This is a genomic window from Kitasatospora sp. NPDC002040 (genome assembly GCF_040296785.1).
GTDB lineage: Bacteria > Actinomycetota > Actinomycetes > Streptomycetales > Streptomycetaceae > Kitasatospora.
This window is the reverse complement of sequence record NZ_JBEOXV010000003.1, coordinates 512,457-570,127: the sequence shown is the minus strand read 5'-3', so window position 1 is coordinate 570,127 and position 57,671 is coordinate 512,457. Positions and strand designations below refer to the sequence as shown.

Genomic DNA, 57,671 nt, shown 5'->3' with positions numbered 1-57,671 from the left:
AACACTCAGGAACGCCAATGTTTCCACTGTCTGATTCCGCATCGCCTACCGTCCGAAATCGGTCCGTTACCCGACCGTAGGTCTTGCCGCCGGTGCAAGGATGCACAAAGGTCGGTGGTGCGGTGGGGAGTGCGATCCGGGTGGCGCCTCTCCGACCGCCCCACGTCCGGATCCCTCCTCGCCGACGATCTCTCATCTCTCCTTTGCTCCATTCGGTCTCCGTGCCGTCCGTCAGGCGTGTCCTGACCCGGTCCCCGGTCGTTTTCGGTTGGGTTGGGTCGCTACGGGAGCGCGCCCGGGTGGTCGCGCGCCGGGACGCACGCGAGCAGGACACCGGACGCCGGTCGTTCCTCACCCATGCAGTCCCCCGGCACTCCCCCGACCCGGCACCGGTCGGCGGGAGCCGCCGCCGATCTCGGGCAGGAGTCAGGCATGCACGGCGACACGCGGGACCAACCGACCACGGCCACCGTCGGACTTGAGTCATCGTCAGAACCGGAGGCACCGCTGCCGGCTCCCCGGGCGGCCCGGAAGACGGCTGCCCCCCGGAAGGCCGCCGCCCCGCCGCGGAAGACGGCCGCCGCCCGCAAGACCCCCGCGAAGACCGCCGCCCGCAAGACGACAGAGAGCGACACCGTGATCGGCCGCATCCCCGTCCTGGACGTCTCCCCCCTGATCGACGCCGGCCGCCGCCCGGCCAAGGCCGCGGTCGGGGAGCGCTTCCGGGTGACCGCCACCGTCTTCCGCGAGGGCCACGAGGCGGTCAGCGCCAACCTGGTGCTCCGCGACCCGCGCGGCCGCAGCGGCCCGTGGACCCCGATGCGCGAGCTGGAGCCGGGCACCGACCGCTGGGGCGCGTACGTCACCCCGACCGCGCCGGGCCGCTGGTCCTACCTGGTGGAGGCCTGGGGCGACCCGGTGGCCGGCTGGCGCCGGACCGCCGCGATCAAGCTGCCGGCCGGGATCGACACCGCGCTGGTGCTGGAGGAGGGCGCGGCCCTGCTGGAGCGGGCCGCCGCCGGGGTGCCGAAGAAGGAGGGCCGGGCGCACGTGCTGGCCGCCGTGGACTCCCTGCGCGACCCGGGGCTGCCCCCGCTCAGCCGGCTCGCCGCCGCACTGGCGCCCGAGGTGAGCGACCTGCTGGCCCGCTACCCGCTGCGCGAGCTGGTCAGCTCCTCCCGCCCGCTGCCGCTCCAGGTGGACCGGCAGCGCGCGCTGTTCGGGTCCTGGTACGAGTTCTTCCCCCGCTCCGAGGGCGCCGTGATCGACCCGGACGGCAACCAGCCGCCGGTCTCCGGCACCTTCCGCACCGCCGCCGAGCGCCTGCCGGCGGTGGCCGCGATGGGCTTCGACGTGCTCTACCTCCCGCCGATCCACCCGATCGGCCGCGCCTACCGCAAGGGCCCCGACAACACCCTGACGGCGGGTCAGCACGACGTCGGCTCGCCCTGGGCGATCGGCTCGCCCGAGGGCGGCCACGACGCGGTCCACCCGGACCTGGGCACCATCGAGGACTTCGACCACTTCGTCGCCGAGGCCACCGCGCTGGGCATCGAGGTCGCGCTCGACTTCGCGCTCCAGTGCTCCCCCGACCACCCGTGGGTCAACAAGCACCCCGAGTGGTTCAGCCACCGCCCCGACGGCACCATCGCCTACGCCGAGAACCCGCCGAAGAAGTACCAGGACATCTACCCGATCAACTTCGACCAGGACTTCGACGGCCTGGTGAAGGAGACCCTGCGGGTGCTGCGGCACTGGATGGCCCACGGGGTGCGGATCTTCCGGGTCGACAACCCCCACACCAAGCCGGTGCTGTTCTGGGAGAAGGTGCTGGGCGACATCGCCCGCACCGACCCCGACGTGGTCTTCCTGGCCGAGGCCTTCACCCGCCCGGCGATGATGCACACCCTCGGCAAGGTCGGCTTCCACCAGTCCTACACCTACTTCACCTGGCGCGAGACCAAGGCCGAGCTGACCGAGTACCTGACCGAGCTGAGCGGTGACGCCGCCGCCTACATGCGCCCCAACTTCTTCGCCAACACCCCGGACATCCTCCCCGAGCACCTCCAGACCGGCGGCCCGGGCGCCTTCGCCGTCCGCGCCGTGCTGGCCGCCACGCTCTCCCCGAGCTGGGGCGTCTACGCGGGCTTCGAGCAGTACGAGAACGAGCCCGCCGCCCCCGGCTCGGAGGAGTACGCGCACTCCGAGAAGTACGAGCTCCGCCCCCGGGACTGGAACGCCCCCGGCTCGCTGGCCCCGCTGATCACGGTGCTCAACCGGCTGAGGCGCCGTCACCCCGCGCTCCAGCAGCTGCGCGACCTCACCTTCCACCCCACCGACAACGACCACATCCTGGCCTACTCCAAGACCGCCACCACCGAGGACGGTCTCACCGACCACGTCATCACCGTGGTCAACCTCGACCCCCGGAACCCGCAGGAGACCACCGTCACCCTGCCCTGGGACGGTCCGCTCCAGGTCCACGACGAGCTCACCGGAGCCTCCTGGACCTGGCACCGCCACAACTACGTCCGGCTCGATCCCACCACCGGGCCGGCCCACCTCCTCACGGTTCGGAGGAACCCTCAGTGACAGTCAACGAGCCCGTACCCGACACCTTCGCCGAGACCTCGCCGGGAAAGCTCGACCCGGAGTGGTTCAAGCGCGCGGTGTTCTACGAGGTACTGGTGCGATCGTTCCAGGACAGCAACGGGGACGGGGTGGGGGACCTCAAGGGCCTCACCTCGAAGCTGGACTACCTCCAGTGGCTCGGGGTGGACTGCCTCTGGCTGCCGCCCTTCTTCGCCTCGCCGTTGCGGGACGGCGGGTACGACGTGGCGGACTACAAGTCGGTGCTGCCGGAGTTCGGCGACCTGGCCGACTTCGTGGAGTTCACCGACGCGGCGCACAAGCGCGGCATGCGGGTGGTGATCGACTTCGTGATGAACCACACCAGCGACCAGCACCCGTGGTTCCAGGAGTCCCGCCGCGACCCGGACGGCCCGTACGGCGACTTCTACATGTGGGCCGACGACGACAAGCAGTACCCGGACGCCCGGATCATCTTCGTCGACACCGAGACCAGCAACTGGACCTACGACCCGGTCCGCAAGCAGTACTTCTGGCACCGGTTCTTCTCCCACCAGCCCGACCTGAACTACGACAACCCCCGGGTCCAGGAGGAGATGATCGCGGGGCTGCGGTTCTGGCTGGACCTCGGCATCGACGGCTTCCGGCTGGACGCGGTGCCGTACCTGTTCGCCCGCGAGGGGACCAACTGCGAGAACCTGCCGGAGACCCACGAGTTCCTCCGCCGGGTCCGCAAGGAGATCGACGCGGACTACCCGGACACGGTGCTGCTGGCCGAGGCCAACCAGTGGCCGGAGGACGTGGTCGACTACTTCGGCGACTTCGCCTCCGGCGGCGACGAATGCCACATGGCATTCCACTTCCCGGTGATGCCGCGGATCTTCATGGCGGTCCGGCGGGAATCCCGCTACCCGGTTTCGGAGATCCTGGCCAAGACGCCGACCATCCCGGGCAATTGCCAGTGGGGTATTTTCCTGCGGAACCACGACGAGCTGACGCTCGAAATGGTGACCGACGAGGAACGCGACTACATGTACGCGGAGTACGCCAAGGACCCGCGGATGCGGGCCAATGTCGGCATCCGCCGCCGGCTCGCCCCGCTGCTGGAGAACGACCGGAACCAGATCGAGCTGTTCACCGCGCTGCTGCTGTCCCTGCCCGGCTCGCCGGTGCTCTACTACGGGGACGAGATCGGCATGGGCGACAACATCTGGCTCGGCGACCGGGACGGCGTCCGCACCCCGATGCAGTGGACACCGGACCGTAACGCGGGTTTTTCCTCGGCGGACCCGGGCAGGCTCAGTCTGCCGCCCATCATGGACCCGGTGTACGGCTATCAGGTGACCAACGTCGAAGCGCAGCAGAGCAGTTCGAGCTCACTGCTGCACTGGACGCGTCGCATGATCGAGATTCGCAAGCTCAATCCCGCGTTCGGGCTCGGCAGCTACACCGAGCTTCCCTCCAGCAACCCCGCGGTGCTGGCCTTCGTGCGCGAGCACGAGGGCGACCTGGTCATGTGCGTCAACAATTTCTCGCGCTTCGCACAGCCGACCGAGTTGGATCTGCGGCGGTACGGGGGACGCTATCCGGTGGAGCTGATCGGCGGCGTGCGCTTCCCGTCGATCGGCGAATGGCCGTACCTGCTCACCCTGGCCGGACACGGCTTCTACTGGTTCCAGCTGCGCAACCCTCGCAAGCAGTGAAGTAACGATCAGTCAGTTCACTTCCCTCGGGGGCGCGACGAGAATTCCCGCGCCCCCGAGCGATCTCTGCACCACCGCGTACGGAGAACAGCCCAACGGCCACCCACACTAAGGCGTGACACCCGAGCCCGGCTCGCGTGCCGTCGCCGTCGCGCCGCCGAAATCCGGAAGACTGACGGGCCCGGCCAGACCCGTCGGGCAGTCGGCCCGCTTCCGGGGAAAGGGAGTCATGTCCGAAACCTCCCGTTCTCAAGCCCATCTGCGCCAGGATGCCCCGAGACCACTCGGGGCACGTGACGCGGGGGCTCGGAGGACCACCGTCGGGGTCAGCGAACTGGTCCAGGCCGCGCTGCCGCTGATCGCCGGCTGGCTGCCGACCCAGCGCTGGTACGCAGGCAAGGGGCGCGCGATCACCGGTCTCACCCCGGTCGTCGGCACCCCGCTCCAGGTCGGTGACCCCGCCCTGCTGCACCTGCTGCTGCGGGTCGAGTACGCGGGCGACCGCGGCTCGTCGCAGAGCGACATCTACCAGCTGCTGCTCGGCATCCGCTCCCAGGAACCGACCGGGATCGGCCCGGGCGCGCTGCTCGGACGGCTCGCCGGCGGCCCGTACGACGGCGCGGCGCTCTACGACGCCGTGCACGACCCGGAGCTGACCGGCCGGCTGCTGGAGCACCTGGCCACCGGCGACCGGTTCGGCGCGCTGTCGTTCCGCCGCACCCCGGGCCCCGGGCTGCCGGGCAACCTGCCGGGGCGGGCCTCCACCGCCGAGCAGTCCAACAGCTCGGTGATCTACGGGACCTCCTTCATCCTCAAGCTGTTCCGGCGGATCAGCCCCGGCACCAACCCCGACCTGGAGCTCTCGCTGGCGCTCTCCCGGGCCGGTTCGACCCGGATCCCCCGGGTGGCCGCCTGGTTCGAGAGCCGGATGGAGGGCGCCGAGCCGGCCACCCTCGGGCTGCTCCAGCGCTACCTGCCGGACGCGGAGGACGGCTGGGAGCTGGCACTCGACCAGGTCGGACGGCTCAAGGGCGACCCGTCCCCGGGCAACTTCGCGATCGAGGCGCACCGGCTCGGCCGGGCCACCGCCGAGGTGCACCGGGTGCTCGCCCGCACCATGCCGGTGGCCCGGCTGGACCGGACCGAGACCCACCGGCTGGCCCTCGCGATGACCGAACGGCTGGACCGCGCGGTGGAGGCCGTCCCCGGGCTGGCCAGGTACCGGCCCGCACTGCAGGCCGCCTTCCGGGCCCTGACGGCCGATCACCTGGACGGCCTGCCGGTCCAGCGGATCCACGGCGACCTGCACCTGGGCCAGGCGATGCGCACCCCGCACGGCTGGGTGCTGCTGGACTTCGAGGGGGAGCCGGCCAAGCCGCTGGCCGAGCGCCGGCTCCCGCAGCCCGCGCTGCGGGACGTGGCGGCGATGCTCCGCTCCTTCGACTACGCCGCCGCCCACCTGCTGGCCGGCACGCCCCCGGATCCGGAGCTGGCCCATCTGGCGGCGTCCTGGGCCGGGCGCAACCGGACCGCGTACTGCGCGGGCTACACCGCGGGCGGCGGGATGGACCCGTCCTCGGCGCCCGAGCTGATGCGGGCGCTGGAGATCGACAAGGCGGTCTACGAGGTGGTCTACGAAGCCCGGCACCGGCCGGGCTGGCTCCCCATCCCGCTGGCCGCGATCAACCGTTTGGCCCTGACCGTCTGACCCGCCCACTCCGCAGGAGGATTCCGCCGTGACCCCGCTCGGCCCGAAGCCCGACCGCAGCACGCCCGTGCCCGCCACCTTCCTGCCCGAGCGGTCGGGCCGGCCCGTACGGCGCCGGGCCGGGCGGGCGCCGGCCGGGGCGCTGCCGCTCCCGGTGCCGGCGCCCGCCGCGCTCCGGCTGCCGGAGGCGACGCTGCCGCCCGGGGAGATCGACCGGCTGCTGTCCGGTGAGCACCACGACCCGCACGGCCTGCTCGGCGCGCACCTGACCTCCGAGGGGGTCTCGATCCGGGTGCTGCGTCCGTTCGCCGAGCGGGTGGTGGTGCTCACCGGAGCCGGCCCGGTGGAGCTGACCCACCTTCAGTCCGGCCTGTTCACCGGCCTGCTGGCGGGTGCCGGGGCGATCCCGTCCTACCGGCTCCAGGTGACCTACGACGGTGTCGACCACGTGCAGGAGGACGGCTACCGGCTGCCGCCGACCCTCGGCGAGCTGGATCTGCACCTGATCGCCGAGGGCCGGCACGAGCAGCTCTGGCAGGCGCTCGGCGCGCACCTGCGCACCGTCGAGGGCATCCCCGGCACCGCCTTCGCGGTCTGGGCGCCGAACGCCGCCGGGGTCCGGCTGATCGGCGACTTCAACCACTGGGACGGCGCCGGACACCCGATGCGCTCGCTCGGCTCCTCCGGCGTCTGGGAGCTCTTCGTGCCCGGGCTCGGCGCCGGCGCCCAGTACAAGTACGAGATCCACAGCCGGCAGGGCTGGGTGCTGGAGAAGGCCGACCCGCTGGCCCGGGCCACCCAGTGCCCGCCGGAGACCGCCTCGGTGGTCACCGAGTCGGCGTACGAGTGGGGCGACGCCGACTGGCTGGCCCGGCGGGCCCGCGCGGTGCACCACCGGGCCCCGATGTCGGTGTACGAGCTGCACCTGGCCTCCTGGCGCCCCGACCTCACCTCGTACCGCGCCATCGCCGCCGAACTCCCGGCCTACCTCCAGGAGTTGAACTTCACCCACGTGGAGTTCATGCCGGTGATGGAGCACCCCTTCGGCGGCTCCTGGGGCTACCAGGTGTCCGGCTTCTACGCCCCGACCTCCCGGCTCGGGACCCCGGACGACTTCCGCTTCCTGGTCGACACCCTGCACCGGCACGGCATCGGCGTGATCATGGACTGGGTGCCCGCGCACTTCCCCAAGGACGACTTCGCACTGGCCCGCTTCGACGGCGAGCCGCTGTACGAGCCGGCCGACCCGCTCCGGGCCGAGCACCCGGACTGGGGGACGCTGGAGTTCGACTACGGGCGCACCGAGGTCCGCAACTTCCTGGTCGCCAACGCGGTCTACTGGTGCGAGGAGTTCCACATCGACGGCCTGCGGGTCGACGCGGTCGCCTCCATGCTCTACCTCGACTACTCCCGCGAGGGCGGCGCCTGGACCCCGAACCAGTACGGCGGCCGGGAGAACCTCGACGCCGCCTCGTTCCTGCAGGAGATGAACGCCACCGTCTACCGGCGCTGCCCCGGGGTGGTCACCATCGCCGAGGAGTCCACCGCCTGGGCGGGCGTCACCCGCCCCACCGACACCGGCGGCCTGGGCTTCGGCCTGAAGTGGAACATGGGCTGGATGCACGACTCGCTGGTCTACATGTCCAAGGAGCCGGTGCACCGCAAGCACCACCACAACGAGATCACCTTCTCGATGGTCTACGCGTACTCCGAGAACTACGTCCTGCCGATCTCGCACGACGAGGTGGTGCACGGCAAGCAGTCGCTGGTCTCCAAGATGCCCGGCGACTGGTGGCAGCAGCGGGCCGGCCACCGCGCCTACCTCGGCTTCATGTGGGCCCACCCCGGCAAGCAACTGCTGTTCATGGGACAGGAGTTCGCCCAGGGTGCGGAGTGGGACCACGAGCAGGGCCCGCAGTGGTGGGTGCTGGCCGACGACTGGCCCGCCGCGGCCGACCACCGGGGCGTGCAGCGCCTGGTCGCCGACCTGAACGGCACCTACCTGGCCACCCCGGCGCTCTGGGAGCAGGACACCGTCCCGGCCGGCTTCCGCTGGCTGGACGGCGGCGCGGCCGAGGACAACGTGCTCTCCTTCGTCCGGTACGCCGCCGACGGCACCCCGCTGGTGGCGGTCTGCAACTTCTCCCCCGTGGTCCGGCACTGCTACCGGGTCGGCCTGCCCGCCCTGGACGCCCCGGACCAGCTCTGGGAGGAGGCGCTCAACACCGACGCCCCCGGGTACGGCGGCAGCGGCACCGGCAACTCCCACCCGGTCAAGGCCGAGGCCACCCCCTGGAACGACCAGCCCCGCAGCGCCCAGCTGGTCCTGCCGCCGCTCGCCACCCTCTGGCTCCGCCCGGCGAACTGACCGCCCGTCCGTCCCCGGCGGCCGGCCGGAAGGCCCGGCCGCCGGGGACGTTCGTCCCTTGCCCCCTTCGGTCGAGCGCGCATGCGGACGGCCGCCACCGGTGCGAATGTATGGTCAATATGACCGTTGACTGAGGACGACCGGAACGGAGCTCCCACCGTGGCGCGCAGCGTGTACGTGACCGGGATCGACCGAGGGGACGGCCGCCAGGCCGTCGAGCTCGGGGTCATGGAACTGCTCACCCGTCAGGTGGACCGGGTCGGCGTCTTCCGCCCCCTCGTCCACGCGCACGCCCCCGGCGAGCCGGGCTCGGACCACGTGGTGGAGCTGCTGCGCAGCCGCTACCGGCTCGACCTGCCGACCACCGAGCTGTACGGCCTCACCTACGAGGAGGCGGCCGCGCTCCAGGCCGCCCAGGGCCAGGACGAGCTGGTCGGCTCGCTGGTCGACCGGTTCCGCGCGCTGGAGCGCAGGTGCCAGGCGGTGCTGGTGCTGGGCACCGACTTCGCCGACACCAACATCCCGGACGAACTGGCCTTCAACGCCCGGCTGGCGAACGAGTTCGGGGCCTGGGTGCTGCCGGTGGTCGGCGGCCACGACGAGGACCCGCTGGCGGTGATCGCCGAGGTCCGCAACGCCCACCGGGCGTACCGGGACCTGGGCTGCTCGATGCTGGCGATGATCGCCAACCGGGTCGCCCCGGCCGCCAAGCAGCAGATCCAGCGCACCCTGTCCGAGAAGCTCGCCGTCCCCGCGTACGTCCTGCCGGAGGAGCCCGCGCTGGCCGCCCCGACCGTGGGCCAGCTGGTCGAGGCGACCGGTGCCGAGGTGCTGCTCGGCGACGCGGCCGGCCTGGCCCGGGACGTCCGGGGCTTCGTCTTCGGCGGGGCGATGCTGCCGACCTTCCTGACCGCGCTGACCGAGGGCGCCCTGGTGGTCACCCCCGGGGACCGGGCCGACCTGGTGATCGGCTCGCTGGCCGCGCACGCGGCCGGCGCCCCGCCGATCGCGGGCGTCCTGCTGACGCTGGGTCAGCACCCCGGCCCGAACGTGATGGCGCTGGCCGCCCGGCTCGCCCCCGGCACCCCGGTCGCGGTGGTACCGGAGGGCAGCTGGCTGACCGCCGCCGCGCTCACCCATCTGGAGGGCAGGCTGAGCCAGGCCAGCCCCCGGAAGGCCGAGATCGCCCTCGGCCTGTTCGAACTGCACGTCGACACTGCCGAGTTGACCAGCCGGATCGAGCTGAGCCGGTCCGAGCGGGTCACCCCGATGATGTTCGAGCACGCGCTGCTGGAGCGGGCCAGGTCCGCCCGCCGGCACGTGGTGCTGCCCGAGGGCACCGAGGAGCGGGTGCTGCGCGCGGCCGAGGTGCTGCTGCGCCGCAACATCTGCGACCTCACCCTGCTGGGCGATCCGGACGCGATCCGCCGCAAGGCCGCCGCCCTCGGCATCACCCTCCCGCTCGACGGCGGCGACCACGGCGACCGGGCCCACGCCCGGCTGGTCGACCCGGCCACCAGCCCGCTGCGCCAGCAGTTCGCCGAGCTGTACGCCGGGCTGCGCGCGCACAAGGGCATGACGGTCGAGCTGGCGCTGGACGTGGTCACCGACGTCTCCTACTTCGGCACCCTGATGGTCCAGGAGGGCATCGCCGACGGCATGGTCTCCGGCGCGGTGCACTCCACCGCCGCGACCATCCGCCCCGCCTTCGAGGTGATCAAGACCGCGCCCGGCGCGGCCATCGTCTCCTCGGTCTTCTTCATGTGCCTGGCCGACAAGGTGCTGGTCTACGGCGACTGCGCGGTCAACCCCGACCCGGACGCCCAGCAGCTGGCCGACATCGCCATCCAATCGGCCGAGACCGCCGCCCAGTTCGGCGTCGAGCCGCGGGTCGCGATGCTCTCCTACTCCACCGGCACCTCCGGCTCCGGCGCCGACGTGGACAAGGTCCGCAAGGCCACCGAGCTGGTCCGCGAGCTCCGCCCCGACCTGCTGGTGGAGGGGCCGATCCAGTACGACGCGGCGGTCGACGCGCACGTCGCGGCCACCAAGCTGCCCGGCTCCGAGGTGGCGGGCCGGGCCACCGTGCTGATCTTCCCGGACCTCAACACCGGCAACAACACCTACAAGGCGGTGCAGCGCTCGGCCGGTGCGGTGGCGGTCGGCCCGGTGCTCCAGGGGCTGCGCAAGCCGGTCAACGACCTGTCCAGGGGAGCACTGGTCCAGGACATCGTGAACACCGTGGCGATCACCGCCATCCAGTCGCAGAGCGAAGGAACCACCTCGTGACCGAAGGCACCCGGGTCCTCGTCCTCAACGCCGGCTCCTCGTCGGTCAAGTACCAGCTGATCGACATGCTCGACGGCACCCGCCTGGCCTCCGGCCTGGTCGAGCGGATCGGCGAGCCCAACGGCCGGCTGGTCCACACCGGCCCCGGCGGGGCGAAGCGCGAGACGCTCCAGGTCTTCCCGGACCACGGCGCGGCTCTCAAGGCGGTGGCCGAGGAGCTCGGCGCCGACGGCCTCGGCCTGGACTCCCCCGAGCTGGCCGCGATCGGCCACCGGGTGGTGCACGGCGGCCGACGGTTCACCGCACCGACCCTGGTCACCGACGAGGTACTGGCCGAGATCCGCCGGCTGATCCCGGTCGCCCCGCTGCACAACCCGGCCAACATCACCGGCATCGAGGTGGCCCGGGCGCTGCGCCCCGACCTCCCCCAGGTGGCGGTCTTCGACACCGCCTTCCACGCCACCATGCCGGAGTACGCGGCCAGGTACGCGATCGACAAGGCGGTGGCGGACGAGCACCGGGTCCGGCGCTACGGCTTCCACGGCACCTCGCACCAGTACGTCTCCCGGGCCACCGCCCGGCTGCTCGGCAAGGACCCGGCCGAGGTCAACGTGATCGTGCTGCACCTGGGCAACGGCGGGTCCGCGTCGGCGGTGGCCGGCGGGGTCTGCCAGGACACCTCGATGGGCCTCACCCCCCTGGAGGGCCTGGTGATGGGCACTCGTTCGGGTGACGTCGACCCGGGCGTGGTCTTCCACCTGCACCGGGTGGGCGGCCTGAGCATCGACGAGATCGACGCGCTGCTGAACCGCCGCAGCGGCCTGCTCGGCCTGTGCGGCGACAACGACATGCGCGAGATCATGCGCCGTGCGGACGAGGGCGACGCGGACGCGAAGCTGGCCTTCGACACGTACGTCCACCGGCTGCGCAAGTACCTCGGCGGCTACTACGCGGTGCTCGGCCGGGTGGACGCGATCGCGTTCACCGCGGGCGTCGGCGAGAACGCGGCTCCGGTACGGGCCGCCGCCTGCGCCGGGCTGGAGGAGCTGGGCATCGCGGTGGACCCGGAGCTGAACTCCGTCCGCTCCGGCGAGCCCCGGGTGATCTCGCCCGCGTACGCGCGGGTGACCGTCGCGGTGGTACCCACGGACGAGGAGCTGGAGATCGCCCAGCAGTCCTTTGCCCTGGTGCACTCGGCCTGACTGGTCGTCAGCATCCCACGCCTCGGGATGGTTCGTCGGCGATCCCTCACCATTCGAGCGGAATGCACCCATAACACGAACGGATAGACTGACCGATATGCGCCGAGCGAAAATTGTCTGCACCCTGGGTCCTGCCACGGACTCCTACGAACAGCTGAAGGCCATCGTCGAAGCGGGCATGAACGTCGCCCGACTGAACATGAGCCACGGCTCCCACGCGGAGCACGAGGAGCGGTACCGCAAGGTCCGCCAGGTGTCCCAGGACACCGGCCGCACCATCGGCATCCTGGCCGACCTCCAGGGTCCGAAGATCCGTCTGGCGACCTTCGCCAACGGTCCGGTGACGGTCGACAACGGTGACGAGTTCACCATCACCACCGAGGATGTGCCCGGGGACCAGCACATCTGCGGCACCACCTACAAGGGCCTGCCGGGCGACGTGAAGCCCGGCGACCCGGTTCTGATCAACGATGGCGTCATCGCCCTGGAGGTCGTCAGCGTCGACGGCCCGCGGGTGAAGACCGTGGTGATCGAGGGCGGCGTGCTCTCGAACAACAAGGGCATCAACCTGCCCGGCGCGGCCGTGAACGTGCCCGCGCTGTCCGAGAAGGACAAGGACGACCTGCGGTTCGCGCTGGAGCTGGGCGTCGACATGGTCGCGCTCTCCTTCGTCCGCAACGCGGGCGACATCCACGACGTGCACAAGGTGATGGACGAGGTCGGCATCCGCGTCCCGGTCATCGCCAAGATCGAGAAGCCGCAGGCCGTCGAGGCGATGGAGGAGATCGTCCTCGCCTTCGACGCGATCATGGTGGCCCGTGGCGACCTCGCGGTGGAGTACCCGCTGGAGAAGGTGCCGCTGGTCCAGAAGCAGCTGATCACGCTGGCCCGCCGGAACGCCAAGCCGGTCATCGTCGCCACCCAGATGATGGAGTCGATGATCCACGCCTCGCGCCCGACCCGCGCCGAGGTCTCGGACGTCGCCAACGCGATCCTGGACGGGGCGGACGCGATCATGCTCTCCGCCGAGTCCAGCGTCGGCAAGTACCCGGTCGAGACGGTCAAGACCATGAGCCGGATCGCCGAGACGGCCGAGGAGGAGCTGCTCTCGCAGGGCCTCCAGCCGCTCAACCCGGGCCGCAAGCCGCGCACCCAGAGCGGCTCGATCGCCCGCGCCGCCTGCGAGCTGGGCGACTTCCTCAACGCCGAGGCGCTGGTCGCGTTCACCAAGTCCGGTGACACCGCGCGCCGCCTGTCGCGCTACCGCTCGCCGATCCCGGTGATCGCCTTCACCCCGGACGCCTCCACCCGCGCCCAGCTCTCGCTGAGCTGGGGCGTCGAGGCGTACGTCACCGAGCAGGTGGAGACCACCGACGCGATGGTGGCGCAGGTCGACCAGGAGCTGCTGGCGCTGCGCCGGCTGAACGAGGGCGACACCGTCATCGTCACCGCCGGCTCCCCGCCCGGCATCCCCGGCAACACCAACATGGTCCAGGTCCACCACCTGGGCACCCGCGCCGCCCTCTGAGCCGTACGCCGACGGGGCGTCACCTCCACTGCGGAGGTGACGCCCCGTCGGCGTACCCGGACCACGGCGCGCGGCGCGCGCCCGGTCTTCGGGCTGTGGCTAGTACGGCGTGGTGTCGTTGAACAGCCGCATGCCGGGGATGGTCAGGTTGCCGCCGAACTGGCCGGCCTGGACCGCCTTGGCCTGGGTCAGCGTCAGGTCGAGCGGGATCGGGACGGTGCTGAGCAGGTCCCAGAGCCACCGGGGCAGCGTGTCCGGGGTGAGCGTGATCTCGCCCAGGTCGATCGGGATCGGCAGGCCGATCACCTCGGCCAGGTGGCCGGACAGGCTCTCCACGTACATGGTGACCGGCCCCTGACGCATGGTCGAGGTGGAACCGGGCCGGCTCTTCACGTGGAAGGTCAGGCCGGGGATCTGGATCGTCGACATGTCGAGGTTCTCGATGTCGACGCTCGCGGTGGTGAACTTCAGCACCCGCTTGGTCCCGCTCGGGGTCCGCACGTCGTACACGCCGTTGAAGACCGAGCCGTGCAGAGCCAGCCGGGTCGAGCGCAGGGTCCAGTTCTGCTCCGGCACCACGTGCCCGGGAGCGGCCTTGGCGGCCTTCAGCGAACGGGTGTCCACCGCGCAGTTCGGGTCCGCCGACGGCGAGGCCGTGGTCGAGGCACCCGCCTTGGGCTTCTTGCCCGGGGCCGCGCTGCCGGACGTCCGGGCGCTCGGGGTCGGCTGCGGAGTGGCGGACGGGGCGGCGGCGGGCACCGGGTTCTGCGGCACCGCGGGGACGGTCGGGGCGGTGCTCCTGCCCGCTCCGGCCGGGGTCGAACTCTGGCTCGGCGAAGGCGACTTGACCGGCTTCGACGGAACCAGGATGTCCACGATGTCGTCGATGATGCCGTTCGGGCGGACGGTGCCGCGGGAGGCCCGCTCGGTGGCGGTCGCGGCCGGGCTCGGCGTGCCCACCGGAGCCGTGGCGGTCGCGGAGCCGCTGGGCGCGGGGGCCGGCGGTGCGGTCGGCAGCCCGGGGGTGCCCGGGAGCGGCGTGATCTCGCTCTTCGGGACCGGGGTCTCCTCCAGGATCGCGTCCGGGGCGCTGGCGCAGTTCTTCGGGGTGTCCGCGGACGCCAGGGTCGGGATCGCCCCCATCAGCAGCGCGGTCGGGACGGCCGCCAGCGCGAACGCGCGGCCGCGCAGTCGCGAGGTCCGCCGTGCCGCGGCGTGCCGCGGGCCGGGCAGCCGGGCTCCGGGCTGCTCGTCTCGGTCGGTCACCGCTGCTCCCCCTGCTCCGCCACCGGCATCTGACCGGTCATCGGCAGGTGCTCCACCGGCGGCTCCGCCGACTCGGCGGCGGCCAGGGCCGGTTCGGCCTTGAGCGGCGCCCAGGAGACCAGCAGTCCGCCCGCCACCAGGCCGAGCACCGCGCCCATCACGAACCCGCCGAGGTTGGCGACCGGGATCGAGATCAGGGCCAGGATGGTGGTCGCCACTCCGGCGAAGATCCGGATCACCGGCTGGAACCAGGCGGTCAGACCGAGCGCGATCATCAGCAGCCCGATCACCAGCGAACCGGCTCCGGCCGTGGTGGACATCGCGAAGCTCAGACCGTTCAGGTTCAGCTTGGCGTAGGGGAAGTACAGGATCGGCACACCGCTGACCATGGCCAGCAGCCCGCCCCAGAACGGTCGGGTGCGCCGCCAGGTGCGGAACATCACCCGCGCCCGGGCCACCAGGCCCGGCTGGCCGGGGAGTACGGGAACAGTTGCGCTGGACACGAGGCAGCTCCTCGGGTGGTACGTGCGAGCGAAAAAACGGGGGTACGGCCGGGACGGGACTGCGCCCCGTCCCGGCCGTGGTGGTCCGTCACCGCGATGCGTCCGCAGGACGCACCGTCAGCTCGGGATCAGTAGCACTCCTGGGCGCCCTTGACGATGTTGAGTCGCAGGTCGTTCAGGGTGAAGGTGCCCGCCGAGGTGGCCCACGCGGTCTGCTTGACCTTGGTCAGGTGCGCGTTCTTGGCGGCCTGGGCGAAGCCCCGGTCACCGGTGGGCAGCTTGCCCTGCTTGCGGACCAGGTCGGCCGCCGGGCCGGGCAGGGTGGAGGCGTCCTGGCCGATGTTGATGTCGGTGAACACCGCGTCGGCCTCGAGCTGGTTGAGGTCGATGATCAGGTTGGTGGCCTCGACCTTGCGGCCCTTGTCACCGGCCTTGAGCACCAGGGTCCAGTCGCCCAGGACACCGAGGTTGGTCTTGACCGACTGGCACATGCCCTCGATCTTCGCGGTGTCGAAGGTCGAGATGGCGACCGGGTGGTTCTTGGTCGGGTCCTTGTCGTACCCGGGCTCACCGTCGACGCCGCCGAACTGGGCGAAGTTGTCGCCGTTCAGGTCGTCCGCGGTGACCTTGAAGTACTGGCCGGAGACGGCGAACGAGGCGGCCAGCGCGCTGTTCGCGATGCTCACGCCGATGGCCGCGGTGGCGGCGATGCTGGGGACCATCACGAGCGCGAAGCGCTTCCAGCGGGTCTTGCCGAAAGTCTGGGACATGCGAGTCCTCCTTCTGGGACGTACATCTCCGGCCGTTCCCGGCGCGTCCCGCGCCGGCCCCGGCTGGGATGGGAGAGAGCCACGTCCTCGGTAGCGGCGACAACCAACGACCGTGCAGGGATGCGCGGTCGAGAAAGGACAGGAACCGCTTTCTCGGGATCTGCGGATACCCCCCTGCCCTCAGCCGCCGACCTGGGCCGGCGGCCGCCCGGTGGGGACCTCTGGGGAGAGGACCGGGCGTCGCCGATCGTGCTTGAATCCCAGGCGAAGTACAAGAGGTTCGTTACTGACGGGTAATCCAACATCAGTAACCGACGATCATGGAATCCGGTGGTTTTTCACGGAGAGTGACGATCTGGCGGGCCGTCAGCTCGGAAACTCCTTGGAAACACCAGCGAAACACCCCCTCCTCGTCACCGCTGGTGATGAGAAGGGGGTGTGGTCAAGATTTGATAAAGGTGCGCGGATTCCTGCGCAATGTCGCTAAATCACCCACGGCACCGCAGGTCACCGGCCGTGCCAGCACTGGGCGTTCAGAACAGCACCCGGGCCAGCGCGGCCCGGGCGGCACCGACCCTGGGGTCCTCCGCGCCGATCACCTCGAACAGCTCCAGCAGCCGCAGCCTGGCGGTGTCCCGGTCCTCGCCGAAGGTCCGGCCGACGGTGTCCACCAGCCGCCCGAACGCGTCCTCGACGTGGCCGCCGACCAGGTCCAGATCGGCCGCGTCCAGCTGGGCCGGGACGTCCTTCGGACCCTCCGCCGCCGCCGTCCGGACCGCCTGCGGGTCGAGCTGCTCGACCCGGTGCAGCAGTTGGGCCTGGGCCAGGCCCAACTTGGCCTCGGCGTTGCCGGGCTGATCGGTCAGCACGTTCCGGTACGCCTGGATCGCACCGCCCAGGTCGCCCCGGTCCAGCGCGTCGTGCGCGGCCGCCAGCGCCGGGTCCTCCGGCGGGAGCGCGGCGGCGGGCGCCTCGCCCTCCGGCGCACCGGCGCCGCCGACGATGCCGAAGCGCTGCTCGGCCACCGCGATCAACTGGTCAATGATCTTGCGGACGTTGGCCTCGTTCTCGGCGCCCTGGAAGAGCGGGACGAGCTGGCCGGCCACCACGGCCATCACGGCCGGGATGCCCTGGATACCGAACTGCTGGGCGATCAGCTGGTTGGCGTCGACGTCGATCTTGGCGAGCACGATCCGGCCCGCGTACTCCTCGGCCAGCCGCTCCAGGATCGGGCTGAGCTGCTTGCACGGCCCGCACCACTCGGCCCAGAAGTCGACCACGACCGGGACCTCGGCCGAGCGCTGCACGACCTCGGCCTCGAAGGTGTCCTCGCTGACGTCGATCACCAGCGGGTACGAGGCGGCGGGCGGGGCGATGCCATCCGCCTCGGCGGAGGCGGCCTGCCTGGCCCGCTCGGCCCTGGCCTGCTCGGCCTTCTGCGCGGCCTCACCGGCCGCCTTCACTGCTGCGAGATCGACCGCACCGCGCAGAGCGGAGCTGTTGAGACGCGAATTCCGTGGCTGCATGGCACTATCCTCCCCCGTCCGCGCCAGTGACGTGTGCCAACCGCCGGGAAAGGCCCGTAGGCCCTTCCGGCCCGGCGTCGGCGGGAGTCGCCTCCCAGGTAGTGAAGGAGTCCCGGCGCGGATCCCCATCCGCGCCCCGCGCCCACCCGATCCCTGGGGCCGGCGCGTGGTTGTCGCTCTATTCGCTACGAGTCGTAGCGTATCTGCTCCCGGGGCCGGTGCCGCAAGCCCTTCCGGGCAACCGGCGACGTGAGCTGCCCCACTTTCGACCGCCCCCCGGCTCCCGTTGCGGCCGGTATGTCGCTACCGTGTGCAGCTCAAGTTACTCGCAGGTAAACCGCAAGGAGGCTCGGTGGCCCCCACCACCCGGCAGCCCGCCGCCGCCCCGGACCCGACCGCGCCCCCACGCGGCAAGGGACGGCCCCGCAGCGCCGCCGCCGACCTCGCGATCCTGGACGCGACCCGGGCCGCGCTGGCCGAACTCGGCTGGGGCGGGGTCACCATGGGCCACGTCGCGACCCGGGCCGGCGTCGCCAAGACCACCCTCTACCGCCGCTGGCCGTCCAAGAACGAGCTCGTGGTCGACGCCGTCGCCAGCCTCTTCGACGACCTGGAGGTGGCCGACCTGGGCAGCCTGCGGGCCGACATCGAGGCCGTGGTCGCCCGCTTCGCCGAGCTGCTCTCCCGCCCCGAGACCCAGGCCGCCCTGCTCGCCCTGTTCGCCGAGGGCACCCGCGACCCGCTGCTCCGGCGGCGGATCAGGGAGCGGATCGTCGACCCGCAGAAGCACCTGGTCCAGCAGGGCCGGGCCAACGCCCAGGCCCGGGGCGAACTCGGCCCGGACCGCGACGAGCTGACGGCCGGTGAGGAGATCTCCATCATCTTCGACACCATCGCCGGCACCGTCGAGCACCGGATGCTGGTCAGCGGCGAACCCGTCACACCGGACTGGATCCACCGCTTCACCACCCTCCTGCTCAGCCCCCTCCCCGGCCTCTCGGCCGCCCTCGCGCTCCCTGAGCTGCCGGCCGAAAGCGCCTGAGGCCGACCGGAATTCAGGCGACATCGCAGGCCGACTGCGGCATGCTGCGGCGATGGATTTCACACTGGAGGGACCGGTCCTGGAGGGCGCCCGGGTACGCCTGGAGCCGCTGCGGGCACATCACGCGGCGGACCTGGCCGTGGCGGTCGAGGAGGACCGCGGTTCGTACGCGTTCACCTGGGTCCCGTCGGCGGCCGAGATCCCGGCGTACATCGAGGCCCAACTGGCCCGGGCTGCCGAGGGGAAGCTGGCCCCGTACGCACTGCTGGACCGGGCCTCGGGGCGGGCCGTCGGGGTGACCGCCTTCTGCGACCCGCGCCTGTGGCCGGCCGGGGACGCCCTGTTCGCGATCGAGGTCGGCTTCACCTGGCTCGCGGCGTCGGCCCAGGGCACCGGGCTGAACACCGAGGCCAAGTACCTGCTGTTCCGGCACGCGTTCGAGACCTGGGGCGTGGCCCGGCTCGACCTGAAGACCGATGCGCGCAACGGCCGTTCGCGGGCCGCGATCGAGCGCGTGGGCGCCCGGTTCGAGGGCGTGCTGCGGAACTGGTCCCGCTCCTCGGCCCCCGGCGAGGACGACCTGCTCCGCGACTCGGCGATCTTCTCGATCACCGCGGCGGAGTGGCCGCAGTGCCGGGCCGGGCTCGAACAGCGCCTCGGCCCGGCCCACTAACCGGACCGGCGGCTAGAACATCGCCGTCTCCTGGTAGGTGCCCCACTCGTCGCGGAGCGCGTTGCAGATCTCGCCGAGCGTCGCCTCCGCGCGGACGGCGGTGAGCATCGGCGGGATCATGTTCGCCCCCGAGCGCGCGGCGGCCAGCAGCTCGGCCAGCGCCGCCTGCACGGCCGCCCCGTCCCGCCCGGCCTTCCGCGCCGCGAGCACCCGCACCTGCTCCCGCTCCACCTCGTGGCTGACCCGGAGGATCTCCAGCTCCGGGGTGACGCTGCGCGGATGGCAGTTGACGCCGACCACCCGCTTCTCGCCCTTCTCCACACCCTGCTGGTAGGCGAAGGCCGCCTCCGCGATCTCCCCGGTGAAGAAGCCCTCCTCGATCCCGCGCAGGATGCCGGCGGTGATCGGCCCGATCGGGTGGTCCGCCGTGCCCTTGTCCAGGATCCGCTGGAAGATCTCCTCCGCCTGCTGCTCGATCCGGTCGGTCAGCGCCTCGACGTACCAGGAACCGCCCAGCGGGTCGGCCACGTTGGCGACGCCGGTCTCCTCCATCAGCACCTGTTGGGTCCGCAGCGCGATCTCCGCCGCCTGCTCGGACGGCAGCGCGAGCGTCTCGTCCAGCGCGTTGGTGTGCAGCGACTGCGTCCCGCCGAGCACCGCCGACAGCGCCTCGACCGCCGTCCGCACCACGTTGTTGTACGGCTGCTGGGCCGTCAGCGAGACGCCGGCGGTCTGGGTGTGGAACCGCAGCCACTGCGCCTTGTCGGTCTTCGCGCCGTACCGCTCCTTCATCCAGCGGGCCCAGATCCGGCGGGCCGCACGGAACTTGGCGATCTCCTCGAAGAAGTCCAGGTGCGCGTCGAAGAAGAACGACAGCCCGGGGGCGAAGACGTCCACGTCCAGTCCGCGGGAGAGGCCGAGCTCCACGTACCCGAAGCCGTCCGCCAGCGTGTAGGCGAGCTCCTGCGCGGCCGTCGCCCCGGCCTCGCGGATGTGGTAGCCGGAGACCGAGAGCGGCTTGTAGTCGGGGATGCCCGTGGCGCAGTACTCCATCAGGTCGCCGATCAGGCGCAGGTGCGGCTCGGGGGCGAAGAGCCACTCCTTCTGCGCGATGTACTCCTTGAAGATGTCGGTCTGCAGCGTGCCGTTGAGCACCGCCGGGTCGACGCCCTGGCGCTCAGCGGCCACCAGGTACATGCAGAAGACCGGCACCGCCGGGCCGCTGATCGTCATCGAGGTGGTGACGCCGCCGAGCGGGATGTCGTGGAACAGCACCTCCATGTCGGCGGCGGAGTCGATCGCCACCCCGCAGTGGCCGACCTCACCGAGCGACTTGGCGTCGTCGGAGTCGTAGCCCATCAGGGTCGGCATGTCGAAGGCGACCGAGAGGCCGCCGCCGCCGGAGTCCAGGATCATCCGGTAGCGCTCGTTGGTCTGCTCGGCGTTGCCGAAGCCGGCGAACTGGCGGATGGTCCACGTCCGCCCCCGGTAGCCGGTGGCGTGCAGGCCGCGGGTGTACGGGTACTCGCCCGGCCAGCCGATCCGCTCGAAGCCCTCGTACGCCTGGCCCGGCGGCGGGCCGTAGACCGGCTCCACCTGCTCGCCGCTCAGCGTGGTGAAGTCGGCGTCGCGCTTGCGGGCCTTGTCGTACCGCTGCTGCCAGCGGACTCGGCCGGCCTCGATCTCCTCGGCGTCCATCAGACTCCGACTCCACTCCGTGCGGCCGCTGCCTTGTGGGTGCGGGACCAGTTGCTTGGATGTCCTACTAATTTACTCGGACGTCCTAGTATCTGTCGATGGGCGTCCCCGAACGGCGAAGCGCCCCTCCCGTTTCCGGAAGGGGCGCTTCGGTGCCGCGGTGGCGGGCGGTCAGGCCCGGACGGGCTCGGTGCTGACGATCAGCGGGGCGATCTCGCGGGACACCCGGCGCTCGACGAAGAACGCGGCGGTCGGGACCGTCCCCGACAGCAGCACCCAGGCCAGCTTGCCCATCGGCCACTTGGCCTTGCTGCCGAGGTCGAAGGCGAAGACCAGGTAGACCACGTAGAGCCAGCCGTGCGCGATGCTGACCACCCGGGTGAAGTCGGCCGCACCCGACAGGTCCAGCACGTACTTGGCGATCACGCCCAGGGTCAACAGGACCAGCAGGACACCCGTCACATACGCCAGGACCCGGTAGCGGGTCAGCACACTCTGCTTCATGGCATCGAGGGTAACCGCCCTTACCGGGCGCCCCGCGCCAGGGTCACGGTCGGAAGTCGCCCGCCGCCACCCGGAGCGGCCGCAGCACCTCGAAGATCTGCCGGCACTGCTCCTGGTCGTAGCCCTCCAGGCCGAAGTCCATCGCCATCAGGTCCCGGGTGGCCTGCTCGACCGCCTCGCGGCCCCGGTCGGTGATGGCGGCCAGCACGCCGCGGCCGTCCAGCGGGTTGGGGCGCCGGGCCACCAGGCCGGAGCGCTCCAGCCGGTCGACGGTGTTGGTGACGCTGGTCGGGTGCACCATCAGGCGCTCGCCGATCTTGGAGAGCGAGAGCTCGCCGGTGCGGCTGAAGGTGAGCAGCACCAGGGCCTCGTACCGGGCGAAGGTCAGCCCGTACGGCTTGACCACGGCGTCCACCCGGCCGAGCAGGATCTGGTGGGCGCGCATCACCGAGGTGATCGCCGACATCGAGGGGACACCGCCCCAGCGGCTGGTCCAGAGTTCATCGGCGCGGGCGATCGGATCGAAGTCGAGAGCGAGGGGCTTGGCCACCCCCTTACCGTACCGGCGGGTCACCCTGCGGGTAGCAGGTGTCCACGATGGTGGACAAGACGGCCCTGCTGGCGGGCTTCCGCCACCGCCTCCCCCGGCCGGCCGGACCCGCCGGCACTCCAGCAACATCCTTGCCACAGTGGGCAGTTGGAGATCATCGAGCATCGGCGCAGCTGACCGCCCCCGAACCATGTTCGGTATGGCCGGACTTGACCGGAATGCCGGTCGTGCCCGGCCGCTCGGCCCGCTGGCGGGTGCTGGCCAACTCTCGGCGGATACCTGTCATTTCACGAACTGCATTGTCATGCTTCTGGCCAGCCCCGTCGCGACACCGGCCGCCCCACCCACTCCGGCCGATGCCGTCCGCCGCACGGAGCAGCACGTCAGCACCCGCTCCGCCCCGCCGGCCCCAACCCGGGTGCCCCGGAGTGAGGTGCGACCGCGCACACGCGGTTGATCCCGGAAGGAACCCGCACGTGAAGCGAAAGCTGACTGTCGGAGCCGCTCTCTCCGCCACGGTGATCCTCGCCAGCGCCATCCAGATCAGCGCCGGGACGGCCCAGGCCGCACCGGCCCCGGCGAACCAGGGCTCCGCCTTCCAGCGCGCCGAGCTGAAGGGGCTGGCCCAGGCCCACACCCCCGCCGTGGCCAAGGCCCTCGGCCTCGGTTCGGCCGAGGCCCTGGTGGCCAAGGACGCGGTGCTGGACACCTCCGGCGCCATGCACCTGCGCTTCGAGCGCACCTACTCCGGCCTCCCCGTCATCGGTGGCGACCTGGTCGCGCACCTCGGGGCGAACGGCAGGGTCACCTCGATCGACCGCGCCTCCGAGGCCACCCTGGCGCTGCCGGGCCTGACCCCGGCCGTGCCGGCCGAGAAGGCCGCCAAGCAGGCCACCGGCGCCGTCCAGGCCACCGTCGGCCAGACCATCGACAAGGACGACTCGCCGATCCGGGCCGTCACCGGCACCCAGAGCCCCGACCTGGTGGTCTGGGCCCAGTCCGGTACGCCGCGGCTGGCCTACCGGACCGTGGTCGAGGGCGTCCGGGAGGACGGCTCGCCCAGCGCCCAGCAGCTGGTCACCGACGCCGCCACCGGCGAGGTGCTCGCCACCCACGAGCAGTACCTGGCAAGTGTCGCCACCGGCAGCGGCAAGGGCGTCCACGTCGGCTCGGTCACCCTGACCACCAACTACACCGGCTCCCTCTACGAGTTGAGGGACACCACCCGGGGCAACACCCGGACCGTCGGCCTGGCCGGCGGCACCTCGGGCAACGGCACCCTGTTCACCGACGCGGACAACGTCTGGGGCAACGGGCTGGCCACCAACACCCAGTCCGCCGCGGTGGACGCCCAGTACGGCGCCGTGGCGACCTGGGACTACTACAAGAACAGCTTCAACCGCCTGGGCATCCGCAACGACGGTGTCGGCGCGGTCAGCCGGGTGCACTACGGCAGCAACTACGTCAACGCGTTCTGGAGCGACTCCTGCTTCTGCATGACGTACGGCGACGGCTCCGGCAACACCCACCCGCTGACCGCCATCGACGTCTCCGGCCACGAGATGACGCACGGCGTCACCGCCAACACCGCGGGCCTGGTCTACTCCGGCGAGTCCGGCGGTCTGAACGAGGCCACCTCGGACATCTTCGGCACCATGGTCGAGTGGTCCGCCAACCTGGCCGCCGACCCGGGTGACTACCTGATCGGCGAGAAGATCAACATCAACGGGAACGGCACGCCGCTCCGCTACATGGACAAGCCCTCCAAGGACGGCGCGTCCAAGGACTCCTGGTACTCCGGCGTCGGCAACGTCGACGTGCACTACTCCTCGGGCGTGGCGAACCACTTCTTCTACCTGCTCTCCGAGGGCAGCGGCGCCAAGGTCATCAACGGCGTCAGCTACAACAGCCCGACCTCCAACGGCTCGACCGTGGTGGGCATCGGCCGCACCAAGGCCGCCGCGATCTGGTACCGCGCGCTGACCGTGTACTTCACCTCCACCACCAACTACAAGGCCGCGCGCACCGCCACCCTGAAGGCGGCGAGCGACCTGTACGGCGCCACCAGCACCGAGTACAAGGCGGTCGCGGCCGCCTGGTCCGCGGTCAACGTCTGACCCCCGCGCACCGACGCACACCGGCCGGGCCCCTCGCAGGAGGGGCCCGGCCCTCGCGTTTCCGGGCCCAGGCCGTTTCCGGGCACGGCTAGCAGCCGCCGGGGAGGGCGATCAAGGGGACGCTCTGGCGAGGTCCCGCCAACGTCGCTTCTGGTACATACCAGGACAGCAATCGACGGCAACGCGGCCGCAACATTCGCATTGGTCTGGACAGTTGCCGAATTTCGACGGGTGTTCAGCTTCCGTTCGCGTCAAAACTCCGCTCCTGCGCCGGAATTACTCTGATTTGTCGGGTATGCCATGGCGTCGATCAGGCCACCACAGAGCGTGCCCGGCTGGCGGGAGCTGGCCAACTCTCAGCGGATACCTGTCATTTCACGAACTGCATTGTCATGCTTCTGGCCAGCCCCGTTACGGCGCCGGCCGCCCCACCACACCGGCCGACGCCGCTTGACCGCACGGAGCAGCACGTCAGCACCCGCTCCGCCCCTCAGGCACTAACCCCGGTGCCCCGGAGCGAGGTGCGACCGCGCACACGCGGTTGATCTTCGGAAGGAACCCGTACGTGAAGCGAAAGCTGACTGTCGGAGCCGCACTTTCGGCCACGGTGATCCTCGCCAGCGCCATCCAGGTCGGCGTGGGGACGGCGCAGGCCGCTCCCGTCGGCTCGCACGGCAAGGGATCGGCGCTGCAGCGCGCCGAGCTCAAGGACATCGCCCAGGCCTACGCCCCCGCCGTGGCCAAGGCGCTCGGCCTGGGCTCCGCGGAGGCGCTGGTCGCCAAGGACGCCGTGGTGGACGCCACCGGCGCCAAGCACCTGCGGTTCGAGCGCACCTTCGGCGGCCTCGCCGTCATCGGCGGCGACCTGGTCGCCCACCTGGCCCCGAACGGCAAGGTCACCTCGGTGGACCGGGCGACCGAGGCCACCCTCGCCCTGCCCAGCCTGACCCCCGCCGTGCCGGCCGAGAAGGCCGCCGAGAAGGCGAAGGGCGCCGTGCAGGCGACCGTCGGTGTGACCATCGACGAGGACCAGTCCCCGATCAAGGAGGTCACCGGTGCCTCCGCCGCGAAGCTGGTCGTCTGGGCCACCTCCGGCACCCCGCGGCTGGCCTACGAGACCGTGGTCGAGGGCGTCCGGGACAACGGCATACCCAGCGCGCAGAAGCTGGTCACCGACGCCGCCACCGGTGAGGTGCTCTCCACCCACGAGCAGTACCTGGCCGCCGCGGCGACCGGCAGCGGCAAGGGCGTGTTCGTCGGCTCGGTCACCCTGACCACCAACTCCAGTGGCAGCACGTACCAGTTGAAGGACCCCAGCCGGGGCAACATGTACACCACCACGCTCGCCAACAAGACCTCGGGCAACGGCACCCTGCTGACCGACACCGACAACGTCTGGGGCACCGGCCAGGTCTCCAGCGCCCAGTCGGCCGCGGTGGACGCCCAGTTCGGCGGCGCGGCGACCTGGGACTACTACAAGAACTCGTTCGGCCGCCTCGGCATCCGCAACGACGGTGTCGGCGCCTACAGCCGGGTGCACTACGGCCGCAACTACGTCAACGCGTTCTGGAGCGACACCTGCTTCTGCATGACGTACGGCGACGGCGCGAGCAACACCCACCCGCTGACCGAGCTGGACGTGGCGGGCCACGAGATGACGCACGGCGTCACCGCCAACACGGCCGGCCTGAACTACTCCGGCGAGTCCGGCGGCCTGAACGAGGCCACCTCGGACATCTTCGGCACCATGGTCGAGTTCAGCGCGAACCTCGCGGCCGACAAGGGCGACTACCTGATCGGCGAGCTGATCAACATCAACGGGGACGGCACGCCGCTCCGTTACATGGACAAGCCCTCGAAGGACGGCGGCTCGAAGGACGCCTGGTCCTCCACCCTCGGCTCGCTGGACGTGCACTACTCCTCGGGCCCGGCGAACCACTTCTTCTACCTGCTCTCCGAGGGCAGTGGCGCCAAGACCGTCAACGGCGTCAGCTACAACAGCCCGACCTCCAACGGCTCGACCCTGACCGGCATCGGCCGGGACAAGGCCGCGGCGATCTGGTACCGCGCGCTGACCGTGTACTGGACCTCCACCACCAACTACGCGGGCGCCCGCACCGGCACCCTCAAGGCGGCCTCCGATCTGTACGGCGCCACCAGCGCCGAGTACAAGGCGGTCGCGGCCGCCTGGTCCGGGGTCAACGTCAACTGACGTCCCGCCACCTGACACGCGAAAGCCCGGGCGCCTCGGAGGGGAGGCCCGGGCTTTCGCGCGTACGGCTGCGGTCAGGCGGCGGCGGGCTGCCCGGCGGCCGGGTACTCGCCGCGCTCCTCCTTGGCCAGCATCCGCTCGGCCACGAAGCCGCCGAACGGCAGCACCGAGAGCACGAACAGGATCGCGCCGCGCTTGGCGTCCCAGCGCTGCTTCTGCCAGGCCAGCGCGAGGAAGACCACGTACAGCACGAACAGGGCGCCGTGCACCGCGCCCATCACCGGCACGGCGTTGAAGTCGGTGGTGCGCTTCAGCACCGAGCAGACCAGCAGCAGGATGAACGACAGGCCCTCGGGGGCGGACACCAGGCGCAGACGGTGGACGGCACTGCTCTTCACGGCGGGGACCTCACTACGGGGGATCGGCGGGCTTGTGCTGCGTGGCTTGTGAACGGGCGCACAAACCGGCCACCCATTATGACTCGCCCTTTACCTTCCACCGGAGGCCGGGGCCGTGTACCGGATCTGTACCAGTGGCTCCCACCCCCTCCCCCGCGCCCGCCGGCGGCCGCTATGGTCACCGCGTGGCACAGTTTCGACTCCAGGGATCAAAGGTGCTCGCCGTCGACATGACGGGCGACGCGGTCAAGGCCCGTAACGGGTGCATGGTCGCCTACACCGGTCAGATGAACTTCAAGAAGCTCAGCGGCGGGGGGAACGGCCTCCGCGGCATGGTCACCCGTCGGCTGACGGGTGAGCAGATGGAGGTCATGGAGGTCCAGGGGCAGGGCACCTGCTTCTTCGCCGACCGGGCCACCGAGGTCAACCTCGTGCGGCTGAACGGCGAGACGCTGTACGTCGAGGCGGACAACCTGCTCTGCACCGAGGGCAGCCTGCACACCGGCACCAGCTTCACCGGCCTGAACGGGATGGCCTCCGGCACCGGCCTGTTCACCACCAAGGTGGACGGGCACGGCTGGGCCGCACTCACCTCCAAGGGTCCGGCGATCATCCTGCGGGTCTCCGGGGGGCAGCCGCTGCGGGTCGACCCGGGCGCGTACGTCGCGCACACCGGCAACCTCAACCGCGCGCTGAAGTCCGGCGGCGGCTGGACCACGCTGATCGGCGAGGGCGGTGGCGAGGCGATGCAGGTGGAGTTCACCGGCGAGGGCCTGGTCTACGTCCAGCCGTCCGAGCGGCTCACCTTCGGGGGCGACGTCTGATGCCGTTCACCAAGATCAACAGCAAGCTGATCGAGGCCAAGGTCTTCCCCGGGCAGCGGATCTTCAGCCAGCGCGGCTCGATGATCGCCTACACCGGCGAGGTCGGCTTCACCCCGAACCTGACCGGTGGTCAGGGCGGCGTGATGGGCATGATCGGCCGCCGGGTGGCCAACGAGGACGTCCCGCTGATGACCGTCGAGGGCCAGGGCACCGTGCTCTTCGGCCACGGCGGCCACCACATCCAGGTGATCGAGCTCAACGGCGACACCCTCAACGTCGAGGCCGACCGGCTGCTCGCCTTCGACGGCACGCTCCGGCAGACCACCGTCTTCCTCGGCTCGCAGGGCGGCGTGATGGGCATGGTGCGCGGCCAGGTCAGCGGACAGGGCCTGTTCACCACCCAGCTCAGCGGCCAGGGTTCGGTCGCGGTGATGGCGCACGGCGGCTTCGTCGAACTGCCGATCACCCCGAACCAGCCGGTGCACGTCGACCCGCAGGCCTACGTGGCCCACCGCGGCCAGATCCAGAACAAGCTGTCCACCTCGGTGGGTTGGCGCGACATGGTCGGCCGGGGCTCCGGCGAGGCGTTCCAGCTGGAGCTGTCCGGCAACGGTGTGGTGTACGTCCAGGCGAGCGAGGAGAAGCTCTGATGTCCTACCCGCCCCAGTACCCGCCGCAGCAGCCCGGCTACCCCCAGCAGCAGGGCTACCCGCAGCAGCAGCCGGGCTACCCGCCCCAGCAGCCCGGCTACGGCGCGCCCCAGCAGCAGCCGTACCCGGCCCAGCCCGGCGCCGGCCCCGAGGTGCACGACGCGCACAGCCTGCCGGTCAACGACAACGTCAACCCGTACGCCTTCTCGGTGGACCTGAACGGCCCGTACTACCTGCAGAAGGGGAAGATGATCGCCTACTACGGCGACGTCCGCTTCTCCGGGATCGGCCACGGCTCGATCGACCGCGCACTCGGCCGCAACTTCAACTCCCCGCTGCACGCCAGCGACTGGGTGGTGGCCGAGGGCCGGGGCAAGCTGCTGCTGGCCGACCGTGCCTTCGACCTCAACTCGTACGACCTGGAGAACGGCAACCTGACGGTCCGTTCGGGGAACCTGCTGGCCTTCGAGCCGACTCTGGCGCTGAAGCAGTCCATCATCCCGGGCTTCCTCACCCTGATCGGGACGGGCAAGTTCGTCGCCGCCTCGAACGGCCCGGTGCACTTCATCGAGCCGCCGGTCCGGGTGGACCCGCAGGCCCTGGTCGGCTGGGCCGACTGCCCCGCGCCCTGCCACCACTACGACCACGGCTACATGCACGGCGTGCTGGGCGGCCTGCGCCAGCTGACCGGCCTGGGCGGTGCCTCCGGCGAGGAGCACCAGTTCGAGTTCATCGGGGCCGGCACGGTGCTGATCCAGTCCAGCGAGACCCTGATGGCCGAGCGCTCGGTCGGCGTGGTGCACGCGGAGGCGGGCGTCCCCGGCGGCGGGTACGGCGTGCCGCAGCAGCAGGGCCACGGCCAGAGCCAGCTGCCGAACGTCAACGTCCCCGGGCTGGGGAATCTGGGCGACCTCGGGCGGCGCTTCGGTCTGTAGCGCCGGTAGGTTCTGCAGTCCGTCTAATTGTATAACTTTTAACAACCTCGGCTATAGTGGTTGCCATGGACACCCCCGCCGACACCCCCGCAGCGGTCTCCTCCTCGTCCTCGGCGGAGGAGGAGACCCCCTGGCTCTCCGCCAAGGAGCAGCAGTTCTGGCGCGCCCACCTGGAGGTCAGCCACCTGCTGGACTACCAGCTCGGCCGCGAGCTGCAACCCCACGGCCTGGCGAACAACGACTACGAGATCCTGGTGGTGCTCTCCGAGTCCCCCGACCGGCGGATGCGGATGACCGACCTCGCCACCGCCACCCTCCAGTCCAAGAGCCGGCTCTCGCACCAGATCACCCGGATGGAGAACGCCGGTCTGGTGCTCCGTCAGGAGTGTCCGGGCGACCGCCGGGGCCTGTTCGCCCACCTCACCGAGCACGGCTGGGACATCCTGCAGAAGGTCGCGCCCGACCACGTCCGCTCGGTCCGGCACCACTTCATCGACCGCTTCACCCCGGAGCAGATCGACGCCCTCCACGCCGCCCTCGCCCCGGTCGCGGAACACCTCCGCAGCCTGCGGGGACGGAGCTAGGGCGCGCTGGGCCCGGTCTGACTCCGGGTCAGGCTCGCGACCAGCGAGTCGGCCGCACCGTACGGGTCGAGCGTGCCGTCGGCGACGCGCTCGGCCAGCGCCGACAGGTGGCGGTCCCCGTGCAGGTCCCCGATCCGGGCCCGGAGCGCGGCGAGCGCGATCGCCTCCACTTCGTCCGCCGCGCGCCGCCGCCGGCGCACCGCCAGCTCCCCGGTCTCGGCCAGCCAGGCCCGGTGCTTCTCCAGTGCCTCGACCACCTCGTCGATGCCCTCGCCCCGGGCGGCCACGGTCTTGACGATCGGCGGCCGCCAGGCGCCGGCGCCCCGCGCCTCCCCGAGCCCGAGCATGTGGTTCAGCTCCCGGGCCGTCGCGTCGGCCCCGTCCCGGTCGGCCTTGTTGACCACGAAGACGTCGCCGATCTCCAGGATCCCGGCCTTCGCCGCCTGGATGCCGTCCCCCATGCCGGGGGCGAGCAGCACCACCGTGGTGTCGGCCTGGGCCGCCACCTCGACCTCGGACTGCCCGACGCCGACGGTCTCCACCAGGATCACGTCGCAGCCGGCCCCGTCCAGCACCCGCAGGGCCTGCGGGGCGGACCAGGACAGCCCGCCGAGGTGCCCCCGGGTGGCCATCGAGCGGATGAAGACGTCCGGGTCGGTGGCGTGGTCCTGCATCCGGACCCGGTCGCCCAGCAGCGCCCCGCCGGAGAACGGCGAGGAGGGGTCGACCGCCAGCACGCCGACCCGCTTGCCGAGCCGCCGGTACGCGGAGACCAGCGCGGAGGTCGAGGTGGACTTGCCCACCCCGGGCGATCCGGTCAGTCCGACGGTGTAGGCCCGGCCGGTGTACGGCGCCAGTGCCGCCATCGCCTCCCGCAGCTGCGGGGCGGCGTTCTCCACCAGCGAGATCAGCCGTGCCACGGCGCGCGGGCGGCCCTCCCGGGCCTGCTCGACCAGCGTGGGGACGTCGATCATCAGCATGCTCCTAGATCGGAACGGGGCCGCCGGAGCAGAAACCTCCGGCGGCCCCGACGTTACGTCAGGCCGGATCAGGCCTTGGGCACCCGGACGATGAGCGCGTCACCCTGACCGCCGCCGCCGCAGAGCGCGGCCGCGCCGACCCCGCCGCCGCGGCGCTGGAGCTCCAGCGCCAGGTGCAGCACCACGCGGGCGCCGGACATCCCGATCGGGTGGCCGAGCGCGATCGCGCCGCCGTTCACGTTGACCTTGTCCTCGGTGACGCCGAGGTCCTTCATCGACTGGTGCGAGACGGCCGCGAAGGCTTCGTTGATCTCGATCAGGTCGAGGTCCTCGACGCCGATGCCCTCCTTGCCGAGGGCGTGCTTGATGGCGTTGGACGGCTGCGACTGGAGCGAGTTGTCCGGGCCCGCGACGTTGCCGTGCGCGCCGATCTCGGCGATCCAGCTCAGGCCCAGCTCCTCAGCCTTGGCCTTGCTCATCACGATCACCGCGGCGGCGCCGTCGGAGATCTGCGAGGCGGTGCCGGCCGTGATGGTGCCGTCCTTGGTGAAGGCCGGGCGCAGCTTGGCCAGCGTCTCCACCGTGGTCTCGCCGCGGATGCCCTCGTCCTGGCTGAAGACGACCGGGTCGCCCTTGCGCTGCGGGATCTCGACCGGGACGATCTCGGCGTCGAAGACACCGTTCTTCTGCGCGGCGGCGGCGCGCTGGTGCGAGAGCGCGGCCAGGTGGTCCTGGATCTCGCGGCCGATGCCGAGCCGGGCGTTGTGCTTCTCGGTCGACTCGCCCATCGGGATGGACTCGTAGGCGTCGGTCAGGCCGTCGTGGGCCATCGAGTCGAGCAGCTCGATCGCGCCGTACTTGTAGCCCTCGCGGGACTTCGGCAGCAGGTGCGGGGCGTTGGTCATCGACTCCTGGCCGCCGGCCACCACGATGTCGAACTCGCCCGCGCGGATCAGCTGGTCGGCCAGCGCGATCGCGTCCAGACCGGAGAGGCAGACCTTGTTGATGGTCAGCGCCGGGACGTTCAGCGGGATGCCGGCCTTCACCGCGGCCTGGCGGGCCGGGATCTGGCCCGCCCCGGCCTGGAGCACCTGGCCCATGATCACGTACTGGACCTGGTCGGGGGTCAGGCCGGCCCGCTCGACCGCGGCCTTGATCGCGAAACCGCCGAGCTCGGCGCCGGAGAAGCCCTTGAGCGAGCCGAGCAGCCGGCCCATCGGGGTTCGGGCACCTGCGACGATCACTGAAGTAGTCATGAGACGAGCCCCTTCGCGCGTCAAGGCCATGAGGGTGTGGGGATGCGGCCTCAATGTACTGACCCGTAACCCGTGCGTCACCGCAGCCGAGGTGTGATCAGCGGCACGTGTCACTGCCCGGTCAACACCGTGTCAGCACGGCTTGGGTGAATTGTGAGCAGGCTCGCACGCGGCATGCTGGCGCTGCCTCAACTCGGTGCGCTGCACTGGTACCCGCCCTTCAAACCCTTCACTCCTTCCGGAGGCCAGCCGTGCTGACCCGCATCGACCACATCGGGATCGCCTGCTTCGACCTGGACAAGACGGTCGAGTTCTACCGCGCCACCTACGGCTTCGAGGTCTTCCACAGCGAGGTGAACGAGGAGCAGGGCGTCCGCGAGGCGATGCTGCGGATCAACGGCACCGACGACGGCGGCGCCTCCTACCTCCAGCTGCTGGAGCCGACCCGGGAGGACTCCACCGTCGCCAAGTGGCTGGCGAAGAACGGCGAGGGCGTGCACCACATCGCCTTCGGCACCGCGGACGTGGACGGCGACGCCGCCGACATCAGGGGCAAGGGCGTCCGGGTGCTGTACGACGAGCCCCGGATCGGCTCGATGGGCTCCCGGATCACCTTCCTGCACCCCAAGGACTGCGGCGGCGTGCTGACCGAACTGGTCACCTCGGCGGCCACCGGGCACTGACCCGGGGAGCGGGGTCGTACACCTGCGACCCCGCTCACGACCCGTCGGTAACCTTGGAAAACCCCCACTCGCCCATTCCCCTGCGGGCCGCGCCCACTACAATGCCGAAGTGCGCAAAGCTCCGGGGAGGACCGGTCCGGCGGGCACGGCCGATGGCGGGCGCAGCGGTGGCTGGTCCCGGCACAAGGGGAGTCCACCAACCGGGCGCGGCTGAACAGCCGCAGTTCGGATCTGTCACCATTCTCCACAGGCAAGAGTTCGCTCAGGAGTCCACCCGGACGGCGGAGCGCGATTTCGTCGCGCGCCGTTGACCGGCGGCTCCGACCGTGGCATCCGCCACGGCTGCAAGGACCAGCCGATCCGGCCCCGCAGCGGGGATCCCCGGACGGCCGGGTCGAGGACGCGACCAGGAGATGGATGGGACCGCGGAGTGCGGGGCAACGACCGCTACGAGGCTGACGATCACCTCTCCCAGTTCGAGGCCGAGATGGATCGGACTCGCAAGGAGCGGGACAAGACCGTCCAGCATGCCGAGGACCTCGCCTACCAGGTGGAGGTGCTCCGGGCCAAGCTGCACGAATCCCGTCGGCAGCTCGCCCAGCCGCGCGCCTTCGACTCCGTCTCCGGGCAGGCCGAGCAGCTCCTGCACAACGCCGAGATGCAGGCCCAGCAGCTCCGCGCCGAGGCCGAGCGCCAGCTCCGCGACTCCCAGGCGGCCACCCAGCGGCTGATGGCCGAGGCCGCCGAGCGCACCGCCAGGCTGGAGGCCGAGCTGGCCGCCCGCCGCCGCCAGCTGGACGAGGAGCTCGCCGAGCTGCGCCGCAGCGCCGAGCGCCACGTCAACGAGAACGTCTCCTGGGCCGAGCAGACCAGGGCCGGTACCGAGCAGGAGTCCCAGCGGCTGCTGCAGGAGGCCCAGGTCGAGGCCGAGCGGATGGTCGCCGCCGCCCGGGCCGAGGCCGCCGCGCTGGCCGACCACGCGCGGGCCCAGACCGCCGCCGACGTGGACGCCGCCCGGGGCGAGGCCAGGGCCGCCGCCGAGGCCGCCCTGGTCCGGGCCCAGAACGACGCCGAGCGCCTGCTCCAGGCCGCCTCCGAGCAGGCCCAGCAGGCCAACGCCCAGGCCCAGGCCGTCACCGGCGAGGCCCAGCAGCAGCTGGCCGGCGCCCAGGCCGCCGCCGAGCAGCAGCTCGCGGTCGCCCGGGACGAGATCACCCGGCTCAAGCAGCAGGCCGCCGAGGACCAGCAGCGCGCCACCGAGGCGCTGGACCAGGCCCAGGCGGAGATAGAGCGGCTGCGTACCGAGGCGCTGGCCGAGGCCGAGCGGGCCCGGCAGGAGGCCGCCGAGCTGCGCGCCCGGGCCGAGGCCGCCGCCGAGCAGCTGCAGATCGAGGCGGAGGCCGCGGTGCAGCGGCTGGTCGCCGACGGCGAGGCCGCCAGCGACCAACGTTCGCAGACCGCCAAGGCCGAGATCGCCCGGATGGTGGCCACCGCCACCAAGGAGACCGACCGGATCAAGGCCGAGGCCGCCAACGCGAAGGCCGAGGCGGAGGCCGCCAAGGCCGCCGCCGCCGAGGAGAGCGAGCGGCTGCGCGGCGCGGCCGAGAGCGTCGCCACCCAGCTGCGGAACGAGGCCGAGGCGGCCATCGCCGAGCTGCGCGCCGAGGCCGAGCAGGAGGTCGCCGCGCTCCGGGCGGAGGCGACCGCCGCCGCCGAGCAGCTGGCCGCCGAGGCGCGGGAGGCGGGCCGGGCCGAGGGGGCCAAGGACGCCACCGTGCACCTGGCCAAGGCGGCCAAGCAGGCCGAGGAGGCACTGGCCCGCGCCCGGGCCGAGGCCGAGGCCGCCGTCACGGCGGCCGGCACCGAGGCGGAACGGCTGCGCGCCGAGGCGTCCGCCGAGGCCGAGCAGCTGCTCGGCCAGGCCAGGGCCGCGATGGAGCAGGCCCAGAACGCCGCCCTGGAGGATGCCGCCGCACTCCGTGAGCAGATCCGCCAGGCCCACGAGGAGGCGGCCCAACTCCGCACCGAGGCCGAGGAGTTGCGCAGTCAGGCGGCCACTGCGGCGGAGCGGATGGAGAGCGAGGCCCGCCGGCAGGCGTCGCTCCGGATCGAGGAGTCCGCGAAGACCGCCGAGGAGCTGCTGACCAAGGCCAAGGCCGGTGCGGACGAGCTGCGCGCGGGTGCCGCCGCCGAGGTGGAGCGGCTGCGCGAGCAGACCGAGGCGCAGGCCGTGGAGACCCAGGGCCGGGCCGAGCAAACCCTGGCCCGGGCCCGGGCCGAGGCGGAGAAGCTGATCGCCACCGCCGAGCAGCAGGGCCAGGACGCGGTCACCGCGGCCAAGGCCGCCGCCGCCGAGAACCGCGGTGCCGCCGAGCGGGAGACCGCCGAACTCCGCCGCGAGGCGACCGAGTTCGACCAGCGGGTCCGGGCCGAGGCGCAGGCCGCGGCCGAGCAGCTGGCCGCCGAGAGCCGGGGCGCCGCCGAGGCGGCCCGGGCCGAGGCTGCCGAGTGGGCCGACAACCACCGTGCCGGAGCCGAGAGTTGGGCACTCCAGCAGCGCGGCGAGGCGGAGGCCGACGCCAACGCGCTGCGGGAGGAGAGCCGGCGCGAGCGGGCCGAGGCCAGCGCCGCGCTGGAGCGCGAGCAGCGCGAGACCGCCGAGCTGCTGGCCGCCGCCGGGGCCGAGCGGGCCGAGGCCGCCAGCACCGCCGCCGAACTCCGCGCCACCGCCGAGCGGGAGACCGCCGAGCTGCGCGCCCGGGCCGCCGCCGAGACCACCGAACTCACCGAGCGCACCGCCGCCGAGGTGGCCGCACTGCGCGCCGCGGCCGAGGCGGAGACCACCGCGCTGCACAGCCGGGTCTCCGCCGAGACCACCGAGCTGGCCGAGCGCACCGCCGTCGAGGCAGCCGAACTCCGGGCCACCGCCGAGCGGGAGAGCGCCGAACTCCGGGCCGCCGCCCAGGCGGAGAGCACCGCCCTCACCGAGCGCACCGCCACCGCGACCGCCGAGCTGCTCGCCGCCGCCGAGGACGAGGCCGCCGCACTGCGCGCCGAGGGCGCCCGTGAGCTGGCCGAGGCCCAGGACCGGGCCGCGACCGCCGTGGCCGAGGTCGGCGAACTGCGCGCCGAGGCCACCGCCGAGATCGCCGAGCTGCGGGCCGGGGCCGAGCGCCGGGCGGCCGAGCTGGTCTCCGCCGCCGAGGACGAGGCCGCCGGGACCCGGCAGTCGGTGGCCGGTCTGTACGAGACCGCCTCCCAGCAGATCGCCGAACTGCGCGCCACCGCCGAGCGGGAGAGCACCGAGACCCGCGAGCTGGCCGAGCTGGAAGCGGCCGAGCTGCGCGAGACCGCCGAGCGGGAGAGCGCCGAACTCCGGGCCGCCGCCGAGGCCGAGGCCACCGCACTGCACGAGCGGACGGCCGCCGAGCTGACCGCCGCCCGGGAGGCCGCCGACGCCGAAATCGGCCGGCAGCGCGCCGAGGCGCAGGCGTACGACCAGCAGCTGCGGGCCGAGGCGGAGGCCGAGCGCGCGGACGCGCTGGGCTTCGCCGAGCAGCGCCGGGCCGAGGCCGAGGCGCAGGCCGGGCGCACCGTCCAGGAGGCCGACGAGCGGGCCGCCGCCGCGATCGCCGAGGCGGAGGACTTCGCCGCCGCGCTGCGGGCCGAGGCGGAGGAGTACGCGCTGGCCACCCGCACCCTGGCGGAGGACTACGAGACCTCCACCCGGAGCCGGGCCGACGCGTACGACCGGGAGACCAGGGAGGCCGCCGAGCAGTTCGACAAGGCCACCCGGGAGCAGGCCAAGTCGGTGCTGGAGAAGGCGTTCGCGGACGCCGAGTCGCTCGGCGAGGACGCCCAGACCACCGCGCTGGCCACCACCGCCGCCGCCGAGGAGCAGGCCGACGCGATGGTGGCGGCCGCCCGCAAGGAGGCCGAGCGGCTCACCGCCGCCGGCGAGGCGGCCGGCCAGGGCGAGGTGGAGCGCGCCAGGGCGGACGCCGACGCGCTGCTCTCCGAGGCCCGGCGGGACGCCACCGCGGTCCGTGAGCGGGCCGAGGAGCTGCGCGAGCGCACCGACGCCGAGATCGAGGCGCTGCACGAGCGGGCCCGCAAGGAGAACGCGCAGGCCATGAAGTCCGCCGGCGAGCGGGTGGACACCTTGGTGACGGCGGCTCAGGAGCAGCTCACCGAGGCCGAGGAGCAGGCGGCGGCCACCGTCGCCGGGGCCGAGGAGAAGGCCGCCGCGCTGGTCACGGGCGCGGAGGAGAAGGCCGCCGAGCTCACCTCGGAGGCGTCGACGGAGGCCGGCAAGGTCCGGATCTCGGCCGTGCGGAAGGCCGAGGGGCTGCTCAAGGAGGCGGAGCAGAAGCTCGCCGACTCCACGGCGCGCGCCGACCGCCTTCGCACCGAGGCGGAGGAGGCGCTCGCCGCCGCCCAGGAGGAGGCCGAGCAGCAGCTCGAAGCCGCCTCCGAGCAGGCCGAGAAGCGGCTGCGCCGGGCCGAGGAGGGCGCGGAGGAGCAGCTCTCGCAGGCCGCCGAGGAGGCCGAGCGACTGCTCGCCGAGGCAAAGGCCGAGGCGCAGCGCGTGACCGACGAGGGCCGCCGGGAGTTGGACGAACTGGTCCGCCGGCGCAAGGACATCAACACCGAGATCTCTCGGGTACAGGATGTGCTGTCCGCGCTGGAGGCCTTTGAGGCACCGTCACCGGTCGCGCAGGGCAACGGGGGAAGCAGTGGCAAGAAGGACGGGGCGCCGAAGGCCGGTGCCGGTGTGGGCGCACCCCGTTCGGGTGGCAATCGCTCCGGTGGCGCACCACCCGATTGAGCGGACATTGTCCGCGAAGCAACGGCGTTTCGCCGTCGACACTCCGATAACGTGTCAGGATTCCCCCAACCACCTCAGCGGTTAACGACAGGAAGCCCAGAACCCCATGAGCGACAGTCACTCCCCTCACGGCTTCGACCTGGTGCGCCGTGGGTACGAGCGCGCCCAGGTCGACGAGCGGATCACCAAGCTGGTGGCCGACCGCGACTCCGCGCTGACCAGGATCGGTGCGCTGGAGAAGCGCATCGAGGAGCTCCACCTGGAGACCCAGAGCGCCCAGGCCGCGGTCAGCGATGCCGAGCCGTCGTACGCCGGGCTCGGTGCCCGGGTCGAGAAGATCCTCCGCCTGGCCGAGGAGGAGGCGAAGGACCTGCGCGACGAGGCGCACCGCGCCGCCGAGCAGCACCGCGAGCTGGCCGAGGCCGCTGCCCAGCAGGTCCGCACCGAGGCGGAGAACTACGCCAAGGACCGCAAGGCCAAGGCCGAGGACGAGGGTCTGCGGATCGTCGACAAGGCCAAGAGCGACAGCGCCCAGCTGCGCGCCGAGGCCAACAAGGACGCGCAGAACAAGCGTGAGGAGGCGGACGCCCTCTTCGAGGAGACCCGCACCAAGGCCGCGCAGGCCGCGCTGGAGTTCGAGACCAACCTGGCCAAGCGCCGCGAGCAGTCCGAGCGCGACCTGGCGGCCCGTCAGGCCAAGGCCGAGAAGCGCCTGGCCGAGATCGAGCACCGGGCCGAGCAGCTCCGCCTGGAGGCCGAGAAGCTCCGCACCGACGCCGAGCGCCGCGCCCGCCAGACGGTGGAGACGGCCCAGCGCCAGTCCGAGGACATCGTGGCCGACGCGAACGCCAAGGCCGACCGGATCCGCAGCGAGTCCGAGCGCGAGCTGGCGGCGCTCACCAACCGCCGCGACTCGATCAACGCCCAGCTCACCAACGTGCGCGAGATGCTCGCCACGCTGACCGGCGCGGCCGTGGCCGCCGCCACCCTGCCGACGGACGACGCCCTCGGCGTCCCCGCCCAGCAGTCCCGCTGACGCCTGATCAGAAGCGGGCCCGCACCTCCCTCCGGGGGTGCGGGCCCGCTTTTTCGTTCTCGCCCCGAGACTCCGGAGTCACCGTCACCGTCCAGCGGGGCGCTCGGGCCGTACAGCGCGAGGCCGGGGTTGCCCGGTCACCGCAACCCTGGCAGGGGCCTCGGTGACCGGACAAGCCCGGCCTCGCGGGTCGGAGGGGGTCAGGCGTCGCGCTTCTTCAGCACCAGGATGCCGCCGCCGATGGCGGCCACGGTCCAGGCCAGGCAGATGAAGAAGCCGGCCCACGGCCCGTACGGCTGGCCGTGCTGCTCGTAGACCAGCATCATCCGGGAGCCCGCGTAGTCGGGGAAGTAGTGGGCCAGCGTCTTGACCTTCGGCACCGCCGAGAGGATCGGCGAGAGCAGGAAGAAGAACGGCACCAGCACGCCGAGCGCGAGGGTCTGGTTGTGCAGCATCGCCGTCACGCCGGCCGCGAACAGGCACAGCATGGTCAGGTAGAGCGCCGCGCCGAAGACCGCGCGCAGCACGTTCGGCGAGCCGATGGTGGTGGAGTGGTCGCCGAGCAGCGCCTGGCCGACGAAGAAGGTGATGAAGGAGGTCACCAGCGAGACCGCCAGCGCCAGCGCACCGAGCACGGCGGCCTTGCCGAGCAGCAGGGTGGCCCGCTGCGGGACGGCCGCCAGGCTGACCCGGATCATGCCGCTGCTGTACTCGTTGCCGACCGCCAGCACGCCGAACACGATGATGGCCAGCTCGCCCAGCAGGATGCCGGAGAAGGCCGTCCCGGTGGCGTCGAACGGGCTGTCGCCGTCGCCCGCGAACTCCGAGAAGTTGTTCCTGGTCAGCAGCGAGAGCAGGGCGCCGATGCCCAGCGTGATGACGAAGGTGAGCGCCAGGGTCCAGATCGTGGAGCGGACACTGCGGATCTTGGTCCACTCGGACTGCAGGACTGCGGGGAACGACGCCATCTCAGTTCTCCTTCCCGGCGGCCGGTGCGGCGGCATCCGGCGCCTGCCAGGTCGAGCCCCAGACGCCCGGGGCGCCCGCGGCGTCCCGGCCCTGCCCGTCGCCCGCGTGGTACTCCACCGAGTCCGCCGTCATCTGCATGAACGCCTCCTCCAGCGAAGCCTGCTGGGGGCTCAGCTCGTGCAGCGTGACGCCGTGCGCGGCGGCCAGCTCACCGATGTGCGCCAGGTCGCCGTCCTGGACCTCGTACGAGCCCTCGGGACCGGCCTCGGCGGTCAGCCCGGCGCCGTGCAGGGCGGTGAGCAGCTGCTCCACGTGCGGGGTCCGGACCCGGACCGCCGAGCGGGAGTTCTGCTTGATGAAGTCCGGCATCGAGAGGTTGGCCAGCAGCCGGCCCTTGCCGATCACCACCAGGTGGTCGGCGGTCAGCGCCATCTCGCTCATCAGGTGCGAGGAGACGAACACCGTACGGCCCTCGGCGGCCAGACCCTTCATCAGGTTGCGGATCCACAGGATGCCCTCGGGGTCGAGCCCGTTCACCGGCTCGTCGAACATCAGGATCTCCGGGTCGCCGAGCAGCGCCGAGGCGATCCCGAGCCGCTGGCCCATGCCGAGCGAGAACCCCCGGGAGCGCTTCTTCGCGACCGAGCTCAGCCCGACCAGGGCGAGCACCTCGTCCACCCGCCGCCGCGGGATCCGGTTGCTCTGCGCCAGCCAGAGCAGGTGGTCGTACGCGGTCCGGCCCGGGTGGACCGCCTTGGCCTCCAGCAGCGCGCCGATGTACTTGAGCGGCTCGCTCAACTGCCCGTACCGCTTGCCGTCGATGGTGACCTTGCCACTGGTCGGCCGGTCCAGGTCGAGGATCATCCGCATCGTGGTGGACTTGCCCGCGCCGTTCGGGCCGAGGAACCCGGTGACCACGCCCTGCGGCACCTGGAAGCTCAGTCCGTCCACCGCGAGGGTGTCGCCGTAACGTTTCGTCAGCTGGTGCAGCTCGATCATGTGCGCTCCCTTACTCTCCGTCAGGTTATGACAAATCGGACAGGCCAGCGCGCTGCTGCGGCCGATCGGCGAGCCGCTCTACGGTGGTGTCATGACTCTCCCCGCCTTCACCGCGCACGGCACTGGTACCCCGCTGGTCCTGTTGCACGCCTTCCCGCTCTCCGCCCGCATGTGGCAGGCCCAGACCGAGTCGCTGGCGGACGTCGCCCACGTGATCGCCCCTGACCAACGCGGCTTCGGCGGCTCCGCCCCCGCCGACGGGAAGCCCTCGCTCGACCTGGTCGCGGACGACGTGGCGGCGGTGCTGGACGAGCTCGGCATCGAGCGGGCCGTGATCGGCGGCCTGTCGATGGGCGGCTACGCGGCGATGGCCTTCGCCCGCCGGCACGCCGAGCGGATCGCCGGGCTGCTGCTCGCCGACACCAGGGCCACCGTCGACAGCGACGCCGCCCGGGCCAACCGGGAGCGGATCGCCGCCGCGGTGCTCGCCCGCGACAGCGTCCGGATCCTGGCCGAGGAGAAGATCGAGGACGGTCTGCTCGGCCCCGCCACCAGCCCCGAACTCGCCGACCGGGTCCGGGCGATGATCGCCGAGGCGCCCCCGCAGGCGGTCGCCTGGGCCCAGCGGGCGATGGCCGCCCGGCCCGACTCACTTCCCACCCTGGCCGGGCTGCACGTCCCCGCCGCCGTGGTGGTCGGCGAGCACGACGCCCTCACCCCGCTCGCGGAGGCCCGCCTGATGGCCGACGCCCTCCCCGACGCCGACCTGACCGTCATCCCCGGCGTCGGCCACCTCAGCTCGCTGGAGGCCCCGGAGAGCTTCACCGCCGTCGTCCGGAGCCTGCTCCGCCGCTGCTAGCGCCGTGCCCGGCCAGGGGCGGCCTCGGGGCCCCTGGCCCCGTCCCGGCGGAACAGCTGCCGAACCGTCAGTACCGCGGGGCGCCCCGGCCCCGCTGGAGGTTGGAGCTGCGGCGCTCCCGCGCGCTCCAGCAGGCGCGGTGCCAGTGCCGCCGGTCGTCGACGCCGCCGCCGTGGGCGGGCCAGGCCACCACGTGGCCGACGCCGGGCGGGATCTCCTGGTCGCAGCCGGGGCAGCGGTAGTGCCGCGCACCGGTGCCCGCCACGGTCTGCACCACCCAGTCCTCGCCGCCGTACTCCTCCGTGCGGCGCAGGGACCCGCCGAGCGGGGTGCCGGCGGGCTCGGCGGCGGAGTCGGAGCTGCTCCACTTCCGCTGCTGGTTTCGACGGGGCGACACGTCTGCACCTCTCGGTGGGTTCTGGTTGCTCGTTCCAGGGTAAGGGGCGGACGGCTCCCGTACGGAGCACTACCACGAGAGCCGAGGGGCCTTCACGGTTTCCTCGGAGATCCACCCGATCTTCGGGGAAATAGGGCGTTCGGCGTGCCATTGGCACATGACATCGGTTACTCAACGAGGTGACAAGGCGGGGCTCGCAGACCCTGCGGCACCCGAGGAGGCCACCCCGATGACCAAGACCACCCCGATGACCGAGACCAGCCCGCTGAACCGCAGTCAGGTCGGCAGCACGCCCGCTGCCCCGACCCGCAGAACCGTTCCACTGCCGGGCGCCCGGCAGCCCCCGGCCACCGACTCGATCCGGGTCGGCGCCTTCCTGCTGTCGGCCCAGTTCCCGGGCCAGAGCCACGCCGAGGTACTCGAACGGACCGTCAGCGCCGCCGTCGCGGCGGAACGTTCCGGCTTGGACTCGGTCTGGATCGCCGAGCACCACTTCGTCCCGTACGGGGTCTGCCCGAACGCGGCCACGCTGGCCGCCCTGCTGCTCGGCCGCACCCGCAGGATCGGCGTCGGCACGGCCGTCAGCGTGCTCTCCACCACCCACCCGGTCGCGCTCGGCGAGCAGGCGGCGCTGCTGCACCTGACCTCGGGCGGGCGGTTCACCCTCGGGGTGGGGCGCGGCGGCCCGTGGATCGACCTGGACGTCTTCGGCACCGGGGTGGCCGCGTACGAGGAGGGCTTCACCGAGCGGCTCGACCTGCTGCTGCGCTGGCTGCGCGGCTCCCGGGTGGGCGCCGACGGGCCGCAGTTCAGCTTCCCCGAGGTGGCGGTGGTGCCCCGGGCCGACAGCCGCGCCCCCGCGCCCGGGCCGGAGCTGGCCGGCTGGCTGGAGGACGGCTCCGGCCGGCTGCACCGGTTCCCGCGCCAACGGCAGGACGCCGCGTCCAGGGCCGACGCGGCGGGGCCGCCGATGGTGGCCGCCTGCACCTCGCCCGGCGGGGTCCGCACGGCCGCCGAGCGCGGTCTGCCGATGCTGCTCGGGATGCACTCGGGCGACGACGACAAGGTGGAGATGCTGGCCGCCTACCGGGCCGCCTGGCGGGCCTGCGGCCGGGGCGAGGAGCAGCTCGCCCGGATCGAGCGGGAGCACGTGGCGGCGGGCGTGGTGCAGGTGGCCGACCGGACCGGGCAGGCCAGGGCCAGCCTGCTCCGGGCGATGCCCGGCTGGTTCGAGTACGGGCTCGGCGCGCACCGCACGGTGGACGGCCGGGAGCGCCGGATGCGCGACCCGCGCGAGTACACCGAACTGCTCTGCGACCTGCACGCGGTGGGCACGCCCCGGCAGTGCGCGGACCGGCTGCTGGCCACCGCCGAGCGGACCGGGCTGCGCCGGTTCGCGCTGCTGGCCGAGGGATCGGGCGGGCACGCCGCGACTATGGACAACATCGCCAGGCTGGGTTCGGAGGTCCTCCCCCAGCTGGGCTGAGACAGGCCGAAGGGCCGCCCCCGCACTCCGGGAACGGCCCTTCGGCGCCGGCTCAGCAGTCGCGCAACTCGTCCGACTGGTTGAGCAGTTGGGCCCGCACCGAGGTGAAGAGCGCGTACCGCTCCTCGCTCGATTCGGCGGGCGCGAAGACCGCGACCCGGTGGCAGTTCTGGAACGCCAAGCGGACCCCGAAGTGCCGCTGCAGGGCCCCTCGGATCGCGTCGCTGGCCATCGCCCGCAGCAGCTGGCCGCGGGCCTGCTCGCTGGGCGGCGGTACCTGGTTGTCGGCGAAGTCGGTGCCGTCGACCTTGACCTGGGCGACCAGCGAGCTGATCAGGTCCCAGGCGTAGGGCAGGGAGGTGCGGACGCAGTCGACGAACTCCCTCTCGTCGACCTCTCCTCTCTCGGCCTTCTCCAGCAGGGCCGGTGAGACGTCGAGCGACATGGGTTCTCCTCTCGCGGTCCACCCGGACGTGGACCGCCGGGTGGTCTTGCGTCGGTGCGGATGGTGCCGTGCCGTGCCGTGGGTGGGTCCGTGCCGGGGATGCCGGGCCGTGCCCGTCGTTCGCGGTGTGTGAAGGTGGTGCGGAGCCGTGGTGACCAAGGGTGTCGGCCGGGCTGACGCGGGCTCAGGGCATGCCTGACACTCCCGCGCCCGGGTGCGCGCAGCGCGAGGCGCGGCACACCGGTGCCGTGGCGGTGGCCGCGGGTGGAGCGACGACCGCTCACCACAGCGTGACAGCCCGAGGTCAGTGCGGTGGGCGAATCCGTTGATTTGTGCGGCCATCGCCGTGTGGTCCGCCAGATTGGCCGGATCCTGTCGGATCGTTCATCGAAGTTCTCCGTCCCCGTTGAGTGGACCCCGGCGCCCGGACAGTCAACTGCCGTAGTGCGGAGGGCGCGAGGTACCGACTCCATGGTTCGCCGTCTCCGCGAGTTCTTCACCCGGCTGTCGCGGTTTCGCATCAACTGGCCCCGCTGGGCTAGCGTGGTCGACCATGCGTCTTGTCATTGCCCGTTGCTCGGTCGACTATGCCGGTCGGCTCTCCGCCCATCTGCCGTCCGCCACCCGCCTGATCCTGGTGAAGGCCGACGGCAGCGTCAGCATTCACGCCGACGACCGCGCCTACAAGCCGTTGAACTGGATGTCGCCGCCCTGCTCGCTGAAGCAGGCCGACGGCACCTGGACGGTGACCAACAAGGCCGGCGAGAAGCTGATCATCACCCTGGAGGAGGTGCTGCACGACTCCTCGCACGAGCTCGGGGTCGACCCCGGTCTGGTGAAGGACGGCGTGGAGGCCCACCTGCAGGAGCTGCTCGCGGACCGGATGGAGGTGCTGGGTGCCGGCTGGTCGCTGATCCGCCGCGAGTACCCCACCGCGATCGGCCCGGTCGACATCCTGTGCCGGGACTCGGACGGCGCCACCGTGGCGATCGAGATCAAGCGGCGCGGCGAGATCGACGGCGTCGAGCAGCTCACCCGCTACCTGGAGCTGCTCAACCGCGACCCGCTGCTCGCCCCGGTGAAGGGCGTCTTCGCCGCGCAGGAGATCAAGCCGCAGGCCCGGGTGCTGGCCACCGACCGCGGCATCGGCTGCGTGGTGCTGGACTACGACGAGCTGCGCGGCATCGACGACGACAAGCTCAAGCTGTTCTGAGCCCGGCTACGGGGGTGTCGTCCCGGTGTCGGTCGGGGACGCCGTGACCGGCGGAGTGGTGGCCGGCGACGAGCTCGGGGGGACCGGCGGGGTGGTGACCGGGGCCGGCGGCTTCGTGGTCGGGGCCGCCGGTGACTGGGTCGGCGGACGGGTGGTGGCCGAGGAGCTCTCGGACCTGCTCGCGCTCGGCTTGCGCGAGGTGCGCGAGCTGCTCGGCGACGGCTCGGCCGTCTCCGAGGGCTCGACCGGGGCGCTCGGCGTCGCGGACGGGCTCGGCGAGGCGCTGCGGGTACCGATGTTGAGGTCCCCGGTGTAGCCGTCCTCGTTCACCACGCCGCCCCGGCCGCCCGACCCCTCGGGGTCGGTCCGGGCCAGGCTGAGGCCGACCGCGGTGCCGAGCACGCCCAGGGCGAGCACGGCGGCGGAGGCTGCCATGACGGTCCGCCGGGTACCGCCGCCGGTGCCCGGGGTGGTGCGGAAGCGGAACGGCACCTGGGCCGCGATGGCCCGGATGACGGGCCGTCGGGCGACCGGGGTCGGCTCCACGCCGGGCACCGGCCGGCCGGCCTCGGTCCGGAGCAGCTCCAGCATCCGGCGGGCGGCGGCGGTGCCGCGCGGCTGGCCGAGCGCGGCCCGCAGCGCGACCGCCGCCTCCAGCTCCCCCGCCGCCTGCTCGATCGCCCCGGTGCAGAACGCCAGCACGCCCAACTCGTGGTGGAACCACGCTTCCTCGGCCGCGGCCCCGAGCGCCCTGGCGGCCTCCAGGCCGATCCGCAGGGTCTGCTCCCAGGCGCCCCAGCGCAGCGACAGGGCGAAGGCGGGTGCGGCGGCCGTGGCCAGCTGGAGCACCTGCTCCGGCCGGTCCGCGTCCCGGTCGGCCAGCAGGGCGCTGATCACCACCTCGGCCTCGGCCGCGATCTGCGCCGGGGTGACCGAGCTGTGCCCGACCCACCAGGAGAAGTGCTGGGCGGCGCCGTACGCGATCTCACCGGGCGGCCAGGCCTCGGCCAGCTCCTCCCGGACCCCGTCGGTGAGCCGGTGGTGGCCGCCGATCGAGACCGCCAGCCCGCAGTCCGTCAGTTCGTGCAGGGCGCTCTCGCCGAGGCCGACGTCGATCAGTGCGGGCAGGTGCGGGGCGGTCGGGCACTCGCCGTCGAGGGCCAGCGCCAGCCGCAGCACGCCCCGGGCCGGCTCGCTCAGCCCGGCGGCCAGCCGGGCGGCCGGGGCGGCGGTCTCCGCCACCGTGGGCAGCGGCACCGAGCGACGCAGCTCGTCCTCCAGCACGGCCGGGTCGTCCGGCGCCTGGATCTCCTTGACCAGGCCGAAGACCCGGCTGCGGTCCTCGTGCGCGGCGACCAGGGTGTCCACCTGAGCGTCGCGCTGCCGGAGCAGCGCGGCCGCCTGGACGAAGCGCAGCGGCAGGCCCTCCGACTCGAACCAGAGGTCGACCGCCCAGGCCCGCTCGGCCTCGTCCAGCGGCCGTCCGGCCAGCCGGGTGATCAGGGCCAGGCAGGCGGGCCGGGCCAGCCCGGCCACCGGGTGGTCCTCCAGCCGGGAGCCGGGCTCCAGCAGCGGGCTGCCGGGCGCCACCGAGATCAGGAAGGCGCAGTCCGGCGCGGTGGCCAGCAGCTGCTCCAGCTCGGGGCCGTGCGTCTCGACGTCGTCGATCACCACCACGGCACCCAAGCGGCCCAGCAGGCGGCCCAGTTGGTACGGGTTCGGCCGGTACGGCGGAGCCCGGTGGGTGGCCGCGTAGAGGTCCTGCAGCAGGTCCTGGGTGGTCCGGCGGTGCCCGCTGAGCCGGACCACGCCGTCCGGGGCCAGCTCGCCGGCGGCGTCGGCCACGGCGGCGAGCAGCGCGCTGCGGCCCGCCCCGGCCTGGCCGACCAGCCGGATCGACCGGCCTTCGGCCAGCAGGCCGAGCAGTTGGGCGACGTCCGCCTCGCGGTCCAGCAGCGGCAGGTCGGAGGCGCCGCTGCCGAGCGCCAGCGGGCCGACCGCGGGGCTGGGGCCGAGGGCGGCGACGGTGCGGCTGCTCGGGTCCGCCGTGATCCGGCGCGGGTGCGGCTGCCAGTCCACCGGGCACGTCTGGGCCTCGGACCCGTCCGGGCTGCCGATCGAGAGCAGCAGTTCACCGCTGACCAGATCCCCGGTCCGCAGCCGAAGCGGCTCCTGCCCGAGGTCACCGGGTGGCTGTCCCACGATCTCGCTCCGCCCTCGTTCGGCCGATTGTCTGACCGGAGACTAGAGCAGCGTGACCCGATTGCACTATCCAGGGGCCCCGCAGCGGCAGTTAGGTCGTCGCGCCGAGCGGCAGCGTGGTGCCGTACGGGTCGGGGACGGTGCCCTCGACGGCGAGGATGCGGTGCAGGCGGGTGGCCACCAGCAGGCGCTGGAGCTGGGCCGGCACGGAGCGCAGCACCAGCCGCCGGCCGAGCCGGCCCGCCCGGCGGTGGGTGCCCATGATGACGCCGAGCCCGGTGGCGTCCCAGAACTCGAGACCGGCCAGGTCGAGCACCAGGTCCCCCTGGCCGCCGTCGACCGCCTGGTGCAGCACGGCACGCGCGTCGGCGGCGCTGCGCACGTCGAGACGGCCCTTGATGGCCATGCCGCGATGGTCGCCGGTGATGCGCATGCTCTCCTCCTTCGCAGCCGGTCGGTACGGCCGGAGCCGGTCTCCCCTCCATCATCTGACGGTGGATCAGCCGCTCAGGTTGCTGGCGGCCGCCAGATCTGAGGCAACTTCACTCGTCCGATGGAATAGAGGGAATATACGCAGTCGGACTCCACACCCACGCTCGATTCCCACCCAAATCACCCGTCCGGGGCGGAGTCGTGAGCAAGCTCACCCACGACCCCGCCCGGATGGGGTACTACTTCCCGTACGGGTAGAAGCCCTGGCCGCTCTTGCGGCCGAGGTCTCCGGCGGTCACCATCCGGGCCATGATCTCCGGGGCGGCGAACTTCTCGTCCTGGGTCTCGGCGTAGATGTTGCGGGCCGCGTGCAGCAGGATGTCGACCCCGGTCAGGTCGGCGGTCTGCAGCGGGCCCATCGGGTGCCCGAAGCCGAGCCGGCAGGCGGTGTCGATGTCCTCGGCACTGGCCACGCCCGACTCGTACAGCTTGGCCGCCTCGACCACCAGCGCGGTGATCAGACGGGTCGTCACGAAACCGGCCACGTCGCGGTTGACCACCACGACCTCCTTGCCGACGCCCTCGGCGAAGGCCCGGGCGGTGGCCAGGGTGGCGTCACTGGTCTTGTAGCCGCGGACCAGCTCGACCAGCTTCATCAGCGGCACCGGCGAGAAGAAGTGCACGCCGACCACGGACTCCGGCCGCGCGGTGGCGGCGGCGATCCGGGTGATCGGGATGGCCGAGGTGTTGGAGGCCAGCACCGCGCCGTCCTTGGCCAGCTTGTCCAGCTCCCGGAAGACCGCCTCCTTGACGTCCAGCTGCTCGAACACCGCCTCGACCACGATGTCGGCGGTGGCCACCGCACCCAGGTCGGTGGTGGTGGTGATCCGGCCGAGGGCCGCCTCGGCCTCGTCGGCCGTCAGCTTCCCCTTGGACACGAACTTCTCGTACGAGGCCCGGATGCCGTCCACCCCGCGCTGGAGCGCGGCGTCGGTGACGTCCCGCAGCACCACCTGGTGCCCGGCCTGCGCGGAGACCTGCGCGATGCCCGCGCCCATCAGGCCCGCGCCGATCACGGCGATCTGCTGGCTGGCTACGTTGCTCATGGCTACCCCTAAGCTCCTGAAGGCGGCTCAGGGCAGGGATCACCCACCGGAGCCGCGCCGCTCACGCGCCGGACTCTAGTGCCAGCGGGCCGCCCGTGGTGCGATTGGCGGGTGTGACGCTGCTGACGTGCTCAGGGCGGGTGCCCGCCCCCTCCGCCCCCGCCCCAAGTCCTGCGCCGCGATCGCCACCTGGACCCAGCTCCGCAGCGGACCCCTCACTCCGCCACCAGCCCCAAGTCCTGCGCCAGGATCGCCGCCTGGACCCGGCTGCGCAGCTCCAGCTTGGCCAGGATGCGGCTCACGTGGGTCTTGGTGGTCGCCTCCGCCATCTCCAGCCGCGCGGCGATCTCCCCGTTGGAGAGCCCGCCGCCGAGGCAGGCCAGCACCTCCCGCTCGCGCGGGGTGAGCGCCTCCACCGCCTCCCTGGCCTTCGGCTGGTCCGGTCGGCCGGGCCGGGCGAAGGTGCCGATCAGACGGCGCGTCACGCCCGGGGCGAGTATCCCGTCGCCCCGCGCCACCGTGCGGACGCCCTCGATCAGGGCGTCCGCCTCCAGGTCCTTGAGCAGGAAGCCGGCCGCACCGGCCCGCAGCGCCCCGTAGACGTACTCGTCCAGGTCGAAGGTGGTCAGCACCAGCACCTGGGCGGCCCCCGCCGCGACCACCTGCCGGGTCGCCGCCACCCCGTCCAGCCGGGGCATCTGAACGTCCATCAGCACCACGTCCGGCCGCAGCTCCAGCGCCAGCCGGACGGCCTGTTCCCCGTCGGCGGCCTCACCGACCACCTCGATGCCAGGGTCCGAGCGCAGGATCAGCACCAGCGCCGCCCGCACCGCCGCCTGGTCCTCGGCCACCAGTACCCGGATCATCCGGTCCCCCTGTTCTGCGGATCGCGCGGCAGGACCGCCCTGACCTTCCACTGCCCGTCCGCCGGGCCTGCCGTGAGCGAGCCGCCCAGCAGCCCGGCCCGCTCGGCCATGCCGATCAGCCCGGCCCGGGCCCCGGGCAGCTCCTGGCCCTCCCCCGCCCGGTACGGGCTGTCCGCCGCCACCTCCAGCTCGGCCGCCCGGTAGCTCAGCCGGAGCCGCACGGTGCCGGGGGCCGCGTGCTTGAGCGCGTTCGTCAGCGACTCCTGGAGGATGCGGTACGCCGCCAGCTCGACCGGGGCGGAGAGCTCGCCGCGTTCGCCCTCCTCGGCCAGCTCGAAGGACAGGCCGGCTGCGCGCCCGCTCTCCACCGCCTTGGCCAGCAGGCTGTCCAGCGCGTCCAGCCGGGGCGCCGCGTACGTCTCCTCGTCCCCGGCCCGCAGCAGCCCGATCATCCGCCGCATCTCGGTCAGCCCCTGCACGCTGTTCTCCCGGATCACCGCCATCGCGACCAGCAGCGGATCGTCCGCCGGCCGGTCCTGACGGCGTGCCAGGGACTGGGCGCCGGTGGCGTGGATGGCGATCGCGGAGAGGTGGTTGGCCACCACGTCGTGCAGTTCCCGGGCCATCCTGGCCCGTTCCGCGACCACCGCACCCCGGCGGTCGAGTTCGGCCAGCAGCGCGGTCTGCTGGGCCCGCAGCCGCTCGGTCTCCGCCTCGTCCCGGTGCTTGCGGACCAGGTCGGCGGTCCACACCGGGCCGAGGAAGATCAGCGCGCAGAGCACCGCCACCAGCAGCCCGCCGGAGACCGAGCCGTAGAGGATCGCCAGGCTGGAGAGCACCACCGTGGAGCCGATCCCGGTCAGGTGCAGCACCTTCGACATCCGGGCGTTGCCGTACAGCACGGCCGCGTAGAGCAGGTCGGTGTACATCAGCATGGTGGCGACCAGCGAACCGGCGAAGACCGTGCCGATGAAGACCAGCCCGCCCAGCGAGGCAGTCCAGATCGGGTGGCTCCGGCGGAACAGCTCCAGCACCGCCGTGGCCAGCAGCGGCAGCGCCACCACCCAGCCGGGGATGTCGTCGGAGCGGTCGTAGGCGCCGAAGGCGATCAGCAGCAGCCCGCCGAGCAGACCGAAGAGCGCGATCGCCCGGTCCTCCTGGCGCGGGGTGAGATCGAAGGGGAGCACGCCCCCATCTCACCACCCCCGCCGCCGCACTCGTGCGGGCCGTGCGGAGGAGGGGCGTACATCGAAAGGTGCAGCACCGGCTCAGCAGCACCGACGACGCCCCGGGCGGCCGGCTGCGGAAGTCTGGAGACAGCCCGTCGAGTCCGGAGGTACCCCCGTGATCGTCACACTCGTCCTCGCCGGTGAGATCGGCTTCTGGGTCGTCCTCGCCCTCGCCCTCACCGCCCGCTACCTGCTGAGGTGGCGCTCCGTCAGCACCGTCCTGCTGTTCGGCCTGCCGCTGATCGACCTGGCGATCCTCGTCCTCACCGCGGTCGACCTCCGCAGCGGCGCGACCGCGAGCTGGACGCACGGCCTGGCCGCCGCCTACGTCGGCTTCTCGGTCGCGTTCGGCCACTCCCTGGTCACCTGGGCCGACGGCCACGCCCGGCACCGTCTGGCCGGCGGCCCCAGGCCCCCGCGCGCACCTCGGTACGGCTCCGCCCGGGCCGCCCACGAGTGGCGGATCTTCGCCCGCACCGCCCTGGCGGCCGCCGTCACCGTCGGCCTGATCGCCGCCATGACCTGGCTGATCGACGCCCCGGACCGGACCGCGGCGCTCGGTGTCTGGTACCAGCGGATGGGCGCGGTGACCGGCATCAACCTGCTGATCGCCGCCAGTTACACCCTGTTCCCCAAGAAGGCCCCGGTCCGGGGCTGACCCCGGTCAGCGGTTCTCGCCGGGCACCCACAGCACGTCGCCGCGCTCCTTGTTGGCCACCCTGGCCAGGATGAAGAGCAGGTCGGAGAGGCGGTTGAGGTACTTGGCGGTGAGCGGGTTGACGCTGTCGCCGTGCTCCTCGATCGCCGCCCAGGTCGACCGCTCCGCGCGGCGGACCACGGTGCAGGCCAGGTGCAGCTGGGCGGCACCGACGGTACCGCCCGGGAGGATGAAGCTGCCCAGCTTCTCCACCTGCTCCAGGTAGTGGTCGCAGTCCCCCTCCAGCCGGTCGATGTAGGACTGCAGCACCCGCAGCGGCGGGTACTTCGGGTCCTCCACCACCGGGGTGGCCAGATCGGCCCCGACGTCGAAGAGGTCGTTCTGGACCCGCACCAGCACCGCGGCGACGTCCTCGGCGAGCGCCCCGACCGCCAGCGCCACCCCGATCGCCGCGTTGGCCTCGTTGGTGTCGGCGTACGCGATCAGCCGGGGGTCGGTCTTGGTCGTACGGCTCATGTCACCGAGGGCGGTGGTGCCGTCATCGCCGGTACGGGTGTAGATGCGGGTGAGTTTGACCATGCGCGGCAGCCTAACGGCTGGGGTCAACGCGCGTTAACGGTCCTGGTGCATGATGCAGAGCACGTTTCCCTCGCTGTCCTTGAACCACGAGGCGGCACCCTCGGAGAACTCCAGCACGCCGTCGGTGGTCTTCAGACCGGGCATGTCGTAGTCCTCGAACACCACGCCGTTCGAACGCAGCTCGGCCATCTCGGCCTTGAGGTCGGCGACCTCGAAGTCCATCTGGGTGTGGCCGGCCCGCTCGGTGATCTGGGTCTCGAAGAGACCGAAGCTGCCGCCGGCCGTCTCGTACCGGGCGCCGCCCTCGTCCTCCATGACCGGATCCATGCCGAGCTTGTCGTGGTACCAGCTCTTGGCGCGCTCCATGTCGGCGACCGGCAGGGTGGTGTGACTAGTCGCTTGGCCCAACATCGGTGGCCTCCTCGTCGGAGTGAACCCCCTCAGACCAGTGTGGCGCGCTCAGGCGACGTTCACTCGCTGGCCGGGGGGCGCCGCTTCGAGCCAGGCCAGGAAGCCGGTCAACGCGTCGTCGCTCATGGCCAGTTCGAGCGGGGCGCCGTTGTGCAGGCAGCGCAGCACCACCGAGCCGGAGAGCAGCGCGAGCTCCTCCTGGCCCTCGGGGTAGCGGCGGCCCAGCACCTCGATCTCCCGGCGCGGCAGCACCCGGCGCGGGCGCGGCGCGTAGCTGAAGACCCGGAACCACTCGATCGAGTCGCCGCTGTAGCGGCCGATACCAAAAACCCACCCCTTGCCGTCGGTCACGGGGACCGGGGCCGAGGTGGGCTCACCGTTGCTGTCGAGGTCGGGCGTCGTGGACGCGTCGGCCGGCATTTTGAGCCGGTAACTGCAGTCGAACGTCCCGCCTACTCGCTGGATCATCCGGCGGCGTACCGCGAAGACCACCAGACCAAGCACACAGAGCGCCACGACCGCCGCGCACACCACAAGGGCGAGGACCATGCTCACCGACCTCCTCGCTACCCGCATCCCCGTTGCCGGTCGTATCAACGACGACGGCACTGTCCTACCAACTGATACGACAGTCCCGGGGTCACGCTTTCGCGTCCCCGGGACCGTCGGTCGTGCTGACGTGCGTTCAGGCGGCCTTGCGGCGACCGGCGGCGGCGAGGCGGACCTCGGCGCGGCGCTCGGCGTGTGCGTCGACGTCGCCCTTGGCGGCCTCGAGCGCGCGCTCGGCCCGGGCCACGTCGATCTCGTCCGCCAGCTCGGCGATCTCCGCGAGCAGAGAAAGCTTGTTGTCGGCGAAGGAGATGAAGCCGCCGTGGACGGCGGCCACGACGGTGCCACCGTCGGTGGTGCGGATGGTGACCGGACCGGTCTCCAGCACGCTCAGCACCGGGGTGTGACCCGGCATGATGCCGGTGTCACCGGAGGCCGTACGGGCGACAACGATGGTGGCCGCACCGGACCACACCTTGCGGTCGGCTGCGACCAGCTCGACGTGCAGCTCAGCCAACGTGGGCTCCTAGGCTCTTGCTACCGCCGAATGACTCGGCGATTGCGGTAAGAATAACGGGCCCGCACCCCCGGCATGAAACCAAGGACACGGAGATGACCGGGATCACAGCGAATCCTCCGGTCTAGCCGTGAGGGGCGGCCCCCAGGGACGGGGACCACCCCTCACGGTCAGTCATGCGGTCGAGCGGGCCGGACTACTTCTTGGCCAGCTCGGCGGCGTTGCGCTCGAGGTCCTCGATGCCACCGCACATGAAGAACGCCTGCTCCGGCGTCGAGTCGTACTTGCCGTCCGCGATCGCGTTGAAGGCCTCGATGGTCTCCGACAGCGGCACGGTCGAACCGTCGACACCGGTGAACTGCTTCGCCACGTAGGTGTTCTGCGAGAGGAAGCGCTCGATCCGGCGTGCGCGGTGCACGGTGATCTTGTCGTCCTCGGACAGCTCGTCGATACCGAGGATCGCGATGATGTCCTGGAGGTCCTTGTACTTCTGCAGGATCCCCTTGACGCGGATGGCCGTGTCGTAGTGGTCCTGCGCGATGTAGCGCGGGTCCAGGATGCGGGACGTGGAGTCCAGCGGGTCGACGGCCGGGTAGATGCCCTTCTCGGAGATCGGACGGGAGAGAACCGTCGTCGCGTCGAGGTGGGCGAAGGTGGTGGCCGGCGCCGGGTCGGTCAGGTCGTCCGCGGGGACGTAGATCGCCTGCATCGAGGTGATCGAGTGACCGCGGGTCGAGGTGATGCGCTCCTGCAGGAGGCCCATCTCGTCGGCCAGGTTCGGCTGGTAGCCCACCGCGGAGGGCATGCGGCCGAGCAGGGTCGACACCTCGGAACCGGCCTGGGTGAACCGGAAGATGTTGTCGATGAAGAGGAGCACGTCCTGCTTCTCGACGTCACGGAAGTACTCCGCCATGGTCAGCGCGGAGAGCGCGACCCGCAGACGGGTGCCCGGCGGCTCGTCCATCTGGCCGAAGACCAGCGCGGTCTTGTCCAGAACGCCCGAGTCCACCATCTCGTGGATGAGGTCGTTGCCCTCACGGGTGCGCTCGCCGACACCGGCGAAGACCGACACACCACCGAAGTTCTCGGCGACGCGGTAGATCATCTCCTGGATGAGGACGGTCTTGCCGACACCGGCACCACCGAACAGACCGATCTTGCCACCGGTCACGTACGGGGTGAGCAGGTCGATGACCTTGATGCCGGTCTCGAACATCTCGGTCTTCGACTCGAGCTCGGAGAAGTTCGGGGCCTTGCGGTGGATGGGCCACCGGACCTCGACCTGCTTCTCGAACTCGGCCTTGTCGACGTTCAGCACCTCACCGAGGGCGTTGAAGACCTTGCCCTTGGTGATCTGGCCGACCGGGACGGAGATCGCCGAACCGGTGTCGGTGACGACCGCGCCGCGGACCAGGCCATCGGTCGGCTGCATCGAGATGCCGCGGATCAGGCCGTCGCCGAGGTGCTGCGCAACCTCGAGGGTCAGGATCTTGATGCCGGTGCCGTCGGGGTTGTCCACCTCGACGTGCAGGGCGTTGTACATGCTCGGAATCGCGTCGACGGGGAACTCCACGTCGACGACCGGGCCGATGACCCGCGCGACGCGGCCCGTCGCCGTGGTCGGCTCAACTGTGGTGGTCATTCTCATTCGCTCCCGCGGCTAGCGTCGGCGAGGGCGTTGGCACCGCCGACGATCTCGCTGATTTCCTGGGTGATCTCGGCCTGACGGGCCGAGTTGGCAAGCCGCGTGAGCGACTTGATGAGCTCTCCCGCATTGTCGGTCGCGGACTTCATCGCGCGCCGGCGAGCGGCGTGCTCCGAAGCGGCCGACTGCAGCAGCGCGTTGTAGATCCGGCTCTCGACGTACCGCGGCAGCAGGGCGTCGAGGACGCCCTCGGCCGACGGCTCGAAGTCGTACAGCGGGAAGATCTCGGCCTTGGCCGGCTTGTCGTCGCTGAGCTGGACCTCGTCCAGCTTCAGCGGCAGCAGCCGGACGTCCACGGCGGTCTGAGTCAGCATGGACTCGAACTTGGTGGACACCAGGTGGAGCTCGTCCACCCCACCGGTCTCGGCGGTGAACGCCTCGATCAGATCGGCCGCAACCCGCTTCGCGTCACCGTAGGTCGGCTTGTCGGAGAAACCCGTCCACGATCCCGCGACCTCAAGGTTACGGAAGTTGTAGTACGAGACGCTCTTCCGACCGACCAGGTAGGTCACCACGTCCTTGCCCTCGGCACGGAGCTTGGCGCTGAGCGCCACACCCTGCTTGATGGCGTTGGTCGAGTAACCACCGGCGAGACCACGGTCCGCCGCGATCACCAGCACCGCGGCGCGCGAGGCGTCGGGGTTCTCGGTGGTCAGCGGGTGCTTGGCGTTGGACCGGGTGGCCACCGCCGTCACCGCGCGGGTGAGCTCATCGGCGTACGGAGTGGAGGCGGCCACCGCGCGCTGCGCCTTGACGATGCGCGACGCGGAGATCATCTCCATCGCCTTGGTGATCTTCTTCGTCGCGGTGACAGAGCGGATCCGGCGCTTGTAGACCCGAAGCTGTGCTCCCATGGGTCGTTACGTCCTTTCCCTCGCTACCGGACTCAGGCCTGCTCGCCGAGGAGCTTGCCGTCGGCGGTGGTGAAACCGAGCTTGAACGCGGCGATCGCCTCGGTGAGAGCGTCGATCGTGCCGTCCTCGAGCTTGCTGGTCTCGACGATGCCCGCGAGCAGGTCCTTCTTCGAGGTCCGCAGGTGGTCGAGGAACTCGCGCTCGAAGCGGCGGATGTCCGCGACCGGGACGTCGTCCAGCTTGCCCGTGGTGCCGGCCCAGATCGAGACGACCTGCTCCTCGACCGGGAACGGCTGGTACTGACCCTGCTTCAGCAGCTCGATCATGCGCGCACCGCGCTCCAGCTGGGCCTTGGAGGCCGGGTCCAGGTCGGAACCGAAGGCGGCGAACGCCTCCAGCTCGCGGTACTGGGCCAGGTCCAGGCGCAGACGGCCGGCGACCGACTTCATCGCCTTGATCTGGGCCGAGCCACCGACGCGGGAGACCGAGATACCGACGTTCACGGCCGGGCGGATGCCGGCGTTGAACAGGTCGGACTCCAGGAAGATCTGGCCGTCGGTGATGGAGATGACGTTGGTCGGGATGTACGCCGACACGTCGTTGGCCTTGGTCTCGATGATCGGCAGACCGGTCATCGAGCCCGCGCCCAGCGCGTCGCCGAGCTTCGCGCAACGCTCCAGCAGGCGGGAGTGCAGGTAGAAGACGTCACCCGGGTAGGCCTCGCGGCCCGGCGGACGACGGAGCAGCAGCGACACGGAGCGGTACGCCTCGGCCTGCTTCGACAGGTCGTCGAAGATGATGAGGACGTGCTTGCCGTCGTACATCCACTCCTGGCCGATGGCCGAACCGGTGTACGGGGCGAGGTACTTGAAGCCGGCCGGGTCCGAGGCGGGAGCAGCCACGATGGTGGTGTACTCCAGCGCGCCGGCCTCCTCCAGGGCGCCGCGGACGGACGCGATGGTGGAGCCCTTCTGGCCCACGGCGACGTAGATGCAGCGGACCTGCTTCGACGGGTCGCCCGAGTTCCAGTTGTCACGCTGGTTGATGATCGTGTCGATCGCCACCGCGGTCTTGCCGGTCTGGCGGTCGCCGATGATCAGCTGGCGCTGGCCGCGGCCGATCGGGGTCATCGCGTCGATGGCCTTGATGCCGGTCTGCATCGGCTCGTGCACCGACTTGCGGACCATGACGCCCGGGGCCTGCAGCTCCAGCGCGCGACGGCCGGTGGAGGCGATGTCGCCCAGGCCGTCGATCGGGTTGCCCAGCGGGTCCACGACACGGCCGAGGTAGCCCTCGCCGACCGGGACGGAGAGGACCTCGCCGGTGCGGTGCACCGTCTGACCCTCTTCGATGCCGCTGAACTCGCCGAGGACGACGACACCGATCTCGCGGGTGTCGAGGTTCAGCGCGAGGCCGAGGGTGCCGTCCTCGAACTTCAGCAGCTCGTTGGCCATGACCGAGGGAAGGCCCTCGACCTTGGCAATACCGTCCATGGCCTCGGTGACCGTACCGACCTCTTCACGCGAGGCGGCGTCCGGCTGGTACGACTGGACAAAGTCGGCCAGCGCGTCCCGGATCTCCTCCGGACGGATCGTAAGCTCCGCCATCAGGCTTCCCTGCTCTCCTAGTTTGCGATCCTCGGCCCGCCATTGAGGGCCGCAAGTATTCGACTCTCGGCCGGGTCATGCGAACCGGCCGTACGATTTGCCGGCCCCGAGGGGCCGGTTCCCGACCGAGGGTCGGATGATGCTGGTGGGTCGTCAGCCTTCGAGG

Annotated in this window: 49 protein-coding genes (1 of these 49 only partly in view); 22 read left to right on the top strand and 27 right to left on the bottom strand. The window is 71.8% G+C overall.

The annotated features are described in order from the left end of the window. Nucleotides 1–636 precede the first annotated feature (636 nt). From ABT118_RS12820 to pyk, 7 genes are all read left to right on the top strand, one after another. Nucleotides 637–2,592, top strand: a complete 1,956-nt coding sequence (locus tag ABT118_RS12820; protein WP_350665352.1) for an alpha-1,4-glucan--maltose-1-phosphate maltosyltransferase — start codon at nucleotides 637–639, stop codon at nucleotides 2,590–2,592. Beyond that, nucleotides 2,589–4,292, top strand: coding sequence for a maltose alpha-D-glucosyltransferase (gene treS / locus ABT118_RS12815; RefSeq protein ID WP_350664225.1), 1,704 nt, complete (start codon nucleotides 2,589–2,591; stop codon nucleotides 4,290–4,292). Before ABT118_RS12820 ends, treS begins: the two co-directional genes overlap by 4 nt. A gap of 229 nt (nucleotides 4,293–4,521) precedes the next feature. After that, nucleotides 4,522–6,000 (top strand): maltokinase N-terminal cap-like domain-containing protein, encoded by a 1,479-nt coding sequence (locus ABT118_RS12810; protein WP_350664212.1) that lies wholly within the window; start codon nucleotides 4,522–4,524, stop codon nucleotides 5,998–6,000. Nucleotides 6,001–6,028: 28 nt separating this feature from the next. After that, the gene (gene glgB / locus ABT118_RS12805) at nucleotides 6,029–8,368 is read left to right on the top strand and encodes a 1,4-alpha-glucan branching protein GlgB (RefSeq protein ID WP_350664207.1); all 2,340 of its coding nucleotides are present in this window, start codon (nucleotides 6,029–6,031) and stop codon (nucleotides 8,366–8,368) included. 159 nt (nucleotides 8,369–8,527) lie between these two features. After that, complete coding sequence (gene pta / locus ABT118_RS12800) at nucleotides 8,528–10,657, top strand: phosphate acetyltransferase (protein WP_350664189.1); 2,130 nt, start codon at nucleotides 8,528–8,530, stop codon at nucleotides 10,655–10,657. Next, nucleotides 10,654–11,859, top strand: coding sequence for an acetate kinase (locus tag ABT118_RS12795; RefSeq protein ID WP_350664174.1), 1,206 nt, complete (start codon nucleotides 10,654–10,656; stop codon nucleotides 11,857–11,859). Before pta ends, ABT118_RS12795 begins: the two co-directional genes overlap by 4 nt. Before the next feature lie 97 nt (nucleotides 11,860–11,956). Continuing rightward, complete coding sequence (gene pyk / locus ABT118_RS12790) at nucleotides 11,957–13,387, top strand: pyruvate kinase (RefSeq protein ID WP_350664164.1); 1,431 nt, start codon at nucleotides 11,957–11,959, stop codon at nucleotides 13,385–13,387. Between the two features lie 99 nt (nucleotides 13,388–13,486). Here pyk and ABT118_RS12785 read toward each other — a convergent pair whose 3' ends face one another. The 4 genes from ABT118_RS12785 to trxA form a co-directional block, all read right to left on the bottom strand. Next, nucleotides 13,487–14,653: a hypothetical protein gene (locus tag ABT118_RS12785; protein WP_350664143.1), complete on the bottom strand. Its 1,167-nt coding sequence runs from the start codon at nucleotides 14,651–14,653 to the stop codon at nucleotides 13,487–13,489. Beyond that, complete coding sequence (locus ABT118_RS12780) at nucleotides 14,650–15,156, bottom strand: DUF6114 domain-containing protein (RefSeq protein ID WP_350664130.1); 507 nt, start codon at nucleotides 15,154–15,156, stop codon at nucleotides 14,650–14,652. Before ABT118_RS12780 ends, ABT118_RS12785 begins: the two co-directional genes overlap by 4 nt. A 128-nt stretch (nucleotides 15,157–15,284) precedes the next feature. After that, nucleotides 15,285–15,926, bottom strand: a complete 642-nt coding sequence (locus ABT118_RS12775; RefSeq protein ID WP_350664116.1) for a DUF6230 family protein — start codon at nucleotides 15,924–15,926, stop codon at nucleotides 15,285–15,287. A 533-nt stretch (nucleotides 15,927–16,459) separates the two neighbouring features. Further along, complete coding sequence (gene trxA / locus ABT118_RS12770) at nucleotides 16,460–17,452, bottom strand: thioredoxin (protein WP_350664089.1); 993 nt, start codon at nucleotides 17,450–17,452, stop codon at nucleotides 16,460–16,462. Nucleotides 17,453–17,804: 352 nt separating this feature from the next. On the opposite strand from trxA, the gene ABT118_RS12765 reads away from it, so the two are divergent. Together ABT118_RS12765 and ABT118_RS12760 are read left to right on the top strand one after the other, a co-directional pair. Further along, nucleotides 17,805–18,494, top strand: coding sequence for a TetR/AcrR family transcriptional regulator (locus ABT118_RS12765; RefSeq protein ID WP_350664074.1), 690 nt, complete (start codon nucleotides 17,805–17,807; stop codon nucleotides 18,492–18,494). Between the two features lie 52 nt (nucleotides 18,495–18,546). Beyond that, nucleotides 18,547–19,167, top strand: a complete 621-nt coding sequence (locus ABT118_RS12760) for a GNAT family N-acetyltransferase (protein WP_350664059.1) — start codon at nucleotides 18,547–18,549, stop codon at nucleotides 19,165–19,167. A 12-nt stretch (nucleotides 19,168–19,179) separates the two neighbouring features. On the opposite strand, the gene icmA is transcribed toward ABT118_RS12760, so the two are convergent. The 3 genes from icmA to ABT118_RS12745 all read right to left on the bottom strand — a co-directional run bounded on the left by icmA (nucleotide 19,180) and on the right by ABT118_RS12745 (nucleotide 21,919). Next, complete coding sequence (gene icmA / locus ABT118_RS12755; protein WP_350664047.1) at nucleotides 19,180–20,865, bottom strand: coenzyme B12-dependent isobutyryl-CoA mutase large subunit; 1,686 nt, start codon at nucleotides 20,863–20,865, stop codon at nucleotides 19,180–19,182. 171 nt (nucleotides 20,866–21,036) lie between these two features. Continuing rightward, nucleotides 21,037–21,369 carry a DUF3817 domain-containing protein gene (locus ABT118_RS12750; protein ID WP_350664031.1) on the bottom strand — a complete coding sequence of 111 codons (333 nt, stop codon included), beginning with the start codon at nucleotides 21,367–21,369 and terminating at the stop codon, nucleotides 21,037–21,039. Nucleotides 21,370–21,412: 43 nt separating this feature from the next. Continuing rightward, nucleotides 21,413–21,919 (bottom strand): MarR family winged helix-turn-helix transcriptional regulator, encoded by a 507-nt coding sequence (locus ABT118_RS12745; protein WP_350664022.1) that lies wholly within the window; start codon nucleotides 21,917–21,919, stop codon nucleotides 21,413–21,415. Between the two features lie 476 nt (nucleotides 21,920–22,395). Between ABT118_RS12745 and ABT118_RS12740 the strand changes: the two genes are divergently transcribed. After that, nucleotides 22,396–24,036 carry a M4 family metallopeptidase gene (locus ABT118_RS12740; RefSeq protein WP_350664012.1) on the top strand — a complete coding sequence of 547 codons (1,641 nt, stop codon included), beginning with the start codon at nucleotides 22,396–22,398 and terminating at the stop codon, nucleotides 24,034–24,036. A 565-nt stretch (nucleotides 24,037–24,601) separates the two neighbouring features. Then, a complete protein-coding gene (locus tag ABT118_RS12735) occupies nucleotides 24,602–26,248 on the top strand; it encodes a M4 family metallopeptidase (protein ID WP_350664007.1) in 1,647 nt (548 codons plus the stop codon). A 74-nt stretch (nucleotides 26,249–26,322) separates the two neighbouring features. Here ABT118_RS12735 and ABT118_RS12730 read toward each other — a convergent pair whose 3' ends face one another. After that, nucleotides 26,323–26,646 (bottom strand): DUF3817 domain-containing protein, encoded by a 324-nt coding sequence (locus ABT118_RS12730; RefSeq protein WP_350663998.1) that lies wholly within the window; start codon nucleotides 26,644–26,646, stop codon nucleotides 26,323–26,325. Between the two features lie 185 nt (nucleotides 26,647–26,831). Here ABT118_RS12730 and ABT118_RS12725 point away from each other — a divergent pair, with 185 nt between their 5' ends. The 4 genes from ABT118_RS12725 (at nucleotide 26,832) to ABT118_RS12710 (ending at nucleotide 29,639) form a co-directional block, all read left to right on the top strand. After that, a complete protein-coding gene (locus tag ABT118_RS12725; protein ID WP_350663989.1) occupies nucleotides 26,832–27,470 on the top strand; it encodes an AIM24 family protein in 639 nt (212 codons plus the stop codon). Beyond that, entirely contained in the window at nucleotides 27,470–28,120 is a 651-nt protein-coding gene (locus ABT118_RS12720) for an AIM24 family protein (protein WP_350663982.1), read from the top strand. The genes ABT118_RS12725 and ABT118_RS12720 overlap by 1 nt, the downstream gene beginning before the upstream one ends. Continuing rightward, nucleotides 28,120–29,055 (top strand): AIM24 family protein, encoded by a 936-nt coding sequence (locus ABT118_RS12715; protein WP_350663971.1) that lies wholly within the window; start codon nucleotides 28,120–28,122, stop codon nucleotides 29,053–29,055. The genes ABT118_RS12720 and ABT118_RS12715 overlap by 1 nt, the downstream gene beginning before the upstream one ends. Nucleotides 29,056–29,120: 65 nt before the next feature. Continuing rightward, entirely contained in the window at nucleotides 29,121–29,639 is a 519-nt protein-coding gene (locus tag ABT118_RS12710; protein WP_350663960.1) for a MarR family winged helix-turn-helix transcriptional regulator, read from the top strand. On the opposite strand, the gene meaB is transcribed toward ABT118_RS12710, so the two are convergent. Both meaB and ABT118_RS12700 read right to left on the bottom strand, forming a co-directional pair. Further along, nucleotides 29,636–30,613: a methylmalonyl Co-A mutase-associated GTPase MeaB gene (gene meaB / locus ABT118_RS12705; RefSeq protein WP_350663946.1), complete on the bottom strand. Its 978-nt coding sequence runs from the start codon at nucleotides 30,611–30,613 to the stop codon at nucleotides 29,636–29,638. The two genes, ABT118_RS12710 and meaB, sit on opposite strands and share 4 nt — an antisense overlap. A 74-nt stretch (nucleotides 30,614–30,687) precedes the next feature. Next, nucleotides 30,688–31,875: an acetyl-CoA C-acetyltransferase gene (locus ABT118_RS12700; protein WP_350663928.1), complete on the bottom strand. Its 1,188-nt coding sequence runs from the start codon at nucleotides 31,873–31,875 to the stop codon at nucleotides 30,688–30,690. Nucleotides 31,876–32,126: 251 nt separating this feature from the next. Here ABT118_RS12700 and mce point away from each other — a divergent pair, with 251 nt between their 5' ends. The 3 genes from mce to ABT118_RS12685 all read left to right on the top strand — a co-directional run bounded on the left by mce (nucleotide 32,127) and on the right by ABT118_RS12685 (nucleotide 38,422). After that, nucleotides 32,127–32,558 (top strand): methylmalonyl-CoA epimerase, encoded by a 432-nt coding sequence (gene mce / locus ABT118_RS12695; RefSeq protein ID WP_350663913.1) that lies wholly within the window; start codon nucleotides 32,127–32,129, stop codon nucleotides 32,556–32,558. A 430-nt stretch (nucleotides 32,559–32,988) separates the two neighbouring features. Then, on the top strand, nucleotides 32,989–37,386 hold the full coding sequence (locus tag ABT118_RS12690; RefSeq protein ID WP_350663894.1) for a polarized growth protein Scy-related protein: 4,398 nt from the start codon (nucleotides 32,989–32,991) through the stop codon (nucleotides 37,384–37,386). Between the two features lie 106 nt (nucleotides 37,387–37,492). Then, nucleotides 37,493–38,422 carry a coiled-coil domain-containing protein gene (locus tag ABT118_RS12685; RefSeq protein ID WP_350663884.1) on the top strand — a complete coding sequence of 310 codons (930 nt, stop codon included), beginning with the start codon at nucleotides 37,493–37,495 and terminating at the stop codon, nucleotides 38,420–38,422. A gap of 200 nt (nucleotides 38,423–38,622) precedes the next feature. Here the strand turns inward: ABT118_RS12685 and ABT118_RS12680 are convergent, their stop codons facing one another. Beyond that, nucleotides 38,623–39,390, bottom strand: a complete 768-nt coding sequence (locus ABT118_RS12680; RefSeq protein ID WP_350663877.1) for an ABC transporter permease — start codon at nucleotides 39,388–39,390, stop codon at nucleotides 38,623–38,625. A 1-nt stretch (nucleotide 39,391) separates the two neighbouring features. Next, complete coding sequence (locus ABT118_RS12675) at nucleotides 39,392–40,390, bottom strand: ABC transporter ATP-binding protein (protein WP_350663868.1); 999 nt, start codon at nucleotides 40,388–40,390, stop codon at nucleotides 39,392–39,394. Between the two features lie 91 nt (nucleotides 40,391–40,481). Between ABT118_RS12675 and ABT118_RS12670 the strand changes: the two genes are divergently transcribed. Then, entirely contained in the window at nucleotides 40,482–41,249 is a 768-nt protein-coding gene (locus tag ABT118_RS12670; RefSeq protein ID WP_350663846.1) for an alpha/beta fold hydrolase, read from the top strand. Nucleotides 41,250–41,316: 67 nt separating this feature from the next. On the opposite strand, the gene ABT118_RS12665 is transcribed toward ABT118_RS12670, so the two are convergent. After that, complete coding sequence (locus tag ABT118_RS12665; protein ID WP_350663832.1) at nucleotides 41,317–41,646, bottom strand: Rv1322 family protein; 330 nt, start codon at nucleotides 41,644–41,646, stop codon at nucleotides 41,317–41,319. A 358-nt stretch (nucleotides 41,647–42,004) separates the two neighbouring features. On the opposite strand from ABT118_RS12665, the gene ABT118_RS12660 reads away from it, so the two are divergent. Then, on the top strand, nucleotides 42,005–43,132 hold the full coding sequence (locus tag ABT118_RS12660; RefSeq protein WP_350665342.1) for an LLM class flavin-dependent oxidoreductase: 1,128 nt from the start codon (nucleotides 42,005–42,007) through the stop codon (nucleotides 43,130–43,132). Nucleotides 43,133–43,184: 52 nt separating this feature from the next. Here the strand turns inward: ABT118_RS12660 and ABT118_RS12655 are convergent, their stop codons facing one another. Next, the gene (locus ABT118_RS12655) at nucleotides 43,185–43,577 is read right to left on the bottom strand and encodes an SCO5389 family protein (protein ID WP_350663825.1); all 393 of its coding nucleotides are present in this window, start codon (nucleotides 43,575–43,577) and stop codon (nucleotides 43,185–43,187) included. Between the two features lie 553 nt (nucleotides 43,578–44,130). Between ABT118_RS12655 and nucS the strand changes: the two genes are divergently transcribed. Beyond that, nucleotides 44,131–44,790 (top strand): endonuclease NucS, encoded by a 660-nt coding sequence (gene nucS / locus ABT118_RS12650; RefSeq protein ID WP_350663812.1) that lies wholly within the window; start codon nucleotides 44,131–44,133, stop codon nucleotides 44,788–44,790. Nucleotides 44,791–44,796: 6 nt separating this feature from the next. Here nucS and ABT118_RS12645 read toward each other — a convergent pair whose 3' ends face one another. The 5 genes from ABT118_RS12645 to ABT118_RS12625 all read right to left on the bottom strand — a co-directional run bounded on the left by ABT118_RS12645 (nucleotide 44,797) and on the right by ABT118_RS12625 (nucleotide 50,583). After that, nucleotides 44,797–46,992 carry an ATP-binding protein gene (locus ABT118_RS12645; protein WP_350663802.1) on the bottom strand — a complete coding sequence of 732 codons (2,196 nt, stop codon included), beginning with the start codon at nucleotides 46,990–46,992 and terminating at the stop codon, nucleotides 44,797–44,799. Nucleotides 46,993–47,083: 91 nt separating this feature from the next. Further along, complete coding sequence (locus tag ABT118_RS12640; protein WP_350663792.1) at nucleotides 47,084–47,425, bottom strand: STAS domain-containing protein; 342 nt, start codon at nucleotides 47,423–47,425, stop codon at nucleotides 47,084–47,086. A gap of 238 nt (nucleotides 47,426–47,663) precedes the next feature. Beyond that, nucleotides 47,664–48,530 carry a 3-hydroxyacyl-CoA dehydrogenase family protein gene (locus tag ABT118_RS12635; RefSeq protein WP_350663778.1) on the bottom strand — a complete coding sequence of 289 codons (867 nt, stop codon included), beginning with the start codon at nucleotides 48,528–48,530 and terminating at the stop codon, nucleotides 47,664–47,666. 215 nt (nucleotides 48,531–48,745) lie between these two features. After that, a complete protein-coding gene (locus ABT118_RS12630; RefSeq protein WP_350663771.1) occupies nucleotides 48,746–49,396 on the bottom strand; it encodes a response regulator in 651 nt (216 codons plus the stop codon). Then, a complete protein-coding gene (locus tag ABT118_RS12625; protein ID WP_350663750.1) occupies nucleotides 49,393–50,583 on the bottom strand; it encodes a sensor histidine kinase in 1,191 nt (396 codons plus the stop codon). Before ABT118_RS12625 ends, ABT118_RS12630 begins: the two co-directional genes overlap by 4 nt. A 157-nt stretch (nucleotides 50,584–50,740) precedes the next feature. On the opposite strand from ABT118_RS12625, the gene ABT118_RS12620 reads away from it, so the two are divergent. Beyond that, the gene (locus ABT118_RS12620; RefSeq protein WP_350663739.1) at nucleotides 50,741–51,283 is read left to right on the top strand and encodes a hypothetical protein; all 543 of its coding nucleotides are present in this window, start codon (nucleotides 50,741–50,743) and stop codon (nucleotides 51,281–51,283) included. A gap of 6 nt (nucleotides 51,284–51,289) precedes the next feature. Here the strand turns inward: ABT118_RS12620 and ABT118_RS12615 are convergent, their stop codons facing one another. The 8 genes from ABT118_RS12615 to ABT118_RS12580 form a co-directional block, all read right to left on the bottom strand. Beyond that, nucleotides 51,290–51,862, bottom strand: a complete 573-nt coding sequence (locus ABT118_RS12615; protein WP_350663733.1) for a cob(I)yrinic acid a,c-diamide adenosyltransferase — start codon at nucleotides 51,860–51,862, stop codon at nucleotides 51,290–51,292. Nucleotides 51,863–51,895: 33 nt separating this feature from the next. Next, the gene (locus tag ABT118_RS12610; RefSeq protein ID WP_350663717.1) at nucleotides 51,896–52,273 is read right to left on the bottom strand and encodes a VOC family protein; all 378 of its coding nucleotides are present in this window, start codon (nucleotides 52,271–52,273) and stop codon (nucleotides 51,896–51,898) included. 48 nt (nucleotides 52,274–52,321) lie between these two features. Further along, the gene (locus ABT118_RS12605; protein ID WP_350663705.1) at nucleotides 52,322–52,822 is read right to left on the bottom strand and encodes a DUF2550 domain-containing protein; all 501 of its coding nucleotides are present in this window, start codon (nucleotides 52,820–52,822) and stop codon (nucleotides 52,322–52,324) included. 136 nt (nucleotides 52,823–52,958) lie between these two features. Then, the gene (locus ABT118_RS12600; RefSeq protein WP_350663693.1) at nucleotides 52,959–53,339 is read right to left on the bottom strand and encodes a F0F1 ATP synthase subunit epsilon; all 381 of its coding nucleotides are present in this window, start codon (nucleotides 53,337–53,339) and stop codon (nucleotides 52,959–52,961) included. Nucleotides 53,340–53,535: 196 nt separating this feature from the next. Further along, complete coding sequence (atpD, locus tag ABT118_RS12595) at nucleotides 53,536–54,981, bottom strand: F0F1 ATP synthase subunit beta (protein WP_350663685.1); 1,446 nt, start codon at nucleotides 54,979–54,981, stop codon at nucleotides 53,536–53,538. Nucleotides 54,982–54,983: 2 nt separating this feature from the next. Next, nucleotides 54,984–55,898 carry a F0F1 ATP synthase subunit gamma gene (locus ABT118_RS12590; RefSeq protein WP_184914261.1) on the bottom strand — a complete coding sequence of 305 codons (915 nt, stop codon included), beginning with the start codon at nucleotides 55,896–55,898 and terminating at the stop codon, nucleotides 54,984–54,986. Nucleotides 55,899–55,930: 32 nt separating this feature from the next. Next, nucleotides 55,931–57,505, bottom strand: a complete 1,575-nt coding sequence (gene atpA / locus ABT118_RS12585) for a F0F1 ATP synthase subunit alpha (protein ID WP_350663647.1) — start codon at nucleotides 57,503–57,505, stop codon at nucleotides 55,931–55,933. A 153-nt stretch (nucleotides 57,506–57,658) separates the two neighbouring features. Further along, a protein-coding gene (locus ABT118_RS12580) for a F0F1 ATP synthase subunit delta (RefSeq protein ID WP_350663635.1) crosses the window boundary here: on the bottom strand, nucleotides 57,659–57,671 show its 3' end. The gene runs 803 nt beyond the window's last position; only the last 13 of its 816 coding nucleotides appear in the window; the start codon falls outside the window, past its right edge; it ends in the stop codon at nucleotides 57,659–57,661.

Bases quoted from the DNA above. Each gene is read 5' to 3' on its own strand.
- ABT118_RS12810 (WP_350664212.1), top strand. From the start codon at position 4,522: ATGTCCGAAACCTCCCGTTCTCAAGCCCATCTGCGCCAGGATGCCCCG.
- pyk (WP_350664164.1), top strand. From the start codon at position 11,957: ATGCGCCGAGCGAAAATTGTCTGCACCCTGGGTCCTGCCACGGACTCC.
- ABT118_RS12775 (WP_350664116.1), bottom strand. From the start codon at position 15,926: ATGTCCCAGACTTTCGGCAAGACCCGCTGGAAGCGCTTCGCGCTCGTG.
- trxA (WP_350664089.1), bottom strand. From the start codon at position 17,452: ATGCAGCCACGGAATTCGCGTCTCAACAGCTCCGCTCTGCGCGGTGCG.
- ABT118_RS12760 (WP_350664059.1), top strand. From the start codon at position 18,547: ATGGATTTCACACTGGAGGGACCGGTCCTGGAGGGCGCCCGGGTACGC.
- icmA (WP_350664047.1), bottom strand. From the start codon at position 20,865: ATGGACGCCGAGGAGATCGAGGCCGGCCGAGTCCGCTGGCAGCAGCGG.
- ABT118_RS12750 (WP_350664031.1), bottom strand. From the start codon at position 21,369: ATGAAGCAGAGTGTGCTGACCCGCTACCGGGTCCTGGCGTATGTGACG.
- ABT118_RS12720 (WP_350663982.1), top strand. From the start codon at position 27,470: ATGCCGTTCACCAAGATCAACAGCAAGCTGATCGAGGCCAAGGTCTTC.
- ABT118_RS12715 (WP_350663971.1), top strand. From the start codon at position 28,120: ATGTCCTACCCGCCCCAGTACCCGCCGCAGCAGCCCGGCTACCCCCAG.
- ABT118_RS12710 (WP_350663960.1), top strand. From the start codon at position 29,121: ATGGACACCCCCGCCGACACCCCCGCAGCGGTCTCCTCCTCGTCCTCG.
- meaB (WP_350663946.1), bottom strand. From the start codon at position 30,613: ATGATCGACGTCCCCACGCTGGTCGAGCAGGCCCGGGAGGGCCGCCCG.
- ABT118_RS12700 (WP_350663928.1), bottom strand. From the start codon at position 31,875: ATGACTACTTCAGTGATCGTCGCAGGTGCCCGAACCCCGATGGGCCGG.
- ABT118_RS12685 (WP_350663884.1), top strand. From the start codon at position 37,493: ATGAGCGACAGTCACTCCCCTCACGGCTTCGACCTGGTGCGCCGTGGG.
- ABT118_RS12680 (WP_350663877.1), bottom strand. From the start codon at position 39,390: ATGGCGTCGTTCCCCGCAGTCCTGCAGTCCGAGTGGACCAAGATCCGC.
- ABT118_RS12675 (WP_350663868.1), bottom strand. From the start codon at position 40,390: ATGATCGAGCTGCACCAGCTGACGAAACGTTACGGCGACACCCTCGCG.
- ABT118_RS12670 (WP_350663846.1), top strand. From the start codon at position 40,482: ATGACTCTCCCCGCCTTCACCGCGCACGGCACTGGTACCCCGCTGGTC.
- ABT118_RS12655 (WP_350663825.1), bottom strand. From the start codon at position 43,577: ATGTCGCTCGACGTCTCACCGGCCCTGCTGGAGAAGGCCGAGAGAGGA.
- nucS (WP_350663812.1), top strand. From the start codon at position 44,131: ATGCGTCTTGTCATTGCCCGTTGCTCGGTCGACTATGCCGGTCGGCTC.
- ABT118_RS12640 (WP_350663792.1), bottom strand. From the start codon at position 47,425: ATGCGCATCACCGGCGACCATCGCGGCATGGCCATCAAGGGCCGTCTC.
- ABT118_RS12635 (WP_350663778.1), bottom strand. From the start codon at position 48,530: ATGAGCAACGTAGCCAGCCAGCAGATCGCCGTGATCGGCGCGGGCCTG.
- ABT118_RS12630 (WP_350663771.1), bottom strand. From the start codon at position 49,396: ATGATCCGGGTACTGGTGGCCGAGGACCAGGCGGCGGTGCGGGCGGCG.
- ABT118_RS12615 (WP_350663733.1), bottom strand. From the start codon at position 51,862: ATGGTCAAACTCACCCGCATCTACACCCGTACCGGCGATGACGGCACC.
- ABT118_RS12610 (WP_350663717.1), bottom strand. From the start codon at position 52,273: ATGTTGGGCCAAGCGACTAGTCACACCACCCTGCCGGTCGCCGACATG.
- ABT118_RS12605 (WP_350663705.1), bottom strand. From the start codon at position 52,822: ATGGTCCTCGCCCTTGTGGTGTGCGCGGCGGTCGTGGCGCTCTGTGTG.
- atpD (WP_350663685.1), bottom strand. From the start codon at position 54,981: ATGACCACCACAGTTGAGCCGACCACGGCGACGGGCCGCGTCGCGCGG.
- ABT118_RS12590 (WP_184914261.1), bottom strand. From the start codon at position 55,898: ATGGGAGCACAGCTTCGGGTCTACAAGCGCCGGATCCGCTCTGTCACC.
- atpA (WP_350663647.1), bottom strand. From the start codon at position 57,505: ATGGCGGAGCTTACGATCCGTCCGGAGGAGATCCGGGACGCGCTGGCC.